The following is a 57,671-nucleotide window of genomic DNA, read 5'->3' as shown; positions in this document are numbered from 1 at the left end:
AAGGCCGGGGTGACAGTTTTGTCGGCACGGATGCGTTTGTCGGTATTGATCATGCACTGCTCGATCAGGTTCGCACCAATCTCGTCTTTGGCTTTGAGTGCGATGTCTGTGCCGGGGAACAGGTGGACTAACAGATCGTATTCACGCAGGAGATTAAACGTTGCTGTTGCAGAGCCGCCAAGGAAGAGTTTGAGCACTTCTTCAAACAGGCGTGCATCAGACACATTCAGCAAGAGGTTTCCCAGTTCGCGAATGGGCTTGGCGGTTTTAGCCTCTATGTTAAAGCCCAGTTTGGCTGCAAAGCGCAGGGCGCGCAGTATGCGTACCGGGTCTTCCTTGTATCGAGTGGCTGGGTCGCCAATCATCCGCAGGGTACGGCTTTTCAGGTCTTCCACTCCTTTGCAGTAGTCGACGACCGAAAAGTCTTTCAGTGTGTAATAGAGCGCATTGACGGTAAAGTCGCGACGCATGGCATCGGTTTCCAAAGTGCCATACACATTGTCACGCAATAACATGCCATCTTCGCTGCGTGCTGCGTGCTGGGAGCTGTCATCGTGATGGCCCCGGAAGGTCGTAACCTCAATCACTTCACGCCCCATGCGCACATGAACTATCTGGAAGCGGCGACCAACTATGCGAGCGCTGCGAAACAAGCGTTTCACTTCTTCTGGTTTTGCGTTAGTTGCGACATCAAAATCTTTGGGATGATTGCCGAGTAGCAAATCGCGCACGCCACCGCCAACGAGGTAAGCGGAGTAACCTGCATCTTCCAGCTGCTTGATGATTTTAATGGCCGCCTGACTGATATTTTTGCGAGAGATACTGTGCTGGTCGCGTGGAATAGAAACTGCACCCTCGCGGGTGGTGGGGCCGGATACTTTGCTGGAATCTTTTGAGGTAAAGAGGTTAAGCAAGCGTTTGAGCATGGTTTCTCGCAGGTAATTTAGCAGTCAGTTGCATGGAAAACGCGAGTTTAGCAGATGATCAGGGTTTTTTACGACAAGCTGGCGCCAGCCGGTAAATTCCATGGTTGAACTTTTTAGTTGTACGAGTGGTCTAGTATGTGTGCAATTAATGGTTAGCTTTTGAGTTGGAAGGTAGAAAGCAAAACGGGAAAGCTTTCGCTTTCCCGCTGGAGGGTAGCACCGAAGTGCTGCATCTTGGCATCTCAATGGGTTGCCTCCGTGGCAAACATCCAATCTCGCGTGCTATCCCATCCTGTGCCTAGTCAGTAGTCCGCTTTATTTTACTGTCTTATTGCTCTTGTCTTCTAGCGTGGTCAATCTAAGTTATTGTTTACGTTATTATTATTTATCTTCTGTTGTTATTATTTCTTGTTGTTATGTTCGTTTTTTTTTCAGTTTCTTATTGTTTCTTGTTGTTATTCGTTTTTTTCAGTTTCTTATTGTCTATTGTTGTTATTTTTAAGTTTTTTCCGCTTCTTATTATTTGTTGTTGTTATTAGATTTTGTTAATTAATTCTTATTGTTTGTTTTTGTTATGGCCCACATAAGGCAGTTGTTGTGCCAAGTTTTAAAATCTCAATAAAAACAATATGTTATGTTTTTTCGAGGGGTTCTTATTTCTTTTTGTTATTTCGAAGGGTTACAGGTCGGTATCAAGTTTGTTACGGGTGGGTAGCACAAGTAACAGTTTTTTTACGGTAACACTCTCGTGGTTCGGGGTAACGATTTGGCATCAAAATGATAACTTTTGACGTATTTATTTGCATTTGTGTCACTGTAAACAAAAATCCCCGTTGCTTTTGGCATAACGGGGATTTTTTTTGTTTCGAGTAGCTAAAAAGCTTATTTGGCAGTTGTCGCCGATGCCGAAGCTTTGGTTCTAGGGATGCCAAGGCGTTGACGCCGCTCCCAGAGGCACTTGCGGCTGACCCCGAGCTTGCGTGCGAGTTCGGTTTCGCTCATGGTGTCCTGATGCTCTAGCACGAAACGCTGGAAATAATCCTCCAGTGATAAATCTTCGCCGGCGTCTTGGCGGCTGCTGCTGCGACCCGCGAGGCGTGGAGCTTCAATAAGTGAGCTACCGGTATTGTCGTCCATATCGCGGTTGTCCATATCGATGGACAGCAGGTGATCGCCAATTTCCGCGCTGTCCTCGCACAGAATCACCGCGCGTTGCATGGCGTTTTCCAATTCGCGTACGTTGCCCGGCCAGTTGTAGCTCATGATGGCATCCATTGCCGCAGACGACAGTTTGAGCTGTGGTTTACTAAACTGACTGCAATAGCGCTGTAACAGAGATTCTGCGATGTTGATAATGTCGCGCCCGCGCTCCCGCAGCGGTGGTAATTCCAACTGAACTACGTTGATACGGAAGTAGAGGTCTTCGCGAAACTTGCCTTCTTTGGCGAGCTTGCGCAGATCGCGGTGGGTTGCGGCGACCAGGCGCACATCGACTTTGCGCGACTCGACCGAGCCTAGTGGTCGAACCTCACCTTCTTGTAGTACGCGCAGCAGGCGCGCTTGGGCTTCCAGTGGCAATTCACCGATTTCGTCGAGGAACAGGGTGCCACCGTCAGCAGCGGCTACGAGGCCCTCACGGTTGTTGGAGGCGCCGGTAAAGGCACCTTTTTCATAACCGAAGAGCTCTGATTCAATAAGTGTGTCTGGAATCGCAGCGCAGTTCACTGAAATCATTAAGTGGTTGTTGCGATTGCTCTCCTCGTGCAAGGCGCGAGCGACAAGCTCTTTGCCGGTGCCGGTTTCTCCGTGGACCAAGACGGTGGCGTTGGTCGGTGCAACTTTGTGGATACGATTGTATAGGTCCTGCATTACATCACTGGCGCCAATCATCCCGGCGATTGCGCTGCTGGCCGCTTGGCTCGCTGGAGCGGCTTTGTTGGCCGCTTTAGCCTTGCCAATAACGCGCTTGACCGCGTTGACCATCTCATCATGATCAAAGGGTTTGGCTATATAGTCCACCGCGCCCATGCGCATGGAGTCCACCGCTGAACGCAGGCTCGCATAGCTGGTCATGATGAGGACGGGGGTGTCACCCGCGAGTTTGATCAGGTCGGTGCCGGGGGCGCCGGGTAGGCGTAGGTCACTGATGATCAGGTCGAAATCTTTGAGTTGGAACTTGGATGTAGCTTCTTTTACCGACGGGGCCTCGCTGACCTCGTACTGGTTGCGCTCCAGCAATTTGCGCAGGGCATTGCGGATGATGGTTTCGTCTTCAACAATCAGAATCTTACTCATAGCTATCCGGGTCTTGCGTTAGGTGTTACGGTCTGACCCGGGGTTGGCCGGGTCGCGAGTTCATCCTGTCAGGCGTCCATGAATGCATCAAGATGACGGGGCAATGTTATTACGAATTGTGCGCCACGATTGTGAACCGGGTCGGCGGGACTGATGATGTCCATGTGGCCGCTGTGGTCTTCAATAATGCTGTAAACCATGGCCAAACCCAAACCTGTACCTTCACCCGGTTCTTTGGTGGTGAAGAAGGGTTCGAGAATTCGCTCGATCAGCTCTGGAGGGATACCGTGTCCCTCATCGGTAACAGTTACTGTTACCGAATCCTCATCTTCGTTACTTTCAAGCATAACACGCCCTTGCTCAGGGCTGGCATCCCGTGCGTTAGATAAAAGATTTATAAAAACCTGAATAATACGTTGAGCATCACCTGCAATAATGGCAGTTTTTGGGATGTCATTGCAGAAAAGTACCTGAGTTTTTTCCTTTTGCAGCGACAACAGATGAATCGCTTCATTCGCGCAGTCACGGATGGAAACAGCTTCAAACTCGGATTTGCTGGCGTGGCCGGCGTGCGAAAAGCTCACCAGCGACTGAACTATCCGGCCCACCCTATCGGTTTGGCTGAGAATTTGTTCCGCCGTTTCCAATACTTCTTTCGGGTCACTCGAGTCGTATTTCAGGTTTTGGGCCAGGCACGCGATGCCGGTAATAGGGTTGCCAATTTCATGTGCGACACCTGCTGCGAGTCGCCCTACAGAGGCAAGCCGCTCTGAATGGACTAGCTCCTGTTCCAGCAACTGGGTTTCCGTTACGTCTTCAAGCAGCATTACCTGATCATAAACACCAGCCGTAATGGGGCCTTCAATGTTGGCTTTGTGCAGGCTGATCCAGTGGGGGCGGTTGTTAAGCTCTATCTCGCGGCGATAAAAATGGGGTTCGCCACTTTGGCTGAAATCGATCAACAGGCTGCACCAGGGCTCGGGAATATCCTCCAGGTATGAGCCAGTCACGTCCTCGGTGGGAATTTGGGTCAGGTTCGCCATGGCGCGGTTCCACATCAATACCTCCATATCGCGCCCGAGCGAGCAGACCGCCATCGGTAGCTCCTCCAGAGTCTTGCGGTGATACAGGCGCAGTGTGTTTAACTCGGCCGCCATGCCTGTCAGATGGTCGCGGTACTGGGCGAGGCGGTTTTCAATCAGGTTAATATCCACCGTGCTCTGGGCCTCGGCAGTGACATGGGGGATGTACTTGTCCATGATTTCGCTGGCGACGTGAATACCCATCAGGCTGGAGAGGTTACCTTCGATCTGGTCGCGCAGGCGGCGCAAGGCATAGGGACGACGCTCATCAATGCTGAGGTTAAGTTCCTGAAGGGCAATATCCACTTCGCGGCTCGCTGTCACTTTGCCCAAGGGTTTGGCGAGGCGATGTTTGAATTCAGATGCTGAGTGCACGTCCAGCGCCTGCCGCACGGGGTGGCTAAGTTCGTCGGCGGCGCAAAGTTCGGCGCTGTACTGCTCGTCATCGGATTGGCGTGTAAACAGTGATATTACAATAAAGAAGAATGCGTTAAGCCCCAGCGAGATCAGGGTGACCTGGCTCCAGTACTCGATGCCGACCGGGACGTTTAAGTGAAACAGTGGTATCTGGATATATTCAAGACCGGTGAGGATCGGCAGTAACAAGCCAATTCCCCAGATGCTGGTGCCTACCGATAGGCCGGCGATTAACCCGCGTTTGTTGCCCTTGCTCCAGAACACAATAGCGAAGGTCGCGGGCAGGAATTGTAGGGTTTCTATGAAAGCAGTCATGGCAAGATGGGCAAGGCTGAAGCGATTGTCCAGTACCCAGTAAAATACATAACCCCCGGCAAAGATGGCGGCGATCAGCACTCGGCGCAACCAAATCAGTTGCGTGTAGAGATCTGTGCGGGTGCGCAGTTTAAGGCTGGGCAATAGCCAATGGTTCATCACCATGGTTGCCAAGGCCAGAGAAATGATCACCATGGCGCCGGTAGCGGCCGAGAGCCCGCCCAGAAATGCGAGCAGGGTCAGGCCGGGCGAGTCAAACAGGATGGGAACCCCGATCGAATAGTATTGCGGCGGTAAGGGAACCGAGAGTTCAGTACCGGCCCAGAGGATTGGAAATATCGGCAGCGCCATCAGCAACAGAAATAGTGGGAACGCCCAGGTAACAGTGTGAGAGTTACGCATCAGCGGGTTTTCTGCGAGTCCCAGATGGAAGATATGTGGCATGGTAACGGCTGTCGCGACAAACACCAGTAGTAATGTGTGGGCGGAATCTGTGTGGATTGGGGTATGCAGCAGGGCCAGGTTTTCCGGGTGATCCAGCAGCCATTGATCCAGTCCATCCAGTCCGTCAAAAACCCCGTAAACCGCGACCAATCCAACGGCGCAGAGCGCGAATACTTTCAATAGTGACTCAAATGCCATCGCGGTAATCAGGCCGCGATGCTGGTCCCGGTTGGCGCCGAAAGAAATGGTAAAAAACGCCAGTATCGCGCAATAACAGAGTGCCATCACGTCCTTAAATGTCAGCCCGGTACCGGCCAGCGGCAGCGAGGGATTGGAACTAACGGTCAGGATATGCATGGTGTCGGCAATAGCCTGGATCTGCAACGCCATCAGCGGCAAGATCCCGCACAGCATGCAAAGGGTGGTCAGTGCACCCACACTGTGGCTGTGGTAGCGAAATACCAGCAGGTCAGCGAGTGAGTGTACTTGATGGCGCCGCGCCAACTCTGCCAAGGGCGCCAAGGCTACCGGCGCGAACAGGAAGAGAGCACCTGTGCCCAAGTAATAAGCCAATGCGCCATAGCCATATTGGAAGGCGAGGTCGATGACGCCGTAAAATGCCCAGGCGCTGGCAAAAATACCTAGCGAGAGGACATAAGTTATCGGGTGCGATGTTACTGATTCCGGAATCCAGCCGCGCTCGGTAATCCATGCGATACCAAACAAAAGCAACAGGTAGCCGATACCGATAAGTGCAACTTGGCTGAGGTCAAAAGTCATTATGAATTCTTATAAAGTTATTAGTTGATAATCCGGCAGGACAGAGTTAATCCAAATCCTGATATTTTTTGCGCCGCAGCTGTATCACAAACGCAATCACAATCACCAGTATCCAGACGATATAAGGTCGGTACCAAGCGCCTTCCGGGTTGATAATCCAGTTAAACAAGCTGGGTGAAAATATATAGGCAATCAGCAGCAGTAAGATGACCAGGCGTTGATTGTTCATGATTTAGAGGTCCAAAGTGGCGCGAGAGGGCAGCCAGATTGATGTTATTGTTTTCGGCCTGAGCTTGATCTACGACCAGTCGTTATCCAAGTATAGGTGGCTGAGGCCCTTGATTTTGTTTCTGTGCCAGTAATGCAATCCCCAGTCCAGAATTTCGCTGGTTGAAACATCCGCCAAATCGGCGGGCGGATTTTGCCCTAAAAACTTTAGACCACGCCACAGGTTCCTGCTTGCGGCATTGACGTCGATTGCGCGAGCGTGATTTTGCTTACTCAGCTTCTGGCCGTTTTCCTGCACTGCCAAGGGTACATGGCCAAAGGCGGGGCGCCCCGCGCCCAGTAATTCAAAGAAGAAAAGTTGGCGGCCAGTGACTTCGAGCAAATCGGCACCGCGAATCACATGGGTAATTCCTTGGACAATGTCATCAACGACTACGGCGAGTTGATAGGCATAAAAACCATCGCGTCGTTTCACAATTTGGTCACCCGCCTGAGTGCGCAGGTTTTGTGCTTGAGGGCCCTGAATCAGGTCATGGAAGTGAATTTCATCGGCGCTGGCATAGCCCTCAATATCGTACAGTTTGAGGCGCAATGAATAGGGTTGGGCCAGATTGACTGGGTGATTGCGGCAGTGGCCGTTGTAGATGCCGCCCATACTGGCAAGATCCTGGCGCGAGCAACCGCAGGGGTAGACCCAGTGGCGGCTGACCAGGCTTTCCAGGCAATCCTGATAGGCTTGGTGCCGCTGGCTTTGGTAGATAACCTCGCCATCCCAATTCAGCCCATGCCCCTCAAGGCAGTGCAGGATGGCAGTTGCTGCGCCCGGCTGTTCGCGCGGCGGGTCAAGATCTTCCATGCGTACCAGCCATTGTCCGCCATGGGCTTTAGCATCCAGGTAACTGGCGAGTGCAGTGACTAGCGAGCCGAAATGTAATGGGCCAGAAGGCGATGGGGCAAATCTGCCGATATAGGGAATTGGTGCTTTGGTGATGGCGATAGCGAAGGGCATAGCGATGAGGTGGGCGCACCCACCTCGAGGTCGGCGGATTAGCCGCCGATTTGTTTTTCTTTGATTTCTGCGAGGGTCTTGCAATCAACGCAGAGGGTCGCGGTTGGGCGAGCTTCCAGGCGACGGATGCCAATCTCAACACCGCAGGCATCACAGTAACCGTAATCGTTGTTTTCGATCAGCTCCAACGTGCTATCAATTTTCTTGATCAGCTTGCGCTCGCGGTCGCGGGTGCGCAGTTCCAGGCTGAATTCTTCCTCCTGGCTGGCACGGTCAGCTGGGTCTGGGAAGTTAGCCGCTTCATCTTTCATGTGGCTCACGGTGCGGTCTACTTCTTCCATCAGCTCTGAACGCCAGTTGAGCAGCAGATTACGGAAATGCAGCTTCTGGCTATCGTTCATGTACTCTTCGCCTTTTTTCTCCACGTAGGGAGTAAAAGGGCGTAGCGCGAAGGTTTCAGTAGAGGGTGATTTTTTCGCCATAGTGGTTAGCGCCTCGTAGGACTTCCTGGATCGTCATTCACTGCCTTTATTAGGTAGGCAGAATTAGAAGGGGGAGCAAGCTATCAGATAACATATAGGAGTGCTAGCGTTTTTTGCTCGTCACTCAATGGATTACCCGAGTGTTTCTGGAACCTGCTGCCAATCGACCCCAAGCAAAAACTATAGCCCCAAAATGGCGCGTTTGTGGTTCAATTTGTCGTTAATTTGTCATTTATCATTAGTTCATCACTTGGCTTTCAGCATCGAAGTTCCGTTTATGTCCCAGTTGTATCCAGCAATATTGCTCCGCCGTTATAAACGATTTCTGGCGGATATCCGCCTTGCGGATGGCGGCGAGCTAACCATTCACTGCCCCAACACCGGTTCGATGAAAAATTGTGTGCTGCCCGAAAGCCCTTGCTGGTACTCGGTGAGCGAGAGCAAAACCCGCAAGTATCCCCAAACTCTGGAATTGGTTACCACACCGGGCAATCATCTGGCGGGGATCAATACTGCGCGCGCCAATGAGTTGGTGGGGGCGGCAATTGCTGCGGGTGTAATTGCAGAATTACACGGCTATGCGTTACTGAAACGTGAGCAGGTATACGGTCGGGAAAAATCGCGAATTGATTTCTTGTTGAGCGAAAATCCGGATGATGCGCGTCAGTGTTATGTGGAGGTAAAAAATGTGACCTTGATGGAGGCGGAAGGCGAAGGATTTTTTCCTGATGCGGTTAGCGAGCGCGGCAGTAAACATTTGCGCGAGTTGATAGCGATGGTGAAGCAGGGGCATAGGTCAGTATTATTTTTCTGCGTCCAGCACACGGGTATCAAATCGGTGAAACCCGCCGGCCATATTGATCAGTTATACGGTGCTACTTTACGTCAGGCAAAGGTGGCTGGTGTGGAGGTAATAGCCTATGCGGCAGAAATTCTGCCGCATAAAAATCTCATCGCATTGGCTCATTCTTTACCGGTAGAGGTTTGAGTTGGTTTTGCCCCCGAGTTGACTACGGCCACAGCGCCAAGAATTAATAAGGTGGCGCTGATTTCCGGCCAGCCGGGTTTCTCACCCAATAATAAAATTCCAGAAATAACGCCAATCAATGGTGTGATCAGTGATGAAAGCGAAGACACGCTTACCGGAACCAGGCTAACCAAACGAACCCAAGCCCAATAACAAAACATAAAAGCAATAAATACATTGTAAACCACGCCCCATAGCACCAGCGTCGAGGGTATTTTTTGTGGCGCACCATCAATAAACACTGCGGCGATCAAAATAGGAATGCTTGCCAGCAATAACAGCCAACCGGTCAACGCTACGCTGTGCATCGGGATTTGCCAGCGCTTCATCATCACCGTGCCCGCGCCCCAGCTCCAGGCGGCCACAACCATAAATACGGCACCTATAAACAAGTCGTAATTAATCGGTCCACCGAACCAGCTCAATAACGTTTCGCTGAGCAATGCCAATACCCCACCGCTGCCTAGCAGCAGAGCAACGCTAACACGCGGGGTAAATTTATCCTTGAGTATCCATACTGAAAGTAATACTGCCCAAATGGGCATGGTGTAACCCAATAGTGCAGAGCGCCCGGCAGGCAACAAGCTCAAACCGTACGTGGCCAGAATGTTCCAACCAATAATATTGAAGGCGCAAACCCACATCACCTTTTGCACGTAGCCGCTCGGAATTTGCAACCTGAGACCGGATGCTCGCGCCAGTCCAAGAATTCCCAATCCTCCCAGGAACAAACAAAACCCGCGAAAACTCAGCGGTGGAATTTCCTGCAGAATAAATTTCATGATAGGCCAATTAATACCCCAGCCAATAGCCATACCAATTAATAAAAAAATGCCTTCGGCAGAAAGGCGAGAGGGGGGCGGGCTAGACATGGGCATCACTCTGACTGGACCAATGGCATCGACGGAAATGCAATTAACGTGAGCCCTAGTGGAGCCCACAGTAAACTACTAAAAATAGATGTTAGTTAAATTACTTGGCGGCAGTTTGCGGAGGAAACTGTTGCAATAATTGCGTAAAAGTTTCACGCAATTTATTTTCTGCCTTGAGGGAAAAATTAATTAGCGGGATTCCTTCGGCGGTACCTCGCCAAATCAGGGTATTGGATTTAGCCTGAGTGATGTCTACCACTATTACGCCTTCCTGTTTTCCTTGCCCCAGCAATGTTCCGGTCCCCAGTCCAATGCTGCCGTGTCGTCCCATCGGCATGCCTATACCGATTCCGATACTGGTATTGCCGCCACTGCTAACGCGCGAAAAAACTTGCAGATCCAGCAGTACATCCGGTGCCGAATCACTCGGGGTAAAACCTTGTGCGAGCAGTTGCGCGTCCGCCAGTTGTTGCAGCAAACTTTTATCAATTCCGCCAATATCAACCGCGGTGCTGCGCCATTGATAGGTTTTTAGGTTATTGAAGTCGGTGCCGGATTTAAAATCATCGCCATAGCGTATTTGGGCACAGGCACTGAGTAACATCACGGTCGCGATTGCCAGTAAACGAGAAAGTGCTGACTTCATAAAGCTGTCCTCCGGAGATGGTGGAAAGAATTATAACTCACTAGTGCCCAACTTATGGGCACAGAGTTTGCAAACCTTGTGGAACTGGCGCAGACTGCGCCGCGATTTCTTCATCCGGGAGCTGACGGTGGACTTTTTACTGATTATTAAAGCAATTGTATTGGGGCTGGTAGAGGGTCTTACTGAATTCCTGCCTATCTCCAGTACCGGGCATTTGATTGTGGTGGCGGACCTGATTAATTTTCACAACGATGGGCGCGTATTTGAAATTGCAATTCAGTTAGGTGCCATCCTTGCGGTAGTGGTGGAGTACCGACAGAAATTTATTGGAGTTGCTTTGGGCATGTTCAGCGATACCAAAGCCCAGCGTTTCATCGCCAATCTATTGATTGCTTTCTTGCCCGCCGCGTTTTTTGGTGTGCTGTTTATTTCAATAATCAAAACTTATTTGTTTAACCCCTTGAGTGTGGCCACCATGTTGATTCTAGGTGGCATTATAATTCTTTGGGCGGAGCGTCGTACCCATCAAGTTCGTGTTCATAATGTGGATGATTTGAGCTGGAAAGATGCGTTAAAAGTCGGCTTGTTTCAGGTGGTGTCTATGGTGCCAGGCACATCGCGTTCAGGGGCAACGATTATCGGCGGCTTATTTATTGGGCTGGATCGCAAGGTCGCGGCTGAGTTTTCGTTTTTTCTCGCCGTGCCCACGATGTTCGCGGCAACCTTTTACGACATCTATAAACACCGCGATTTATTGCACGCCAGTGACTTGCCTATGTTTGCTGCAGGATTTATCACCGCCTTTTTTGCCGCATGGCTGGCAGTGAGAACGCTGGTACGTTTTGTGGCTAACCACACCTATGAAATTTTTGCCTGGTACCGTATCGCTTTTGGCTTGGTGATTTTGGCAACGGCTTACACCGGTGTGGTGAGCTGGAGTGGTGTGGAATAAGTAGTGGATGATTGCTAGTTAATAAATTTCACGACGCTGGTATCTTTCTCGCGGCTTTTGCCGGCGGCGTGTAACTTTTGCAAGTATTCACTCCACAGCTGCGTCTGATTTTTTCCCAGGTCGTAAAAGTAACTCCACGTAAAAATGCCGCTGTCGTGGCCATCACTAAAAATGAGTTTGAGCGCGTAGTTTCCAGCGCGCTCAATACCGTTAATTGCGACGTCCTTTTTTCCAAATTGCAGCACTTCTTGCCCAGGGCCATGACCTTTGACTTCGGCACTGGGCGAGTGAACGCGTAGAAATTCGGCGGGCAATAAAAATTGCTCGCCGTCAAAGTGCAGCTCAAGCTGTTGCGATTGTTTATGCAACTTGATTTTGCTGGGTGTTTTGTTGTTGTCGCCTTGGATGGTCATTAGAGGATATACCGGCTCAAGTCTTCGTTTTTGGCCAGCTCACCCAAGTGCTTCTCAACATAATCTGCATTGATTTCTACTGAGTTGTTGCCATTGCCCGCATCGAAAGAAACGTCTTCCAGCAAACGCTCCAAAATCGTATGCAAGCGGCGTGCGCCGATATTTTCGGTGCGCTCATTTACTTCAAATGCGGTTTCGGCGATGCGGCGAATACCGTCTTTGGTAAAGGAAATGTCCACGCCTTCGGTTTTAAGCAGTGCTTGCTGCTGTTCGGTGAGCGATGCTTTGGGCTCGGTGAGGATGCGTTCAAAATCACCCGGCGTTAGTGCTTGCAGCTCCACGCGAATGGGCAGGCGGCCTTGCAATTCTGGAATCAAATCGGATGGTTTACTTAAATGGAAAGCGCCGGAGGTGATAAACAAAATGTGATCAGTTTTAATCATGCCGTGCTTGGTGGAGACGGTGCAGCCTTCAATTAGTGGCAGCAAATCACGTTGCACACCTTCGCGCGAAACATCGGCACCGCTTACATTACCGCGTCGGGCAACTTTGTCGATCTCATCAATAAACACAATGCCGTTTTGCTCGGCCGCTTCGATGGCTTGGGCTTTGATATCCTCTTCGCTCACCAATTTCGCCGCCTCTTCGTCCTGCAATTGCTTGAAGGCCTTTTTCACAGTGATTTTGGTTTTTTTAGTTTTATCGCGCCCTAGCGATGAAAACATGCTCTGCAATTGGTTGGTCATTTCCTCCATGCCCGGTGGGGCCATGATTTCAACTCCAACGGGGGTTGCGGCGAGATCAATTTCAATTTCTTTATCGTCGAGGTCACCTTCGCGCAATTTTTTGCGAAAGATTTGGCGGGTGCCTGATTCGTGTTTACTTTCTTCTGCCGATAAGTCGCGCGCGGGAGGGAGCAGTGCATCCAGAATGCGATCTTCCGCCGCTTCGGCGGCGCGATGTTGCACGGCTTTAACCGCTTGTTCGCGACGCATTTTTATAGCGACGTCGACCAGATCGCGAATAATGGATTCCACGTCGCGACCAACATAACCTACTTCGGTAAATTTGGTGGCTTCGACTTTAATAAAGGGAGCGTTGGCTAGTTTTGCCAAGCGACGTGCAATTTCAGTTTTGCCCACACCGGTTGGGCCGATCATTAAAATATTTTTTGGTGTAATTTCATTGCGCATGTCGGCGGCGACTTGCATGCGGCGCCAGCGATTGCGCAGGGCAATGGCAACCGCACGTTTGGCGTTTTGCTGGCCGACAATATGTTTATCCAATTCGTGCACGATTTCGCGCGGGGTCATAGAAGACATAAAAAACTCTTTTGATTTCTTGGTGCAAAAGTAGCTGTTTTGACCGTTTATCTAGTGCGGACTGTCGGAGACATGGATGTCGACGACAAGCCTACAGGGAGGTATTTACGGCGTGTCCGCACTAGATAAACGGTCAAAACGGCGGGCTAATTAAGATCAAATTAATAATCGAGAACTTCGATGGTGTGATTCTGGTTGGTGAATACACAAATATCACCAGCGATTTTCAAACCTTTTTCCACAATGCTGCGCGCATCCAGCGAAGTATTTTCCAGCAGCGCGCGCGCGGCAGCTTGCGCGTAATTGCCGCCTGACCCGATTGCAATCAAATCGTCTTCGGGTTGGATTACATCGCCGTTGCCGGTAATGATTAATGAAGCTTCTTTATCGGCGACTGCCAGCAGCGCCTCCAAACGGCGCAGGTTGCGATCTGTTCGCCAGTCTTTGGCGAGTTCGACGGCAGCACGCGTCAATTGGCCATTGTGGGCTTCGAGCTTGGCCTCAAAGCGCTCGAATAACGTAAACGCATCGGCAGTGCCACCCGCGAATCCCGCGAGGACCTGATTTTTATACAGGCGGCGGACTTTGCGCGCATTGCCTTTCATGACGGTATTGCCAAGAGATACCTGGCCGTCGCCACCAATTACCACCTGACCTTCGCGGCGAACAGAGAGAATCGTAGTCACAGGACTTCCTTTAAAGAAAAATTCAACCACATGTGAAGCATGTGCTGTGCGGTATCGCAACAGGAATTATCGAAATGGGGATGGGCACGGCTTTTTCAAGCAGTGCCTTTGGGGGGAAATAGGGGAGCTGATTATTTGGCTTTGGCGCGCTTGAGTACTAACGCGTTGTACTCATTTTTTACCAGCTGTGAACGGGCGCTGGTCAAGGCATTCTGGTTATCGAAGGGGCCAACCACCACGCGATGCCATATCTCGCCTTTGCGGATTTCTACTTTTTCAATACCCGCATCCAGGTTCAACAGGATCAACTGCGCGCGCAACTTATCTGCATCTTCCGCTTTGGGGAATGAGCCCACCTGGATCAGATACTCGACGCCGGCCTCCTGTTGTGCCGGTTTTTCTTCACCAGCGGCTTCACTGGCGGGCACAATGGTTTCGCTTTCTTGCAATAACTTATAAAAGTCAAAGCGCGGCTTTGGTGTTTTGTTTTCAGTGACCTTGGGTTTTGGATCTTCCTTGGGGGCCGGTGCGGCAACCGGGTTTTTAATAAAGTAATAGCTCGCCGCAAACGCGCCCATGACCAAACCGGCAATAAACCACAGCCAAGCGGGTGTTTGGCCGCTGGCGTTGCCGCTGTTGCGTTTTGCCGGTGCGCGGCCTTTTTTGGCGAAATCTCTACTCATGGAGCTGGTTTATATCATCTAGTGGTGAAAACAAGGGCGCGATTGTAAAGGGAATGTCAGGAGTCGTCACTAAATCAGGCGTATTAGCCCATTTCTTGCGGGTCGACATCAATCGACCAGCGCACGGCTTTGGCGAGCGGACTGCCTTCGAGTTTCATCGCCAATTCAGCCAGCAATTGCTGCAGCGGTTTGCGCTGTGCGCTGTTGATTTGCAATTGATAGCGAAAGCGATCGCCGCGTTTTTCCATAAATGCCGGCAACGGGCCGAGGTAGCTCAAGCCTGGGTTGGCGGGTAATAGTAGTTCTGCTTGCTGGCGAGCAAAGGCGAGAAAGTCTGTGGCTTTCTGGGGGAATTTGCTTTCCGCACGGATCAGGACCAGTTGGCGATAGGGCGGCAAGCCAGTGACCTGACGCTCGGGTAAAATCAATTCGGCCAGGGCATGGTAGCCGCGTGTAACGAGCGTTTGTACCAGTGGGTGATCGGTGTGATGGCTTTGTAATACCACTCGCCCCGGTTTTTCGGCGCGCCCGGCGCGCCCGGCAACTTGCATCAATAATTGACCCATGCGTTCGGGGCCGCGGAAATCGGTACTGAATAAGCCGGCGTCGGCATCAAGAATGACTACCAGAGTTACATCGGCAAAGTGATGGCCTTTGGCCAGCATCTGGGTGCCGATGAGAATACAGGGTTCTCCTTTGTGCACATCCTCCAGTAATTTTTGCATCGCGTTTTTATTGCGCGTGGAATCGCGATCCACGCGAATAATTTTTTGTTCGGGAAATAATTCCTGCAGTGCTAACTCACTGCGCTCGGTTCCTTGTCCAATAGGTTGCAAATGACTGGAATTACATTGCGGGCAGCGGCGCGGCAGAGCGCGTTGATGATCGCAATGATGGCAATGTAAATGACGTGGGGTTTGGTGCACGGTCATGCGTGCATCGCAAAAATTGCAGTTGGCGAGCCAGCCACAATCGTGGCATTCCAGTGTAGGCGCGTAGCCGCGACGATTGAGGAATACTAGTACCTGGTTGCCGCGCTCCAGGGTTTCGCCAATGGCGTCGATACTGGCTTGCGCGAAACCGTCGTGGAGTATTTCGCCGCGAATATCCAGTAATTGGACTTCCGGTGGTTTGGCGCTACCTGCGCGCGCTTTGAGTTGTAAATGCAGATAGCGACCTTGCACGGCGTTGTGCAGGGTTTCCAGTGACGGTGTTGCCGAACCGAGAATAAGCGGGATATTCAGGCGCTGCGCGCGGACCGCCGCCAGATCGCGCGCGGAATAGCGAAAGCCATCCTGCTGTTTGAAGGAGCCATCGTGCTCCTCATCAATAATGATAATGCCCAATGACTCGAATGGGGTGAATAGCGCCGAGCGGGTTCCTATCACAATGCGTGCAATGCCGGCGCGGGCTTGCAGCCAGGCATCCAACCGCTCGCGATCATTTAGCCCTGAATGCAAGGCTGCAATTGGAACGGCAAAACGTCGCTGGAAACGCTGGATTGTTTGTGGGGTCAGGCCTATCTCCGGTACTAACACCAGCGCCTGTTTGCCCTTCTGGAGGCAGTGTTCAATGGCTTGCAGATAAATTTCGGTTTTGCCGCTGCCAGTGGCCCCATCGAGCAAATAGGTTTTGAATCCCTCCGGAGCAATCTGTACCAAGGCGAATGCTTGTTCATCGCTGAGAGTAAGTGGTTGCTCATTCAATAATGCTTGTGGTTGCTCGGTACGGGTTGGCTGTATCTCTTCCGTTTTGACCAAGCCCTTGTCGATCAGTGTTATCGCGATGCTGCGTGGAATCTCTAGTTGCTCCAGATCCTGGCGGAGTAAATAAGGAAACTTTTGTAGTTCCGCGATGAGCGCGGCTTGCTTTGGGGAGCGCTTGAGCGCTCCTTCTGGCAGACCTTTCCCTTCAGTGGTTAGCATAAATGCCGGCTCGCCGCGCATACGCGCCGGCTCGCCCTGGCGCAACAACACTGGCAATGCAGCCTGCAATACTTCGCCCAGTGGGGATTGGTAGTAGTCAGCCGCCCAGCTGCACAGCTCTAGTAATTCTGTGCAGAAAGCGGGTTGCTGATCGACAACAGTTATCGCCGGGCGTAGCTTTTCAGGTTGGTAAAAGCTAACTGACTTAACCGCCATAAGCACACCGATTAACTCCTGGTGGCCAAAAGGAACCCGAATCAAGATGCCAGCCTGCAGCGAGTCGAGCTGTTCGGCGGGAAAATCAACGGGTGGTAAATAATCGAAGTTGCGCCTTAACGGCACCGGCAGGGCTAGTTCGAGTAAGCGGGATTCAGGCATCGGTAAATAAGACGGTTAACTATTGCGTGGCCGGAAGGATAACCCATATTCGCTGGTTTATATGCGGCAGAAAAAGTGGTTGCGTGCAGCTGATTGCGATACGGGGGATTAGATGGTGATATTTTAGGCAAAACCCGGGTTTTCGGTTGCGTTGGCGTTTTTTTCTGATAGTATCGCCGCTCTTCAAAAACAGCCGTTTTTTTTAACCTATGTGCGGTGCCAGGCAACAGACCTGGTGGCGGCACAGCTTACGAAGGCATTCATCATGAAAGCAGACATTCATCCAAATTACGTTGAAGTAGCTGTTAACTGCAGCTGTGGCAACAACTTCAAAACCCGCTCAACTCTGGGTAAAGACTTCCACGTAGACGTGTGCGGCCAATGCCACCCTTTCTACACTGGCAAGCAAAAAATCGTTGATACCGGTGGCCGTATCGATCGCTTCACCAAGCGTTTCGGCAGCCGTATCGGTGGCGCCAAGAAATAATAATTGGTGTACCGTGCAGCTTAAGCTGGTGCAACAATCCCTAAAAACGCCGGTGAGGTTACTCACCGGCGTTTTTTTATGTCTGTTGTCTTCTGTATCGGTGTTGGCGGAGTGCGGTCACCCCGAAACTGCAGCCGTTATTGTGGCTAAGGTGCAGGATGGCGATACCTTGAAATTGAGCGATGGCCGTTCAGTGCGAGTACTGGGTATCAACGCACCAGAAATTACGGTCGGCCAAAAACGCGGTCAGCCACTGGGGAAAGAATCATTGGCGAGTGCGCAACAATTTGTGGCCCATGCTGGCGGTGAGGTTCTCCTGGGGTTTGATGCGGAAAAGCGTGATCACTACGGGCGCTGGTTGGCTCATGTATACGATAAATCCGGCCGAAGCTTGGCAGTTGAGCAAATCCGTGCGGGCATGGCAATGCAAATCAGTGTGCCGCCCAATCGGGCGCAAGAGTCTTGTTTGTCGTCGGTAGAGGCTCGTGTGCGCAAAAAACCAACCGGAGTCTGGCGCAATGCCTACTGGAGTAGTTTTTCATCTACATCCTTAACCTTGACGGATACTGGGTTCCGCATGGTACGTGGCAAGGTTGTCCGGGTAGATGTGAATTCATCGGTATGGATTGAATTCGATGGTGAGTTGGTGGTGCAGATTAAAAAGTCTGACTTGCTCGCATTTGGGCGAAGCGATTGGCAATCTTTAGTGGGAAAAAGTTTGGAGGTGCGCGGATGGATTACCGCGCGTAAAGGCGCGGGTAATCCTCAGAGCGGCATACGCCGCTTTAAACCGCTGGTCATGGGGGTGCGAACACCTTCATCCCTGAAGGTTATTAATTAAACAGCTAGAAAATCTCATCCGGCAGGGTTTCCTGCTCAGTGTTTTCATGGCCAGCAGCCGACGTGCGGCTGGTATCTTCCCCTAAAAACACCTCAAAAATAGCATCCGGGTCACCTGGCATGGCGGGCTTACCGGTATCCGGGTTGATGCGCACGGTGACTATGCCTTCGGGTTGTCTTGGCAGTTGATCGGGTACCCCTTCAAGTGCAGTGCGCATAAAGTCGATCCAGATTGGTAAGGGAGCGGAATTGCCGAACTCTTTCCTGCCCAGCAGGGTGTTGGCATCAAAACCAACCCATACACTGGCGACAATATTGGGGTTGTAGCCAGAGAACCAGGTATCGCGGGGGCCATTGGTGGTGCCAGTTTTGCCGGCAATATCTTTGCGCCCCAGTTGTTTGGCAAGTCGACCGGTACCTTTATCAACAACGTCTTTGAGCATGGAGTCAATCAGATAGGCGATGCGGGCATCGATTATTCGTGGTGCCCGCTGACTGGTATCCATAGGTGATGTACTTATCAATGAGCCGTCCTCAGCATATTGAGGCTCATTGCGCTCACACTCTTTACATACCTTTTTCGGCTTGGCTTCATAGACGACCTTGCCGTTGTCTTCCTCTATGCGTGTGACCAGATAGGGATCAATCTTGAATCCGCCATTGGCAAAGCTGGCATAGGCAGTGGCCATTTGCATGGGGGTGAGCGCGTGAGAACCCAGTGCGAGGGTAAGGTCGCGCGGGAATTCTTTGGGATTGAAGCCGAACCGCGCCAGGCTATCCAACGCTGTTTGCATACCAATACTGCGCAATAGTCGAATGGATACAAGGTTGCGTGAGCGATAAAGCGCCTGGCGCATCCGCATAGGGCCGACAAATTTGCCGTCATCATTCTCGGGGCGCCAGGCAATACCGGTGCTGGTATTTTCAATCACAATCGGAGCGTCGTTAATAATTGACGCCGGGGTAAAGCCATTCTCCAATGCCGCTGTGTATAACAATGGCTTGAAGCTGGAACCGGGTTGGCGTGCTCCCTGGGTGGCGCGGTTGTAGTGACTTTGATTGAAGTCAAAACCGCCAATCAAAGAGCGAATGGCGCCATCGCTTGGGTCGAGTGAAACCAGTGCCGACTGGATGGCAGGGACCTGGCTGAAATTCCATTGGTCGTCGTTGTCTTTGACAATTCGGACTACATCGCCCGCTTTTAGAAAGTCGCGCACATTAGCGTAAGCGGCGCCGCGACTATCCTCCGTGATATAGGGGCGCACATTCGCAAGCCCTTGCTCCCAGCCTAGATCGACGAGGTCGCCATTACTCATTAGCACTTTGAGTGATTTATCCCCCAGATCAACCACTGCGGCCGGCTCAAGTCCGCCCAAGACTGGAATGCCTTGCAGCTCTTCCTGCCAGTCAGCCAAATCAGATTCTTGCGAGGGTTTTAGGTGCCGCTCGGGTCCGCGATAGCCATGGCGCTGATCGTAACCAAGCAAACCTTTAACAACGGCGGCCTGGGCGGTTGCTTGCATGGCGCTATCCACGGTGGTGTATACCTTGTAGCCCTGCACGTAAGCTTTATCGCCAAAGCGATCAAGTACTTCCTGGCGTGCCATTTCAGCAATATAAGGAGCCTGAACATCCAGAGTGGTGCCATGGTAGCTGGCGGTGTTGGGTTCATTTATTGCAGCTTCATAAGTGACTTGGTCAATGTGCTTGAGCTCATACATACGCCCAATAATCCAGTTACGGCGAATCATGGCGCGTTTTAAGTTGGCGAGGGGGTTATAGGCGGAAGGCGCTTTAAGTACACCCACAATCATGGCGTATTGGGCGACACTTAGCTGGTCTATGTCCTTACCATAATAGATTTGGGCGGCTGCTTGTAAACCGTAGGCGCGGTTGCCAAAGAACATTTTGTTGTTGAACAATTCAAGGATTTCTTCCTTGGTAAATTTTCGTTCAATTTCAATGGATAAGAGGATTTCGTTAAACTTGCGTGAGAAGATTTGTTTGCGAGTGAGAAAGAAATCACGCGCCAACTGTTGAGTAATAGTACTTCCGCCTGATTGGATGGCGCCGGACTTTAGAATTTGTGATGCGGCGCGCAACATGCCTTTTAGAGAAACCCCATGATGCTCAAAGAACTCTGCATCTTCGGCGGAGAGGAGGGCTTTTATATAAAGGGGCGGTATCTGGTTATAGGTGAGCGGAGTGCGACGTTGTTCGCCAAATTCACCAATTAGTTTCCCGTCGCTTGAATAAACCCGTAACGGGGTCTGTAATTTAACCTCCCGCAAGGATTCAACCGAAGGTAGTTTGGGGCTCAGGTATAAGTAGAGACCTGCAAACGTCACCAGGGTAACACTGGTACCAGCCAGTAACAGCCAAAAAATAATGCCGAACAAGGATTTTTTACTGAACATTTTTTCTATGTGAATTAATGGGTTAGCGAATTCGCAGGAAGAGGCGCGCATTATACGGGCTTTTTGCCTGTTTACATATTCATCGGTTTGTTGCAGGCTTAAGTTAAAGTGCTATAACATAAACAACGTCTAAGTTACGGATATAGATAGAAAAATGGGCATTTTAAGTTTCCTCGAAAAGAAGGCAAAGCCGGTGATTGGGTTGGATATCAGCTCAACCTCGGTCAAATTGCTTGAACTCAGTCGCAGTGGTGATCGCTATCGCGTTGAGTCCTATACCGTAAAAGCCCTACCGCCGAACGCGGTGGTGGAGAAAAATATTGCTGATCCGGCAGCGGTGGCTGAGGTTGTCCGCTCGATGGTCAAGCAATCCAAAACCAAGTTGAAGCATGCTGCGGTTGCGGTCGCGGGTTCAGCGGTGATCACCAAAATGATCGATATGCCGGCGGACCTGAATGACGATGCAATGGAAAGCCAAATCGCTGCAGAAGCTGATCAATATATTCCTTTCCCTTTAGAGGAGGTTGCTCTGGACTTTGAGGTTCAGGGGATCTCTCCGCGCAATCCCGATCAAGTTGAAGTTCTGCTTGCTGCCTGCCGACGTGAAAATGTTGAGGTGCGTCAACAGGTGCTCGCTGATTCAGATTTAATTGCTGAAAAAGTTGATATCGAAGCCTATTGCATGGAGCGCGCATTTGAGCTGATCGCCGAACAGTTAGAGGATCAGGAAGGTCAGGTAGTAGCGATTATCGACATTGGCGCCACTATGACAACGTTGAGTGTGTTGGTTGATGGGAAGACAGTCTATACGCGTGAACAATTGTTTGGCGGTCGCCAGCTTACTGAGGAAATTCAGCGTCGTTATGGGTTGTCCCGGGAAGAGGCTGGGCTAGCTAAGAAGCAAGGTGGCCTGCCAGATGATTATGAAATGGAAGTTTTAACGCCCTTTAAAGATGCGGTTGTGCAGCAAGTTACTCGTTCTCTTCAATTTTTCTTTTCTGCGAGTCAGTACAACGATGTCGACTACATTATTCTTGCCGGCGGTGTCGCATCGCTGGAAGGATTGGTCGGATTAATTGAGGAGAAATTAGGAACGCAAACGGTAGTGGCGAATCCGTTTGCGCGCATGTCTGTTTCATCTCGCGTTAATGCGGTGTCTTTGGCAAATGATGCCCCTGCGTTAATGATCGTCACTGGATTGGCAATGAGGAGTTTTGACTAATGGCCAAAATTAACTTATTGCCTTGGCGCCAGGCCTATCGGGAAGAAAAGAAGCGCGAGTTTTTAGGGGTGTTCTTTGGCGTCGGTTTGATTGCTGCGTTTGGCGCGTATCTGTGGGTTTCCAGTGTACAAACAGCGATTGAAAACCAAAATGCGCGCAATCAAATGCTTACGCAAGAAATTGCCAAGCTGGATGCACAGGTCAAAGAAATTAGCGAAATTAAAAAGGTGCGCGACGATTTATTGGCTCGCATCAAGGTGATTACTGATCTAGAAGGAACAAGGCCGGTGATCGTTCGCTATTTTGATGAGCTTGCACGGTCTATCCCTGATGGTGTTTGGGTGAGATCCGTCGTCCGGAAAGGAAATTTGGTAACAATTGAAGGTACCGCCGAGTCCTATAATCGTGTAGCTAGCTTTATGCGTAATCTCGAATCGTCGGATTGGTATGCTTCGCCAAATCTATCTTCCGTACAAGCTGCGCCCGGCGAAGGGGAGGATGCGAGCACTTTCAAAATGACTGTAGAAAGCTCGGCTCCTGTTGATCCTGCTGCTGAAGCTCCTAAGAAAGCAGGAGGAAAGAAATAATGTCATTTCAAGAGTCTCTCGAGCAATTAAAAGATTTTGACGTAAATAATATTGATTTTGACAAGGTCGGTATTTGGCCTTGGCCAGCTAAGGTGTTTGTTTGTTTGCTTTTGGTGGTGCTAATTTTTGTTGTCGTTTACTACATGAAAATTAGCGATCTTAATTTGGAGTTGGAATCAGTGGTTGCCCAAGAGCAGTCACTCCGAACTACTTTTGAAAAACGTAGTTTTGAGGCAGCGAACCTGGAAGCATACAAGTCACAAATGGAAGAAATGAAAGTAACTTTTGAGTCTTTGTTGTCACGTTTGCCTGCAAAAACCGAAGTTCCCGGTCTCCTAGAGGATATAGGTACTCGTGGAAATGAAAGTGGCTTGACTAACGTCAATATTAATTTCCAGCCAGACGTTGTTGCTGAATACTATATTGAGGTTCCTATTAGCATTTCTGTGGATGGTGGTTACCACGATATGGGTGGCTTTGTGAGTGGCGTTGCGGGAATGCCGCGTATTGTTACATTGCATGATTTTACGATTACCGCGTCTAGAGAGAGCCGTACGTTAAACATGAAAATCTCAGCCAAAACATACCGCTACAAACCTCAGGAGGCTGCCACTAAATGAAATGGTCGCTCTTAGTTTTTTATTTGTTTTGTGTGCTCGGGTTAGCAGGTTGTGGCCAATCGCAGCAGCAGGACTTGATAGACTTTATGGAAGAGACTAAACGCCGCCCAAAAGGCCAAATTGAGCCGCTTCCAACCTTTAGTCCTTATCAGCCGTTTGCTTACAGCGCAATGACGTTGCGCAGTCCATTCGAAAAGCCCATTCCTGTCGATGAGTCTGCTGCGAAGGGCGGGCGGGCAGTTGCGCCTGATTTGACTCGAGAAAAAGAATTCCTCGAGGGATTTAATATCACGTCATTAAAAATGGTCGGCACTATCACTAAGGGTGGTCAGCTTTGGGCATTGATTGATAACGGTGAAAACAGTGTCGTGCCTGCAACGATAGGAAACTATTTGGGAATGAATCATGGGAAGGTTATTTCAACGGCTCCATCACAAATCGAGGTAATGGAAATAGTCGCTGATGGCTCTAACGGTTGGGTTGAACGTCCCAGAATTATTAAATTAGAAGAGAAGGAATAAGCGGTCATGTGTGCTCTATTCACTCCGGGGTTGAATATGCGTAAATTTTTATTGGCGTTGATCGGGGTTGTTGCTTCGCCTGTTTTGTGGGCTAACACTCTTAAGTCTATCGATTTTTCTCAGTTGCCTGGGGAGCGTTTTGAAGTGCGTATGGCATTTGACTCTGCTCCTCCAGAGCCTAAGGGCTACACGATAGAGAAGCCAGCGCGAATTGTTTTCGATTTTCCTGATGTAGTAAGCGGATTAAAGGAGCGGCGCTTTCCGTTGGCAGTGGACAATGGTCAAAGTGCTATGGTGCTGACCAGTGAAGGGCGCACACGTCTCATTCTAAATTTGAACGATTTAGCAACTTATACAACGCGTCATGATGGTAATAGTTTTATTGTAGAAGTTGGTGCAGTTAATGGGGTTGAAAGGGCGCAGGTCCAACGGCCTTCTGTCGAGGTTCCAAATACTGCGTTGGCTGATCGTAAGGATGCTTTGGGTAATCAAACACGAGTGACCAATATTGATTTCAGACGCGGGACTGCGGGCGAAGGCCGCGTGATCGTTACCTTGTCAAATCCTAAAGTAAGCGCCGATATGGTTGGCACTGGTGCTGGAGTTAAATTGTCATTTAAAGATGCTTGGTTACCTCCAGAGTTGCGCCGCCGCTTGGATGTGGTGGATTTTGCTACGCCAGTCTCTCTCGTAGCTGCGTCGCAAGAGGGTGAGAGCGCAGTGTTGAATATCAGTGCTGGTGGTGACTTCGATTATTTGGCGTATCAAACGGATAATGAGTATGTAGTTAGTATCAAGCCGTTGAGTGCACAGGAAAAGCAAGAAAAGAAGAAAGACTTTGAGTACACCGGGGAAAAACTTTCTTTGGATTTTCAGGATATTGAGGTCCGGGCGGTACTGCAGATCATTGCAGATTTCACTGAATTAAATCTGGTCGCCAGTGATACGGTGCAGGGTCGTATTACTTTGCGTTTGCAAAATGTGCCTTGGGATCAGGCGCTCGAAATGGTTCTAAAAAATAAGGGGTTGGATAAGCGTCAGGTCGGTAATGTTTTGATGGTCGCGCCAGCCGCCGAAATCGCCGAGCGCGAGCGCCAGGAAATTACTACCAAGAAGCAGTTGGAAGAGTTGGCTCCGCTCCGGACCGAATATATCCGTGTTCGCTACGCAAATGCGAAAGAAATGTTTGAGTTGTTTAGAGGGCAGTCTGGTGGTAAGACTGGTGGGTCTGGTGGCGGCCAAGGTGGAAACCGCGCTACAGGAAGCGTTCTTTCTGAGCGTGGTCAAGGTGTCGTTGATGAGCGCACCAATTCGATTATTATCACTGATACAGCAGAGCGTATTGAGTCCTTTAAGCGCTTGGTCGAGCAAATTGATATTCCCATTCGTCAAGTCATGATTGAGGCTCGTATTGTGATAGCCAATACAGATTTCCAGCGTGAATTGGGGATTCGCTGGGGTGGGGCTGGCTATAATGCAAACCGGAGTCGTGTAATTGATTTTGCTGGCTCTCAGGATGGTTTGGACGATGAAGATGGAACACATCCTTCAGGTTGGTTTACTCAAGGGCCTGATGATGAAAAAACATTAAATATCACTGAAAATAACGTTGTAGATTTGGCGGTAGCTAGCCCCTATGCATCAGCAGCAATTGGTGTATTAACTGATAGTACATATTTAGATTTGGAGCTGAGTGCGCTGGAGAATTCTGGCTACGCAGAAATCGTGTCGCAACCTAAAGTTATTACCAGTGATAAGCAACTTGCGATCATTAAATCTGGTAAAGAAATCGGGTTCTCGGAGACTGCGCCGAGTGGTGGTACCACAACAGGGTTCAGGGAAGCGGTATTAAAACTGGAGGTGACCCCCCAGATAACGCCAGACAACAGGATCATTATGGATCTCAATGTTTGGAAAGATTCTGTGGCGAACGTAGAGGTTTCAGGTAGGCCGACTTTGGACATTACTCGCTTACAGACTAAGGTTCTCGTTAACAACGGGCAGACAGTTGTTCTAGGTGGTGTGTTCTCTGTCGAAGGGACCAAAACTGAAAACAAAGTGCCTGTATTAGGTGATATTCCCTACTTGGGTAGATTGTTCAAGAAAACTCTTGATAATCAATTCAAGACCGAGCTGTTGATATTCGTTACTCCCAAGTTGATGTCGGAAAACCTGTCAAACTAATGCGTAAGTCTGTTATTTTTCTGGTCGGCCCCATGGGGGCCGGCAAGTCCACCATAGGGCGATTACTTGCTGGTGAGTTGAACTATAACTTTCGGGACAGTGATCGAGTGATTGAAGAGCGTACCGGTGCCGATATTCCCTGGATTTTTGACATGGAAGGTGAAGAGGGTTTCCGTGAGCGTGAAACCGCTGTTTTAAAAGAGTTGGCCTGTGAGCAGGGTACAGTCGTAGCAACTGGTGGCGGTATAGTGTTACGTGAGCAAAATCGTGAGCTAATGAAGTCCGCGGGATACGTGTGTTATCTGACTGCATCAATCGATCAGTTAGTTGAGCGTACTGCCAGGGATAAAAAGCGACCTCTATTGCAGGTAGAAAATCCTCGTCAAAAAATAATAGATTTGCTCACTTTGCGAGATCCTCTTTATCAATCGGCGGCGGATTTTATTGTAAATACCGATCGCCGCTCTCCTAAAGCAGTTGCCCAGGATATAGCTAATCTTGTTTTGAATGCTTGATAAGGCCAAGTGTCTCTACCATCTTGCTGATTTGACTTCCGTTTTCTGAATCCCGCGGGCTCTTTATGGTAAAGTGCCTGCTGTTTTTGTTCCTAAAGGTTTTCCAACATGCAGGTTCTAACCGTTAATTTGGATGATCGTAGTTATCCTATTTATATCGGTGAGCAGCTTTTAGCTAACGCTGAACTAATCCGTCGCCATATTAGTGGTAAGCAAGTTTGTATTGTCACCAATGAAACTGTTGCACCTTTATATTTGAATTCATTGGTTGGTGGATTAAAGGGGTATCAGATTGATTCCGTCATTCTACCGGATGGTGAGAGCTATAAAACTCTGGAGGTTTGGGCAACCATTTTCGATAAGTTGCTCGGCGCTCGTCACAACCGTACAACAACGCTAATAGCGTTGGGTGGCGGGGTGGTTGGTGATATGACCGGTTTCGCTGCTGCCTGCTATCAACGAGGAGTGGATTTTATTCAGATTCCTACGACCCTCTTGTCGATGGTGGATTCGTCGGTTGGTGGTAAAACCGGGGTCAATCATCCACTCGGAAAAAATATGATTGGTGCTTTCTATCAGCCCCAATGTGTATTGGCTGACACCTCCTTGCTATCGACTTTGCCCGCACGTGAATTGTCTGCGGGTATTGCGGAAGTTATCAAGTATGGGTTGATTTCAGACTTCGAATTTTTCGTTTGGCTGGAAAATAATATCGCTTCTCTCATGGCCGGCGATAAAGAAGCGCTCGCCTATGCGGTAAAGCGTTCCTGTGAAAACAAAGCCGATGTGGTTGCTCAGGATGAACGTGAAGGTGGTCTGCGCGCGATATTAAATTTAGGGCACACGTTTGGGCACGCGATAGAAACAGCTCAAGGCTACGGTAATTGGTTGCATGGTGAAGCGGTTGCAGCGGGCATGGTTATGGCGGCGGATTTCTCTTGGCGCCGAGGCGCAATTAGTGAACAAGATCTCGCGCGTATTATCCATTTGTTGGAGCGCGCCAATTTACCCACTAAAGCTCCCGCTGACATGACCCCGGATCAATTTAAAGAATTAATGGGCGTTGATAAGAAAGTTTTGGATGGTCGTTTGCGTTTGGTGTTGCTGGAGTCCATGGGCAAGGCCATTATCACTAGCGATATAGATGCCAATTTGTTGCAACAGACTTTTGATGCTTGCAAAGCCGATTAATTTATCAGGGTATAAGAGACTGAGATTATGACGGGTGAGTCACCACTACGTGCCCAGCCAGATAGCCGAATTCTAGATCAGGATTCGCAGCAAGGTTATTTGTTTGATGATCAGGGTGAGCAAAAAGAAGATCAGCTGTTGGCGGATTATCGTCAACGTTATGGTTTATCTGAAGATCCCTTTGCGCACGATTATTCTTTCCCTCTTTTTACGGGAGCAGGGCGTCGTCAGTTACTCGATCAGCTGTTGCATCTGTGTCAATTTAGCAACAGTGTACTAGTCGTGATGGGTGAATACGGTGTGGGAAAAACTCGCATCGCACATGCTTTTATGGATTCGCTTTCGGATCAAGACCAGATCTGTTTTCTTGGGCTTCGTGCTGGCCAAACACTCGAACAAATACTGCTATCCATTAATCAGGCTTTTGGTGTCCAAACTGGCGATATTCCCTCTACGGAAAATTTGCTGGCTGCACTCGAGGGATTTATTGCCGAAGAAGCATTAGCAGAAGATGATGGTTTGGCAGTGGTTGTTTTGGATAATGCTCATCTGCTGGACGACCAATCTATTTCTGTTCTCACATCGCTGTTAAATAATTTTCCGCAGCAAAACCGTTTGCATCTGGCCTTGTTTGGTGAGCCAGCACTCATGCGTCGTATGGAGCGATTGAGCCCGGAAAACTTACTGTGCAATGATTTTTACTTGCAAGCATTTACGCTGTTGGAAACCGTCGACTATTTAAATTTTCGTATGGAAATGGCCGATTATCTTGGGCCGGAAATTTTCACTGAGGCCAAAGTGGACTCTTGGTGGCGTCAGGCGCAAGGCCAATTAAACGTATTGCACGGGCTTGCAGAGGAGCATTTGCTGGAGTCGGTGACCCCGGCGCGAGTAATGAGCAAGCGACCACTCCCGGTCGCACATATCATTGCAATCTCATTAGTGCTTGCAGTGGTAGGAGTAGCGTTCCTCTATATGGGAGATGAGGAGCCGGCTCCAGCTCCGTCTGTTACGATTAATACTGCACCTACAACAGCTTCTTCGGTTGCTACATCGACAGCGAGCTCACTGGAGTTGACCTCCACCGAGACACCCGTGCAGCCGTTAATGCAGAGCCTGCCTCAACCACAACAGCCTAACCAGCAAACGCAAGCAACGGTTCAGCTGCAGAAGGTTGCAGCACCTGAAACAGTGACTGAATCTGAAAGCAGTGTTGTATCCGCCGAGCAACCCGCGCGTGAAATTGCTCAGGAACAAGTAGTTCCCCTTGCGCAGTTACCAACCAGTCCGCCCAACGTTGCCAGCCAACCAGCGGTAAGCGAATCCGAACCTGTTGGCGCACCTACCTCGGTGCAAGCTGTTGCGCCTGTCTCGGTTGAGAAGCCAATAGCTGCGGTTGTGGCGAACAAGTCTGAGCCTGTAGTGGTCGCTGAGCCAGCAAAGCCAGTGCGTTCGACTGGCAGTTCACAAGAGCGCAATTTATTAGGCTGGAAACCTAATGAATATACAATTCAACTATTGGGTGTGAGCAATCAAAAAGCGGCGCTTGATTACATCGCCGCGCAAACAAACAAAAAAGAATTGCTCATGTTTAAAAGCAAGCGCGCGGGTAAAGATTGGTTTGTAGTTGTTACAGGGCGGTTTATCAGCTCAGCGCAGGCACGCCAGGCAATTGCCAAATTACCTGCAGCGCAACGCGATGCTGGGCCTTGGCCGCGTGATTTGAAAACCATTCAGGCGGAAATTAAAGCAGCAATGTAAGGTTATATTGCTATTTGGAGCTGAAAAAAACGCGGCAATTGCCGCGTTTTTTTTAGATTTTCTCGACGAAGATATTACTCTTCGCTTTCAAGCATCTCGCGATATTCTTCGGCATCCATTGCATCTTCCAACTCGGACAAGTCGTCAGGTTGCACGCGGAAAAACCAGCCGTCATCGTAAGGGGAGCCGTTCACCGTTTCGGGGGCGTCTTGCAGGGCCTCGTTGACGGCGACAACTTCGCCAGACACCAAGGTGTAGATATCAGAGGCTGCTTTCACAGATTCAACTACGCCGGCTTCTTCACCAACGGCAACACGTGAACCCACTTCCGGAGTCTCTACGTAGACAACATCGCCCAGCGCGTCTTGCGCATGGTCAGTAATGCCGATGGTAACGGTACCGTCTTCTTCTATACGCGCCCACTCGTGGCTGCTTAAGTATTTCAGTTCTTTGCGAATCTCGCTCATGATGCTGTCCTGTTACTTTGCTGGTTTAACTTGATGTGAGGGTTTTTGGGGCGCAGTAATTTCGCCACGTATTTTGCAAGTTGAGTTAACGCTTTCTCGGGGTAACTAAACCAAGGGTTTGCCGTTGCGAACAAAATTGGGTGCAACGACTTCAACCTGAACCTGTTTGCCGCGCATCTCGACCAGGCAGTGGCTGCCGATGGCGGCGGGCACGCGTGCTAAAGCAATAGAATAGCCCAAGCTGGGTGAAAATGTCCCGCTGGTGATAACGCCTTTTTCTTCCGCACCTTCGATGCTTACGAGCTGTTCCGCTCGCAGCACACCGCGCTCGCGCAACACCAGACCGACCAGTTTATGCTGCTTGCCCGCGGCCTTTTGTGCTTCCAGCGCGGCGCGGCCGATGAAGTTGCGCTCGGACGGTTGCCAAGCGATAGTCCAGCCCATATTGGCCGCCAGTGGCGATATGGTTTCGTCCATCTCGTGGCCGTAAAGATTCATGCCGGCTTCCAGGCGCAAGGTATCGCGTGCACCCAGACCGCAGGGGGCAACACCGGCATCGGCCAATGCAGTCCAGAACCCTGGTGCCTGGTCATTGGGCAGCATGATTTCCAGCCCGTCTTCACCGGTGTAGCCGGTGCGACCAATAAACCAATCACCTGCAGGCAGACCCTGAAATATTTTTAATTGATCGATCACGCTGGCCTTGTCGATGCCGGCCAGGTTTTTAGCGATAGTAATGGCCTGCGGACCCTGTACGGCGATCATGGCCAGGTCGGCGCGTTCTTGCAGTGACACGGCAAAGTCGGCAGCTACTTTATTCATCCACACGAGGTCTTTTTCGCGTGTGCTGCAATTGACCACTACGCGATACCAATCGCCGAGGTTGTAGACGATAAGGTCGTCAATTACCCCGCCTTCGGGGTTGAGCATGCCACTGTAAAGTGCTTTGCCCAGCAGGCTGTCCAGTTTGGCGACGTCATTGGCCAGCAGGTATTGCAAGTAGGCTTTGGCACCTGTGCCGGTCACATCCACGACGGTCATGTGGGATACATCAAACATCCCCGCGTACTGGCGGACTTTGTGGTGTTCCTCGATTTGCGAACCATAGTGCAGGGGCATGTCCCAGCCGCCAAAATCGACAAGTTTGCCGCCCATGGTTTGGTGGGTGGCGTAGAGCGCGGTTTTATTGCCCATGGGAAGTACCTGCTGAAATGAGGGTGAACAAAAAGGGGCGCCATTCTAGGCGGGCGCCCCCGCGCTGTCCAACGGTGAAACTAACTCGGTTAGTTTGTCACTTTATTGGCAGTTGATGATTGGGCAGCGGAAGCGGCCCCACCGGCGGTTGACGGCAGGCTACTATGGTCTGCTGATGCCGTATCTGGCTCGGCATTTTTATCGTCTTCAGGGCTTTTCTCGCCGTCAATAATCTGGTCGATCAGGTTTTTGTCTTTCTCCGGCTTTTCCTTACGTTCCTTATCCACTTTGTCTTTAAGTGACTCAATTCCGAGGGTAAATTCGTCCAGTGGCTTGTCGCTGCTGATGCGCAGCGCCGGCGGGTAGAGTTTGCTCAGGTAAAGTTGATCGGCTGTGTAATTGCTCGCTTGGTATTGTTTGGCCATGTTGATGCAAATTGCCAAAATCGCCAGGCCGGCGATGTAGAGGCGCAATCGTTGCGGCCGCTTGTTGCCGGCGGTGAGTAAATGGAAGTAGAGCACCACCGCCAAGATAATAATGATCGGTTGGCTGGTGTAGCGCGCAAGCCATTCCCAGCTTAGGGAGTAGGCGACCGCGCCGCTGAAGAACTCCCATAGCTCCGCTACGGCGAAACCGGCACTGACGATAAACAAATGGCGGCCGAAGCGCGCGTGGCCGTTCAGCAGCTTACTGAATACCGCCCAGGCGCCAGCCCAGCCCAAGGCAAACGCGAGCGAGCTAACCAGTTCGAGCAGGTATTTGCTGAGGCTGCCTTGTTGTAAATCAGTGATCCAGTTGGTGAGCAGGCCGATCACCACCAGAAGCAACCCTCCCAGCAAAGCTGGCAGCCAGCCCTCCCAGTGGTGATTAGTGGAGTCGCTCACTTCCGGAGCTACTTCATAGGCGGCGGTACGCACGCGCAGGCGGGTGTGGCCCAGGCGATAAATGGCATCGCCATTCACGACAAAGAAATCGCTGCGTTGTTTGCCTAACGCGATACCGTTCTGGCTGCCCAGATCATTAATCACCAGCTCATCCAATTGGTTGAGTTCAATCTGGGCGTGATGCGCGGCTGTGTGCTGGTCGTCGAGAATAATGTCGTTGTCGTAGGCGCGTCCTATGCGAATCGGCAAATGTGTAAATTTGCTACGGCTAATTACGTCAGCTTCACCTGTCAGCAGTTCAACAAAAACGGGCTGGCTCATTGGCTCACCTCCGCATCTGTTTTGGCCGACACAGTACGATCGATACCCTGCATAAACTGGCTAATTAATTTCACCCCGTTTACGTAAGACACGCCCTGTATATTAATCATGCTCTGTAAACTCTTATCGCTGTCATCAGCGCTGGCAGTGATGAGTGTGAAATCATAGAGATCCTTGAATTTGTGGTAGGCCTCGGCGCACACCAATGCGCGCAGGGAAATATTGTTGTGACTGACAAAGCTTTCTGTGCAATAGGCGGGGGTGATAGTTTCGCTTTTGGCAGTGCTGTATACCTGACCGTTGTAAAGATTGGTGGCGAGGCGCGCGAATTGCAGGGTGTTGAGCTTTTTGTTGCGCGCAAATTTGTGATGCATGCTCAAGTGCCCGGTTTGCAATTCACCGGATACAAAAATTGCCGATTCCATATTGCAGTTGATGGTATCAATCGAATAAGCCTTTTTCTCGCTGTTATCTGTATTGCCCCAGCAACGCACCTGCTCGGATTCGCGCACCGGCACCTGATAGGGGCCGAGTTGTTTAATGCTGAAGGGTTTCTCCAGCAAGGTGTCGACCATCGTACTTTGGTGTTGCAGCAGCTGTTCGCCGATGATGGGATTGAAGTCTTTTGGCGGCGTCATGTCGGCACTAACCTTGGCGAGCAGTTGCTGCACAAAAATCGCCGGTACTAAAAAGCTCACCAGTTCGCCATCGCGGCGGTGCGCAACATTAACTCCGGCGAGCTGGCCACTGGCAGTGACATTGGGGCCGCCGCTCATGCCGGGGTTAACCGGGCCGGTAAACATCAATTGTGCGGAAAATCCACGATGACTTTCACCGTTATAGGTGCCCTCGGAAATAGTAAATCCCAAATCCAGCGGGTTGCCCAGTGAGTAAAGATGCTGGCCCTGCTTGAGTATTTCCAAGGGGGGTTGGGGTTGATCGCCCTGAGCAAAAGGTACGTTAAAAAAACCTGTGCCCTGTTCATCGACCCTTACGACGGCCAGGTCGTGGAGTACATCTACGGCGAGCAATTCAATTGCACCGCTTTTGCCTTGGGTATCCTTGTATTCACCAAAATAGGTGTCTGGCTCCAGCGCGATTTGCGATACCACGTGGTAATTGGTAATCACCAGATTGGAGGTGCCGATTAAAAAGCCTGAACCAACCGAGCTCTGGCTGTTACCGCTTTTGGTCAGTACACGCAGTTGCAATAAATCCTGCTGGGCTGAGGCGTAGAGTTGCTGGGCGGTGGAGGATGCAGTCTGTACCGGCGTTGGCGTTGGCTCTGGTTGATTCTGTTTGGGTTTGAGCGCTTGCGCGTTACTGTCAAAGGCGCATGCGAGCGCCAACGGCAGTAGAAGAGAGCGAAATTTCATGTAAGTCCTTGCGACTGGGTTTATCGAAATTGTGCATGGATATTAGCGGCAATTGAGTGGCTAAGGTAGCGTGAATTATCAATGTTTACGGCAAAAAATCTGCTGATGGCTGCGGACTTCAATTCTCCGGGGTGCGCGCCAAGGCCCATATATCCACCCGTTGGGCGCCTGCTTTGAGCAGAAGTTCACTCAACGCACGAGCTGTTGCGGCCGTGGTTACTACATCATCGACCAGCGCGATATGTGCTCCCTCTACTCGCGCTTTAAATTTATTGCGAAGGGCCAGTGATTGACGCAGGTTTTTCTGCCGCTGTTTCCGCCCCAAGTCTTTTTGCGATTCGTGGTAGCGAGTCTGGCGCAGTGCATCTACCACCGGCAATTGGAGCAATTTGCCTACTTGGCGTGCGAGTAGTTCGGTCTGGTTAAATCCGCGTCGCCAACGCTTGCGCCAGTGGATGGGGGCTGGCACCAGAAAGTCCGGGCGCTCCGCTTGGCGGCAGGTATCGGCAAGCATTTCGCCCAACAACTTGCCGCTGGTCAATTGGCGGCGATATTTAAACTGATGGATCAGGAAATCCAGCGGGTGCTCATAGCTAAAGGCGATGCAACTGCGACTGAAAGCTGGCTTGCGCTCCAGGCAATGGCCGCAAAAAGGGGCCGCACTTTTTAGTGGCAGGGCGCAGCAGCTACAGAGAAAGGGAAATGCCTCCAGGTGCGGCAACTGCTCATGGCAATGGGTGCAAATCAGGGACTCTCCCAACGTGTCGCCGCAGAGGAGGCAGTGGTTGGGAATCAGTTGGTTGATAAAGCCGTACAGGAATGGGAAGTCTGTCATGGTGCAATCCTTGCTGTGATCAATGTTGTCGTGGTTTGGAGTTTATCCGCTGGGCTGTCGGTGTCAAAACCTATTAGGCAATCTCCACAGCTAACACAGAGTAGTAAACTTTTTTCCTCTTTGAAAGTTGACAACTATGGCTCCGCAGGTAAGATGCGGCAAACCCGTAATTTCCCCTTCAGCTCCAGGGATTCGTTATGAACGCCAGTTTTGCCCCTACTATCAGACACGATTGGACTCGCGCCGAGATCACCGCGTTGTTTGCCTTGCCTTTTAGCGACCTGATGTTTCAGGCGCAATCAGTACATCGCGCCTATTTCAATCCCAACGAAGTTCAGGTCAGCACGCTATGCTCGATCAAAACCGGTGCTTGCCCTGAAGATTGCGCCTATTGCCCGCAATCGGCCCGTTATGATACTGGCCTGGAAAAAGAAAAACTGATGGCGGTGGAAAAAGTAATTGAAGAGGCGCGTGCGGCCAAAGCCTCGGGGGCAACCCGTTTTTGTATGGGCGCCGCCTGGCGGTCCCCCAAGGGGAAAGATATGCCTTATGTGACGCATATGGTGAAAGGTGTTAAAGCCCTGGGCATGGAAACCTGTATGACCCTCGGGATGCTCGATGAGCAGCAGGCGCAGGATCTGGCTGACGCCGGCCTCGATTACTACAACCACAACCTGGATACCTCGCCGGAATACTACGGTGAAATTATCACTACCCGTACCTACCAGGATCGTTTGCAAACCCTCGCCAATGTGCGCAAGGCCGGCATGAAAGTTTGCTGCGGTGGTATTGTTGGAATGGGTGAAGAAGTGAATGATCGAGCGGGCCTGTTGCAGCAGTTGGCGAACATGACCGAGCATCCGGAATCTGTACCTATCAATATGCTGGTAAAAGTGGGCGGAACCCCCCTGGCGGATGAGGCCGATCTTGATCCGTTCGATTTTATTCGCACCATCGCTGTTGCGCGTATCCTCATGCCTAAATCCCATGTACGTCTGTCCGCCGGACGCGAACAGATGAATGAGCAGACCCAGGCGATGGCATTTCTCGCGGGCGCCAACTCGATTTTCTACGGCGAAAAATTGCTGACCACTCCAAATCCTGAAGCCAACAAAGATATGCAGTTGTTTAACAAGCTCGGCATTAAACCTGAAGCTTATGAAGTGCATGAAGATGAGAACGAACAGGAAGCCGCTATAGTGCATCAATTGCAAGAGGCAGCTATGGGTTCAATGTTCTACAACGCTGCAAAATAATTTGCGGTGAATTATTCATGTGGCGGCTTTTGCATAAAGCCGCCCTAAAAGTTTTTTCCACATGTCTGCTCATCTTGATCAAACCCTCGCTCCACTTCTTGCTGAACGCCGTGCGGCACATTTGTATCGCACCCGCAAAACCCTGCAATCACCGCAAACACCGGAAGTGATTGTTGATGGGAAAAAATATCTCGCTTTCTGTAGTAATGATTATCTCGGGCTGGCCAATCATCCCGAGGTGATAAATGCACTGGCGGAATCCGCTAAACAATTTGGTGTAGGCAGCGGGGCATCGCATCTGGTCGCTGGGCACTCGAGCGAACACCATGCACTGGAAGAAGAGTTGGCCGCCTTTACCGGGCGCGACCGGGCGTTACTATTTTCCACCGGCTACATGGCCAATATGGGCGCAATTACTGCGCTGGTGGGGCAGGGCGATGCGGTGTTTGAGGATCGCTTAAACCACGCGAGCCTATTGGACGCGGGCTTGCTAAGCGGTGCTCGCTTTCAGCGCTTTTTACACAATGATTTAAATAATTTACAGGCGCGTTTGGATAAAACTGAAGCTGGGCGTAAATTAATTGTGGTAGATGGCGTATTCAGTATGGATGGTGACTGTGCCCCCTTGCCAGAGCTCGCAGCGCTCGCGCAAAAAAATGATGCATGGTTAATGGTGGATGACGCCCACGGTTTTGGATGTTTGGGAAAAAACGGTTCTGGCTCTGCTGAGCATTTTGGTTTAACGCAAAACCAATTGCCGATTTTAATGGGTACGCTCGGGAAAGCTGCCGGCAGCTTTGGAGCATTTATTGCCGGCAGTGAAACGCTGATCGAAAGTCTGATTCAATTTGCACGCCCTTACATCTATACAACGGCTATGCCACCTGCGGTCGCCGCTGCAACGCGCGCGAGTTTGCGGTTGATTCAAACGGAACACTGGCGACGTGAACATCTTAACCAATTGATTGCCCATTTCCGACGCGGTGCTTTTGCAATGGGTTTGCAATTGATGGATTCATTTTCACCCATCCAGCCTATCGTTATTGGCGATGAAGCAAAAACGCTGGCGATTGCTGAGCAATTAGCGGAGCGCGGTATTTTAATTGTTGCGATTCGCCCACCGACAGTGCCTGTTGGTGGATCGCGCCTGCGCATTACGTTTTCGGCGCAGCACACTTTTGCGCAGGTGGATCAATTGCTCGGCGTATTGGGTGATGTGATGAGTCGCGAAATGAGTGATGTGCCACATGATTAATCTGGTGCTCTTGCATGGTTGGGGTGGCGACAGTCGCACCTGGCAACCCTTATTGCCCGCATTGGAAAAAATCGCACGGGTCACCGCGCTGGATTTACCCGGCTTCGGTGGCTCATCGGTATTGGAAACATTTTCACTGGAATCGCTACTCGAAAAAATTGCCGCGCAATTACCTGATGGGTCGGTAGTTCTTGGGTGGTCGCTTGGTGCCATGTTGGGGGTGCAATTGGCGGCGCGCTATCCTGACAAAGTGCGTGCGCTTATCGCTGTCGCAGCCAATGCAAAATTCGTGGCGAGCAATGATTATCCAACCGCTATGCCGGATGTCGTCAATCGCAAATTTAATTTGTCGTTCGCGCAGGATGCTCAGGCATCGCTGAAGTTTTTTTATGGGCTGATGGCGCAAGGCGATAATGCTGAGCGTCAATTGTTAAAAAGCCTGCGCAAATTAATGCCTGAGGCTGTCACGGATAATTGGTTGCCGGCGCTGGAGTTATTGCGTGATCTGGATAATCGAGCTGCCTTGGCTGAATTGCGCCAGCCAGTACTGCACTTGCTGGCCGACAAGGATGCGCTGGTTCCTGTGGCGGCGGCCAGTGCAATTGCCACGATTAATTCTGCTCATAAATTGATAGTTATTGCGCAGGCGTCCCATGCGGTGCATTGGAGTCAGCCGGAAAAAGTGGCGGCAGAAATTGAACAGTTTTTGCGTAAAAGTTTTCCGGCCAATTTAATGTTGGATAAGCGAAAAGTAGCCCAGTCGTTCGGGCGAGCCGCGCCCACCTATGATTCGGTGGCGCAGTTGCAACGCGATGTTGGCAAACATTTGCTGCAATATTTGCCGGTTGCCGTGGAAGAAAATGCTCGCGTCTTGGATCTTGGGTCGGGTACTGGTTTTTTTACCCGACAACTCGCGAGTCGTTTTGATCCTGCCTGTGTTATTGGTTTGGATATTGCCGAAGGAATGTTGCAATTTGCGCGCGCGCAATCACCGGCGCACAGGATTCACTGGTTGTGTGGTGATGCCGAACATTTGCCACTGGGGAGCAACAGCCTGGATCTGTTATTTTCAAGTCTGGCCATCCAGTGGTGTTCCGATTTGCCGCAATTGTTGCGCGAAATGGCGCGCGTGTTAAAGCCGGGTGCATCCATGCATATAGCAACACTCGGCCCCAATACGCTACATGAATTAAAATCTGCCTGGCAGCAGGTAGATAATTACGTTCATGTTAACCATTTTTATCCGCAAGATGAATTGCGCCTCGCCGCCGTCGCTGCTGATCTTGCGATTGAGCATTTTGCGGTGGAGCAGCGGGTGATGTTCTTTGAGCGCTTGACGGAACTGACACGCGAATTAAAAGCACTGGGCGCGCACAATATTAATTCTGGCAAGCCAGAGGGGTTGACGGGGCGCTCGCGTGTCGCCGCGTTTAAATCAGCCTATGAGCAATTTCGCGATGAGCGCGGTTTGCCGGCAACTTACGAAGTATTTTATTTATCGGTACGCAAGAAAAATCATTAATCGGCTGAATTATTTTCTATGGCAAAGAAGCAATTTTTTATCGCAGGCACCGACACCAATGTGGGTAAAACCTTGGTGGCGGCTGGCTTGTTGTTGGTGGCAAAAAAGCAGGGCTTGCGCACAGCGGCGTTAAAGCCGGTGGCGGCTGGTTGCGAAAAAACTGAAGCCGGGTTGCGCAATGAAGATGCGCTGATGTTGCAGTCGGTGATGACCGAACCGCTGGTCTATGAGCAGATAAATCCCATCGCGTTGCAGGCGGCCATCGCACCGCATATTGCCGCACAGCGTGAGAAGCGTGTGTTATCGGCAGATCGCATTGCCGGTTTTTGTCGTGGCAGTTTAATGCAGGCGGATTTTACGCTGGTAGAAGGTGCGGGCGGCTGGCGCGTGCCCTTAAATCCGCGCGAAACCATGGCAGATCTTGTGCGCACATTGCAATTACCGGTTATTCTCGTGGTAGGTGTGCGTTTGGGGTGCATTAATCACGCGCTGTTAACTATTGAGGCGATTCGCAATGATGGTTTGGCACTTGTCGGTTGGGTTGCCAACTGCGTAGATGCCGATATGCCAGTGTTGCAGGAAAATATCGACAGCTTGCGCGCGCGTATTCCTGCGCCTTGCCTGGGGGTTGTGCCATGGTTGTCTGCACCTACTCCTGAACAAGTTGCTGATGTTGTTGATCAGGCGGTTTTTGCGGCGGCACTGCTGAAATCATGATGCAGGTTTTTTGTCGTCTATTGGCATATGCATTATTGCTGCTGCAATTTGCGTGCAGCTCGCTGCCGGATACTAAAAAAATCCCCTCGCAACATGCATCGCAACAAATTCATTTTATCTACCGCGAATGGCACACGAGTATATTATTGCCTGCGGAAGCAGTGCGTGCGCATAGCCGGTTTCTGCAGGCAGAAGCGCAGGGCACGCAATATATTCGTGTTGGCTGGGGCGATGGTGATTACTTTACCGGCAAGAATAAAAGTTTCGGCACGGCAACCAAGGCGTTATTCCTTTCCCAATATTCTGCGCTGCAGGTCCTTAGCTACGGGCGATCGCCCTTTGCGGATATTCCTGCCGAAACCCGTGTTCCCTTGGCGATTACCGAGCCGGGTTTGCGCCAGTTGATTCGCTATATCGATGATTCATTTGTGTTGGATAGCGTGCAACAGCCGATACCGCTGCAAGCCTATGGCGAAGGGGTTGGGCATTTTTATCAAGCGCAAGGCCGCTATGGTTTGTTTAGCAACTGCAATACCTGGAGTGGGCGCGCGCTGCAGGCGGCAGGTTTGCCGGTGCGCAGCCGGTTGCAGTTAACAGCCCAGAGTGTGTTTGAGCAGGCCAAGGCAATATCTGATTTCCAGCAGCGTAACGGTCGCCCGTCCTCCGAATAATCCCCGGTTATATCTTTTTCTTTTTTAAATCAAACTTGTCTTAGAAATGTGGCAATAGGCGGCAAATTCGCCTGTTTTTTGTGCGTTTTGCGGCGTAAACTGTTATCAGCATTGGGGAATTGTTTATGCCTCATCGGCAATGCATGGTTCTGATTCGAAAATTCTGGCGTCAGCCGCTCAGGTAAAGAGGTGACATGATGGACGTAGGTTCAGTGGTTAACCAAGGTTTGATTGGCATGCAAAAGAGCCAGGCTTCCATGGCGCAATCTGCCCAACAGATCGCTCAGGCTGGTACGACCCAGCGCGCCGATTCACCGCAGGCCAATTCCCAGTCGCAGGATTTGTCGGAAGCATTGGTCAATCTCAAGGCTCAAAGCCAGGTATTCGATAGTTCGGCCAAAGTGGTCAAGGCGGCCGATGAAACTATCGGTACCTTGCTGGATGTCCGGGCGTAGGGTGGATTCCTTGTGAGTAATAAGTCTGAGGTGATTTGAGTGATCAGTAATTCGCTTCCTTCCAGTTATGCCAATACCGTTGCGCCCTATGCGCCGCTCGGGCGGGCTGCTGTTGGTCAAGAGGATACTGAACTTAAATCCTCCTCCTTTAAGCCCACTGAGCAGTTGGCTGAATCCGTGCACTCACAGAATCGCCGCTTGCCGGATGAACGCCCTAATGATGAGGTTGAGCAGGATCGCCAGGCTGCGTTGTCGCAGGAGCGACGCGCCAACTCGGGGCGCACCGAAGAAGAACTCAAAACCGAGCAAAAGCAAATTCAGGATTTGGCGGCGCGTGATCGCGAAGTGCGCGCCCACGAGCAAGCCCATGCTGCGGTTGCCGGTCAGTATGCCGGTAGCCCGACCTACAGTTTTGTGCGCGGGCCCGATGGCGTTAGCTATGCCGTCGGCGGGTCTGTAGAAGTGGATACCAGTCCAATTCCGGGGGATCCGGAGGCCACCCTGCGCAAGGCTCAGCAGTTGCGCCGCGCGGCTAACGCCCCTGCGGAGCCTTCGTCGCAAGATGGACGTGTTGCTGCTCAGGCGGCCAAAATGGAGTTGGAGGCGCGCGCGGAATTGCGCGCAAAAGAGGCGGCCGAAGCCGAAGAGCAAAATAGCCTGCGCGGCGATGATGTTAAAAAAGAGGATGAGTCGCAGGCGGCAGGCTCAGCCGGTGACGCCGAGCTTGCCCGTCGCGAGCGTGAAGAGGAGCGTATCGCTCAGGATGAAAATCGATTGCAGCGCGAACAGTTGGAGTTTGAAGAAGAGCAGCGACTGTTGGATCAGCGTCAGGCGCGCGCGGAGCTGTTTAATGAATCTACTCGCCGCAATATCGATATTAATCGGCGCTTGATTGAGATAGGTGTGTTTGCCGATAACAATGCCGTCGGTAGCTTTCTGAATAAAACCGTTTAACGGTTTTGTCATGTCGACAGATTAAATTATCTCCAGTTATCTCTTTCCGATGTAGATGGAATTTGTCTATTTGATGATTCAGGAAAAATTCTCTTGACCATCTATAATCATCTCCATATAATGCGCGACCTCACTTGAGCAGTTAGCAAGATTGAGTTTCAGTCGCGGGGTGGAGCAGCTTGGTAGCTCGTCGGGCTCATAACCCGAAGGTCGTTGGTTCAAATCCAGCCCCCGCAACCAAAATTCTTTGCGCTTTGCTGATCACAGATTAGCAAAGGCAGGTAGAGAAAAAGGGAATTCCCGGTTCTCGCCAGACAGCTGTAATGAGTCTGCTTTGTAATAAAGCAGGCTCAGGTCGAGAAGCCCCTTTATGGGGCTTTTTTGTATTCGCTGTTCAGGGTTTCGGCCCAAATCACGCAGGCCTGTGTGGTTAAGTAGTATTCGTTCGAATGGGCCTTGTGCCCATTTTTGTTTTTTAGGCCTTCGGTTTTTACTGTGAACCGCACGAGGCAAATTCGGATTAAAGCATGGCATCCAAGCAAGAAATTCTGGAGCAACTGGTTGAGCCTGTGGCGGCTTCTCTGGGCTGCGAGCTCTGGGGGCTTGAGTATTTAACTCAGGGCCGTTACACCACTGTGCGCATTTATATTGATGGTCCCAACGGCGCATCGTTGGAAGATTGTGAACGCGTAAGTCGTCAGGTGAGCGCGGTTTTTGACGTAGAAGATCCAATCGATAATGAGTACACCCTGGAGGTGTCATCGCCAGGTCTGGATCGTCCGCTCTATAAAGAAGCGCACTATGCGCGTTTTGTTGGCGAAATCATCACTGTACGCATGCGTATTGCTCGCGATGGTCGTCGTCGATTTAAAGGCATAATCACCAAAGTAGAAAATGGCGAAGTGTTTGTGCAAGTGGATAACCAGGAAATTCAGTTGGCGATCGATGCGATCGACAAGGCCAATGTAGAACCGCGCTACGACGAAATTCTGCGTCAGCACAATTTGCAAAACGATAAGGACTAGTTTTTTTAATCACCGCTGTGAGTGAGAAGTTGAATTCGCCAAACACAGTGTCGCAATGGAAAATTTACCAATCCGATGCGTTGATTTACAACGCCGGCTAGAGGAGTTAACAGAGGCAAACCAATGAACAAAGAAATTTTGCTGGTCGCTGATGCGGTATCCAATGAAAAAGGCGTTGATAAAGAATTAATTTTCCAGGCGATTGAAACTGCACTGGCTACCGCCACTAAAAAACGCTTCGATGAAGACTCCAATGTTGAAGTAAAAATTAATCGTGCAAATGGCGACTATGAAACCTGGCGCAGCTGGGAGGTTGTCGCTGATGATGCGATGGCCGAGTTGGGCACTCAGTTGTATCTAGACGAGGCGCGCGAAAAAGATTCTGCATTAAAGGTGGGTGACACCTACCGTGAAAAAATTGAAAACGCCGATTTCGGTCGTATCGCGGCGCAAACGGCGAAGCAAGTTATTGTACAAAAAGTGCGTGAAGCCGAGCGTGCGCAGATGGTGGACGAGTACCGCGATCGCATGGGTGAATTAATTAGCGGTACCGTGAAAAAAGTAACGCGCGATAGCATTATCGTTGATCTGGGCAATAACGCTGAAGGTGTTTTGCCGCGTGATCAGTTAATCGGGCGTGAAATTTTCCGCATGGGCGACCGCATTCGCACCTTGCTGTTGGAGGTGCGCAGTGAGGCGCGCGGGCCACAATTGTTGTTGAGTCGTTCCAATCCAAAAATGTTGGTGGAGCTATTCAAGATTGAAGTGCCGGAAATTGCTGAAGAAATTATCGAAATTAAAGGCGCTGCGCGCGACCCTGGTCTGCGTGCAAAAATCGCGGTGAAAACCAACGATGGCCGCATTGATCCAGTGGGTGCTTGCGTTGGTATGCGCGGTTCACGTGTGCAGGCGGTATCTAATGAACTTGGCGGTGAGCGAGTAGATATTGTGTTGTGGGATGATAACCCGGCGCAATTTGTTATCAATGCGATGTCACCGGCAGAAATTGAATCCATTGTTGTTGATGAAGATGCGTCTTCTATGGATCTCGCTGTTAATGAAGAAAATCTGGCGATGGCCATTGGTCGCGGCGGTCAAAACGTGCGCCTTGCATGCGAATTGACGGGCTGGAATATCAACGTCATGAGCGTTGCTGATTGGCAATCAAAGCAGCAAGCAGAATCCGGCAGTTACATCAATATGTTTATGAGTGCGCTGGATGTAGATGAAGACATCGCCGGTGTGTTGGTGGAAGAAGGTTTCACCACGCTGGAAGAAGTTGCTTATGTTCCGCTGGAAGAAATGCTGGCAATTGATGGCTTCGACGAAGATATCGCAGAAGAATTGCGCGCACGTGCAAAAGATGCACTCTTAACCCAGGCATTGGCTTCGGAAGAGCGTATTGAAGGTGTTGCACCGGCAGAAGATTTGTTAACGATGGAAGGAATGGATGCGGATTTGGCCGCTGAACTGGCGCGCCGCGGCATCGTGACCATGGAAGATTTGGCAGAGCAATCCATTGATGAGTTGGTGGATATTAAAGGTGTTGATGCGACTCGTGCCGCCGCACTGATTATGAAAGCGCGTGAGCCCTGGTTTGCCTGAGTGTGAGCCACAAGCGAACCCCTAGGCAACGAATAGAATCCCTGAGGAAAAACAATGGCAGAAGTAACTGTTAATGAACTCGCCAAATCGATAGGTGCGCCAGTCGAGCGTTTGCTTAAGCAAATGCAAGAAGCTGGCTTGCAGCACAAAAATGCTGAAGCGAAAGTATCGGATGATGAGAAGCAACGTCTGCTCGCCTTCCTGAAAAGCAGCCACGGCGAAGCCGCGTTGGAGCCAAAGAAAATTACTTTGCAGCGCAAAACCACGACCACCATTAAAACCGGTACGGGTAATGCAAAGAAAACCGTGAATGTTGAGGTGCGCAAAAAGCGTACCTACATCAAACGCGAGGATGAAGTGGCAGAATCCGCTGTTGCTGAACAGCATGAGCCGGAGCATGAGCCGGAAATTGAATTGGTGGTACCCGAGCCGGTAGCCGCCCCGGTGGAGCCTGAGCCGGTGGTTGAGCCTGAACCAGCAGTGATTGTGGCTGAACCAGAGTTGGTGGTTGAAGCTGAACCGGAAGTCGAGGTTGCTGCTGCCGAACCTCACTCTCACCGTATTTCTTTCACTGATGGTATTGAAGAAAAGCGTCGTGCAGCAATTGAGCGCCGTCAGGCGGAAGAAGCTGCACGTCAAGCCGAGCTGAAAGCACGTGAAGAAGCCAAACGTGCCGCTGAAGAAGCTCGTCGCCAACCGCGCAATGATAAGCCTGCGGAAAAGGCAGCTGCACCAGCGGCAAACAAAAATGCCAAGCCGGACGCTCGTCAGCAACCGGCTAAAGGAAAGCCGGCTGTGGCTGTTGTCGCGCCGCCGGCAGACAAAGAAGATACTCGTCACGGCCATGGCCACAAAAAGAGTCATCATCATCGCAATGAAGATGACGATGAAGAGAGTGGCGATCGTGGTGGCAAACGCGGTGCAGGCAAAGCCGTTAAGAAAGGCGCTGCTGGCCCGAAAAAAGCCGCCAAGATTGATTTGCTCGACTTTGTGGCGGAAGACGGTGAAGACAGCGATGTATTAGCGCGTCGCAGCCATATCCGCGCGCATCACAAGAAAACCAACAAACACGCCTTTAAGAAACCGACGACACAAATCGTGCATGAAGTTGACGTTCCAGAAACTATCGCGGTAACCGAATTGGCTCAGCGCCTCACTATTAAAGTGAACGAGCTGATCAAGCGCCTGATGAAAATGGGCGTAATGGCCTCTATGAACGAATCTATCGATCAGGACACCGCAGTGTTGATCGTTGAAGAGTTGGGCCATAAAGCTAACCTCGTGAGCGAGAATGATATCGAGCATGCGCTCGAGAAATCGCTGGAAACCGAAGGTGAGCTGACTACCCGTGCGCCAGTAGTGACCGTAATGGGCCACGTTGACCATGGTAAAACCTCATTGCTCGACTATATCCGCGAAGCCAAAGTGGCAGCGGGTGAAGCGGGCGGTATTACCCAGCATATTGGTGCTTATCGCGTAGCGACTTCGCGCGGCGAAATTACCTTTCTGGATACTCCCGGTCACGCCGCGTTTACCGCTATGCGCGCTCGTGGAGCCAAGGCAACTGACGTGGTGATCCTGGTGGTTGCAGCGGATGACGGTGTGATGCCGCAAACGGAAGAAGCCATTCTTCACGCTCGCGCTGCAAACGTGCCTATCGTGGTGGCGATCAACAAGTGTGATAAACCATCTGCTGATCCGGATCGTGTAACTAACGAATTGGTAGTTAAAGGTGTTATCCCGGAAAACTACGGTGGCGATACCCAGTTTATCCAGGTATCTGCGCATACTGGTCAAGGTATTGATGAACTGTTGGAAGCCATCTCCTTGCAAGCTGAAGTATTGGAGCTGACTGCGGTTAGCAATGCGGCTGCGAAAGGTGTGGTGATTGAATCTCGTGTAGACAAGGGGCGCGGTACTGTTGCGACTGTGTTGGTACAGCAGGGTACATTGAAGCAAGGTGATTTGCTCCTCGCTGGTCAAAGCTATGGCCGCGTGCGCGCCATGTCGAACGAACGCGGCGAGCAAGTGAAAGAAGCAGGTCCATCGACTCCGGTAGAAATTCTGGGTCTTGATGCACCACCAAGTGCGGGCGATGATTTCGTAGTACTGGATGACGAGCGCAAAGCGCGCGAAGTAGCGGCATTCCGTGCCGAGAAGGAGCGTAAAGAAAAGCTCGCGCGCTTCCAGGCTGCCAAGCTGGAGAACATGTTCTCCAATATGGAAGCTGGCCAGAAGAAGACTCTCACTGTGGTAGTAAAGGCCGACGTACGCGGTTCGCTTGAAGCTATCCAGGCCTCGTTGGCTGATATCGGTAACGATGAAGTCCAAGTGAATGTGATTTCTTCCGGTATTGGTGGCATCACTGAAAACGATGTGAACCTGGCGATTACTTCCGGCGCTATCATCGTTGGCTTTAATGTGCGTGCTGACGGCACCACTCGTCGTCTGGCAGAAACCGAAGGTGTGGACATCCGCTACTACAGCATCATTTATCAATTGCTGGATGAGGTGAAAGCGGCCCTGAGCGGTATGCTGGATCCGGAGCGTGTGGAAACCATCGTGGGTATTGCCAACGTGCGCGAAGTGTTCAACTCGCCCAAGTTTGGTCAGGTGGCCGGCTGTATGGTGGTTGAGGGTACCGTGTACCGCAACAAACCAATCCGCGTACTGCGCGACAACGTGGTGATCTTCACTGGCGAACTGGAATCCCTGCGTCGCTTTAAAGATGATGTTGCTGAAGTGCGTAACGGCTTCGAGTGCGGTATCGGTGTGAAGAACTACGACGTTAAAGTTGGCGACCAAATCGAAGTTTACGAAGTGAAAGAGGTTGCGCGTCAGCTCTAAGGTTGACGCAACACCTGTGCCCCACCCCTGCGAGGGGGTGGGGCTTTGTTATTTTTACCGGCTGGATAAAACCAACAGCCAAGTTAGAGGTTAATGGCGAATGCCAAGAGAATTTACCCGGTCAGACAGGGTTTCCGATGCGATTCAGCGTTTGCTGGCGCAGGTAATTCCTGCTGAAATCCGCGACCCGCGCATTGGTATGGTTAATATCAATGAAGTTACTGTCACTCGCGATATGGCTTTTGCCAAAGTGTACGTCACGTTTGTTGGTGTGGATGATGAAAAGCAAAGCCTGGAGGCCGCAGCCATCCTGAATAAAGCCGGTGGCTTTTTACGCACCTTTCTCGCGAAAGAGTTGAGCATGCGCACCGTGCCCAAGCTGCAATTTATCTATGACAAAACCTCGATCAAAGGCCAGGCATTGTCCTCATTGATTGATCGCGCAATGAAAGAAGATAGTCTTCATCAGCACGATGACGAGCCGTCAACTGATAGCGACAAGGGCGAGCAACACTGATGGCGCGCAAGAAAGGCCGCCCGGTAGATGGCGTATTGTTATTGAATAAGCCCGCAGGCATGACTTCCAACCATGCTTTACAGCGCGCCAAGCGTCTGTTCTTTGTGGAAAAGGCGGGCCATACGGGCGCTTTGGACCCACTCGCGACTGGTGTGTTGCCGCTCTGTTTTGGCGAGGCGACCAAGTTCTCCCAGTTTTTGCTCGATGCCGACAAAGGCTATCGCACCTGTATTCAATTGGGCGTGGCGACAGATACGTGCGACGCCGATGGCGAAGTTATAGCTCGGGTTTCTGCGGCTGCAGTTACCCGTGCGCAAGTGGAAGCGGCGTTGAAGCCGCTGCTGGGTGATATCCTGCAAGTCCCACCCATGTATTCTGCGCTTAAGCTCAACGGTCAGCCGCTCTATAAGATGGCGCGCCAGGGTGTTGAGGTGGAGCGTGAGCCACGTCCGGTAACTATTTATAAAATCGATATTCTGGCATTTCGCCCGGGTGAGCAGGCCGAGGTTGAGTTGGATATCCTCTGCAGCAAAGGCACTTATATCCGCTCAATTGCAGTGGATTTAGGTAACGCACTGGGCTGCGGTGCGCATGTAAAAACCCTGCATCGCTCACTCGCTGGTCTGTTTGGTGAAGATCAATGCATCAGCCTTGATGAGCTACAAGTCGCGTTCGAGCAAACTCAGGCAGAGCGGGGCGAGGAAGCGGCCTATACTGCTCTCGATAGTCACTTATTGGGTGCCGATGCGCCCGTTGCGACCTTGCCAATGGTGGAGTTGGCTGCCAATAGCGCCTATTACTTTCGTTTGGGCAACCCGGTTATGCACCCACAGATCTATCGAATTGCCCCACAAGCTGCTATTGTGCGCGTCTTTTGTGCAGAAACCGATCAATCGCCACGTGCATTTCTGGGGCTGGGTGAGATTACCGACGATGGTCGGGTCGCCCCGAAACGAATTATTGCCAATCGCTCCGCTAACGAAGCTTGATTGGCGCAAGCTTTACCTCACCGAGTGATCGGCAGGGTAAAAAGGCCGCGTTGACATCCCCTTCGGTGGAGATAATCAGCGCAACAACCCACCTGTAAATATGCACGGGCGGGCTGTAAATTTTCGGCATATTAGTTGAGGAAAACATCATGGCACTGAGTGCTTCTGAAAAAGCTGCAATCGTTAAAGAGTATCAACAAGCGGAAGGCGACACTGGTTCGCCAGAAGTTCAAGTAGCTCTGTTGACTATCAACATCAACAAGCTGCAAGGCCACTTCGCTGACCACAAAGCTGACCACCACTCACGTCGCGGTTTGATCCGTATGGTTAACTCCCGTCGTAAGTTGTTGGATTACCTGAAAGGTAAAGACTCTTCACGCTACGTTGCTCTGATCCAAAAATTGGGTCTGCGTCGCTAAGTGTGTACTGTGCCCGCCAATTGGCGGGCACTTTTATTTTTAGCGCTGGTATTTTCAGTACCTGAATTTTTAGCGCAAGATTTTTTAGGGAAACGTGGTAGTGAGAGCATGCAAAACATTACCGCACTGACAGGACGTATTTACCGCATTGATGATTGAACCAAATTTGTTGTAGATAAATTCAAAGCTGTAAATGAAGTGTATGAAGAAGGCGCGTTCATGTAATGAAAAGCCGAACGCAAATTAAATTGAAAAAGAAAGGATAAAAGAGTGAATCCGATTATTAAGAAATTCCAATACGGCAACCAAACCGTAACCCTCGAAACTGGCCGTATTGCTCGTCAGGCAACCGGCGCAGTATTGGCAACTATGGGTGAAGTATCTGTACTTTGTACCGTTGTTGGTGCAAAAGAGGCAAAAGCAGGCCAAGACTTCTTCCCGTTGTCTGTGCATTATCAAGAAAAAGCGTACGCGGCAGGCCGCATTCCCGGTGGCTACTTCAAGCGCGAAGGTCGTCCATCTGAAAAAGAAACCCTGACTTCACGTTTGATCGATCGTCCTATTCGTCCGCTGTTCCCAGAAGGTTTTTTCAACGAAGTACAAGTGATTTGTACTGTTGTTTCTACCGATAAGAAGCAAGATCCCGATATCATTTCCATGATTGGTACTTCTGCTGCCCTCGCGATCTCCGGTATCCCATTTAATGGTCCAATTGGTGGTGCGCGCGTAGGTTACACGCAAGAAGACGGTTACATCCTCAACCCAAGTTACAAACAACTCGAAACGTCCGAGTTGGACATGGTGGTTGCTGGTACCAAAGATGCAGTATTGATGGTTGAGTCTGAAGCAAAAGAATTGCCGGAAGATATTATGCTCGGCGCTGTTCTCTATGCTCACCAGGAATTGCAAGCCGTTGTGCAAGCTTGTGCTGAGTTGGCTCGCGACGCGGGCAAGCCGCGTTGGGAATGGCAAGTACCTGCCGTTAATCAGCCGCTCAAAGATGCAATTGCAAAGAGCTTTGGCGATTCAATCGGTATGGCGTACCGCATTACTGACAAAGCCAAGCGTTATGATCGTTTGGATGAGTTGCGCAGCCAGGCAGTTGCCGAGTTGGTAACAGAAACTTCCGGCTTTACTGCAGATGAAGTAAAAGGTGAATTTGGGAATTACGAATACCGTTTGGTGCGTTCACGTATTGTTGCCAACGAACCACGTATCGACGGTCGCGACAACAAAACTGTGCGCCCGATTTCAGTAGAAGTAGGTGTATTACCAAAAGCGCACGGTTCTGCATTATTTACCCGCGGTGAAACACAAGCCTTGGTTGTTGCTACCTTAGGCAATGCACGCGATGTACAAATTATCGATTTCCTCGAAGGCGAGAAAAAAGAAGCCTTCATGCTGCACTACAACTTCCCACCTTTCTCTGTAGGTGAGTGTGGTCGTATGGGCGCAACTGGTCGTCGCGAAATCGGTCACGGTCGTTTAGCTAAGCGCGGCGTGCAATCGGTTCTGCCAACGCAAGAAGCTTTCCCTTACACCCTGCGCGTAGTGAGTGAAATTACTGAATCTAATGGTTCAAGCTCAATGGCGTCTGTGTGCGGCTCGTCATTGGCGTTGATGGACGCCGGTGTTCCGCTGAAAGCACCAGTGGCTGGTATCGCAATGGGTCTGGTAAAAGAACCAGAAGGCTTTGCGGTATTGACCGATATCCTCGGTGACGAAGATCACTTGGGCGATATGGACTTTAAAGTAGCCGGTACCACCAGCGGTGTAACTGCACTGCAAATGGATATCAAAATCGAAGGCATCACCGAAGAGATTATGGAAATCGCACTGGAGCAAGCTCTGGCAGCGCGTTTACACATCCTCGGTGAAATGAACAAGGTCCTCGCCAAATCGCGTACTGCGGTTAGCGAAAATGCCCCACGTTTTGAAACCATCAAAATTCATCCGGACAAAATCCGCGACATCATCGGTAAAGGCGGTGCAACTATTCGCTCTATTACTGAAGAAACTCAATCTTCAATCGATATCGATGATGACGGCACTGTAAAAATTTACGCCGACAACAACGAAGCGCTGCAAGCGGCAATTCTGCGCGTGCAAGGTATTGTTGCTGAAGCGGAAATCGGTGCGATCTACGAAGGCACTGTGGTGCGTATCGTAGACTTCGGTGCATTCGTTAACTTCCTGCCAGGTAAAGATGGCCTGGTACACATCTCTCAAATCGCTGAAGAGCGCGTAAACAACGTGAGCGATTATCTGAAAGAAGGTCAGGTTGTTAAAGTGAAATGCCTGGACGTAGACCAACGCGGCCGCATCAAACTTTCTATTAAGGAAGCGGTAGCGGAAGAATCTGGTGCTGCACCAGCAGCTCCAGCTGAGGCTGCGGCGGAAGAGTAATTTTTCGCAATTAGCGCTCAACAAAAACGCCCGCTTTTGCGGGCGTTTTTGTTTCTGATACTTGACGCAAGCAGTTGTGAGCAAGTTGTGGCATCCCAGATTCGGGGGCTAGATTGACTTTTCACTACACAAAAAGCATGCATGTTATACGCGAGCCTTGTCGGATTCGCAATAAAGGGTTGTTTGGCTGAAACACTGTGTAAAATTGTTAATGCAACGCATCATCTTGGGTGGAGTCAGTGGTGGTTCCCGAATACAAAATCGTTCCATCCGGCAATTGCCGACAACTCAATTTTTGTTGTTCCATCAAATATTCCAGCGCCGCAAGTACGCGCTTCTGGTCTTCTTCAATTCGTTGCCGGGTAATCCACCAGTGGCAAATTCCTTCTAATGTATCTGCCGCAAATTGGTGTTGCGCGAGATAGCGGGAAATTTCGTTAGCTATTTGTTCAATCTGCGCTTCAGTGATTGGTTGGTCGGTCACCTGGTCTTTCCCTCGCTCTGTCCGTTGTCTAAGCGTTAAACGCAAGTCCTGTGCCAATCGCCCGAGTGTTTTTTCAGGGGGAAAAATTGGCATTGAAATACGCCGTCACTTCTTGGCATTTGGCGCGAATTGTAAGATTGTGAAAATGTCACAGGAATTTCGCAATAAATACACACAGCCTGCCAGGGCTTTGTGATAATTTCCAAAATTTACGCAATAACAAACAGGGCAGGAAGCCGGTGAGAGCAGTCAAGTTCCTTACTTAATTGCATTAAAAAATATGTATTTAAAAGGATAATTGATTATGAATAAGACCATTCACTCGATTAGCCCGGAATTGCGCGCCGAGTTTTCACGCTTAAATCTCTGCGGCAACTGCAACAAGTTTTTGCAAGTATTGGAATTAATTAAAAAAATTTCCTCGCATCAGGCCACCGTGCTCATTCAGGGCGAAACCGGTACCGGTAAGGAGAATGCGGCGCGTGCAATCCATTATTTGGGCGCGCGCGCTAACTGTCCATTTATCCCTATCAATTGCGCGACTATTGCCGACGACTTACTGGAAAGTGAATTGTTTGGACATGAAAAAGGCGCATTTACCGATGCTCGCCATACCAAAGAAGGCTTGGTGGCGGTAGCCAATGGTGGCAGTTTGTTTTTGGATGAGGTGGATAGCCTTAGCCCAAAAGCCCAGGCTTCGCTGTTGCGTTTTTTGCAAACCCAGGAATACCGGCCCGTGGGATCCAAAAAAATATTGCGCGCAAATGTGCGGATCATTGCCGCAACCAATGCGGATCTAAAACATTTGGTGGAACTAAAAAAATTCCGCGAAGATCTGTATTTTCGCTTGAATGTACTGAATCTGTTGATGCCTCCTTTGCGTGAGCGGAAAGCGGATATGGGCATTATTGCGGAAAATTTATTGCAACGATTTTCACGAGAATATGAGTTACCTTTAAAATTGTTGTCTGAGCAAAGCCTGTTGCATTTGCAGCAGCAACCCTGGCCGGGCAATGTGCGTGAATTCGAAAATACCCTGCTGCGTGCGTACTTGTTGTCATCCGGGCAAGCGATTGATATTGGTGATGAATTGCTTGCGGATTGCTTGGTAGCAGACGAAGAATTCGAAGAAGATCTTGATTCTGACATGGGCGCGGGTTTTCCTTGCAGTTTTCAAGATGCCAAGGCGCGGGCGATTGTCGAATTTGAAAAAGCCTATTTAATGCGTGTAATGCAAATTACCCATGGCAACGTGACTCTGGCTGCAAAGATTGCGGGCAAAGAACGACGAGCACTGGGGAAGTTGCTGCAAAAATATCACATTGATAAATCCATTTACCGGTAGCCAGGTTTTAGTTGGGCTTGTTTTAACGAAGCGCTTTATGCGCTTTTTTTATGCCGGTTTCCGGGTGAAATTTTACCCGCTGCAGGGTTTTCCCTAACCCACCGGGTCGACATTGACCCGGTGATCGCTGTGATGAATTTGTGCATATTGCTAATAAATTTCGGAATGGCGAATAGGTTCTTTATCAACAGAATATAGGGTCTCTATCAACAGAATGTAGGTGTCTGGAGCGCTGCCGGCATTTTTTTTACCGACATTTTCTGTGCAAACAAAAGAATTTTCTCCCGGATACCAATAAAAAATTTGCTGGCACAGCGCTTGCTGTAGTGGATAGGTATTAGCAAATAGTTTGCAATAAGGAGATACAGGTTTGGCTTCCTATAAGGCGGTACAAGGTGTTCTTTATGCGCTGCGCGATTTTCTGAAAGAGCGTATGAAGAATGATTTGGACACAGTGCTCTCATCGCCCGATGTGAGTATTTTGGGTACCGTGGAACTGCGCAAACCACCAACAGAATCCAGCGGCGAAAATGCACCCAAGATAAATAGCGTCGGCATTTATTTGCATCGTGTTTCGGTAGATCCGTTTGGGCGTAACCGTTATACGCAATCGCGCTTACCGAATTCGGCTCCTCAGCCAGAGCTTGCAGTTAATCTGCATATTTTTTTACTTGCCTGGACCACTAACGGCGAAAGCGAAGCCGTGTTAACGACTTGGGCTATGCAGCAAATCGGTTCTGCATTGGAGTTGGGTTACGCCCATTTGCATGCATACGATACGAGCTGGGCGCGCGAGGATGTTGTGCAGATCCAACCCGAAGAAATGAGTACGGAAGACCTGCTACGCATTTGGGATTCTCTACCCGGTAATTACATTTTATCAGTTCCTTATATTGTAAAAACCCTGCGCTTGTTACCGGTGCCGGAAGTGACGGAAAACAAACCGGTTACCGCGTTGGTAACTCCTTATTTTGGTGTGGGAGAAAGTGTGCATGGAAACTAATGCTAGGCTCCTGGAAACACACTGGACGCAGGTAGAAAACTGTCTTTGGCTATTTGATGCCACCAGTGCCGGGGCGGCGAATAAACCGGGCATTCACAAAATAGTTACCATCAATATTTTTAAAATCACACCCAGCCAGCGTTTCAGCTTGATCAACAAAGGGCACCGCATTGCGCTTTTGTTGCCGCAACATGCGCAGCGCAATAAAGCAAAAAGTAAAGACACTTTGCGCGCGGCCAACCCCGGGGTCGAAATTGATACAACGCAATTGCCAGTAACCAAAGCGGAACTTGCTCTTGGCGCGCCGCAGGTTACGCGCATTGAAGGCTCGTTGATTGATCCCGCGCGACAATTTAATCCGCGTTGGTTTGCGCGCAATTTATTAGCGTTGGATATGAATCAACTGGAACAAAATGCCATAGGTCTGTTTCGCCATACCCAGGCAATTAGTGCGAGCGCCGGTGGCAGTGTGCGTGGGTCGCTGCAACTGGAAAACGGTGCTGTATTGCCCTGGGCGATACTAACGCTACGTTTGCAATTGCAAGCACCGCCACCAGCACCTGTTTTTCAATTCCAAACCCAGGCAAATCAGTTTGGCGATTTTATTGTGTCGCTTACCGAACTGGCTGCGCCGGAATTTGATATGCCAGCCCAGGTTTACAACGCGCAATTGCGCATCGCGCGCTGTGCGATTAAATCCGGCTTGCCCGATCCGGATGATGTAGAAAATCTGGACGTGTTGGCATTGGCGGCGCAGAACGATGCCCCGGAATTTGTAGAGTTTGCCACCTTTGAAATAAGGCCCGGTGAACATCAACACTTGCACAGCCATGGGCGAACCGCCTTGTTGGTGAAGCCGAGCGGATAGCCGCTCGCGTTTTTGATTCGATTTTTTCTGTTTAATTTGTGAATGAATTTTCAGCCCATTGAGGGAGACAACAAATGTCTGAATATCTAGCGCCCGGTGTGTTTGTTGAAGAAGTAAGTTTCCGTTCCAAATCGATTGAAGGTGTGGGCACCAGTGTGTGCGGTATGGTGGGGCCTACCCGGTTTGGCCCGGTGCGGGGAACCCCGGAAGTGCTCACCAGTTATGGGGAGTTTGAAAAAATATTTGGTGATTCCGCTGGCTTGGTTTTTACCAAAGACGGCGTAACCCAGCCGGCCGTGGTGAATTATTCTGCGTTGGCGGCGCGCGCTTTTTTTGAAAATGGTGGCAAACAGTTGTACTTCACCCGCGTCATTGCCGGTGGAAATGATAGTGATGCCTTTGGCGCTGGTGGAACGGCGGTAGTGGCATCGGCGACAGCCGCCAATGGCTTGTTGGGAATTGCCGCGCGCTACCCCGGAACCGGGGGTAATTTGGATTTGGTGGTGAATTGGTTGGATCAGGAAAATTTGGCGCGCACACGCAGCTATCAATCGTTTGATGCGATACCGGATGGCGCAGAGGGTGTGGTTAGCATTAAGGTTCCGCTGGCGAAAGATAAGTTCACTGGCACGATCACTCACCCGGACGGAGAATTTCCGTTAAAAGAAATTACCGCGCTTGTGAAAAAAACGGCAACCGGATTAATGTTTTTAACCGGCAGCAGTGCGGAAATAGTCAACACAGATGAAACTGCCGTGATTAAAGTTGCTGCGAGTGTGCTGGGTGATGGATTAACGCAAGCCGGACTGGCGTTGTTGACCTATGAATTTAAGCAGACTTGGGCAACAGCGCCCACTGGCGACAAGCTACAAGGCAACACCCCATTTGAATTGGTGTTAAATTCAACCACCAATAACCTAACGCGATTTATTAACGTCAATATTGGTGCGAGTAATATTTTGCGCGGTACCTTAAATGTGGCCGGCACTGAATTGACGGTTGTTATTGATGATGGCGACCCGCTAACCAGCGATACGAAAATAATTCCGCTCGCGGTATTTAGCGCGTTCACCAGCCCGATTAAATCCCTGAGTTTGCAGCGTTCATTTTCGCTGCAAGCGGTGCGTCGTAAAAAAACAGCGGCTGATCCACAAGGTAAGCCGGGAGTTGGCGAAACGGTTTACGTCTCGCCGATACTGAGCCTGGAAAGCAGTGCCGACAACTATATTGCAAAAATTCTGGCACGTGCACCGCAAAAAAAATTGGATGAACTCACTGTGCCGGTGGTGGCAAGTATTCCGCCAGGCACTGCTTCCGCCAATATTTTTACCGCGCTCTATCAACTGTTTGCGTTGACTCCGACTGCCCTGAACCCAACCTCCGCGTTGAACGCGCCGCTACATGTCATAGTGCTGGGCAGCGGCAGCGATGGCGCCTTCCCCAAGGCGATTGATTACGCCGGTGAAATGGACGAGCAGGGCCCCACGGGTTTTGCAGCGCTGGAAAATGTTGAAGATGTATCCATAGTCGCGACACCGGCGGCCACAGCGGATAAAACACTGACCACCCATCATTCGATCGTGGTGGAGTTGGAAAAGCACTGCATGAAAATGCGCTATCGCTTTGGTCTGGTGGATTCGGGTGAAGATTGGAGCCTCGCAGAAGTACAAAAATTTCGCGATAATTTTGATAACTCGCGTTTGGCACTCTACAGCCCCTGGGTAGTAGTGGCGGATCCCTTGGGCGAGAAAGAAACCGTCAATGCACCGCCCTCCGGTTTTATGGCCGGCATTTATGCCCGTACCGATGTGGATCGCGGTGTGCACAAAGCACCCGCTAATACTCCGGTGCTGGGCGCACTGCGCTTCTCCCAAAACATCAACAAATTCCAACAGGAATTACTCAACCCCAAACACATAAATTGTTTGCGCTCCTTTAGCGGACGCGGCCATCAAGTGTGGGGCGGACGCACGCTTTCCAGTGATCCTGAATGGAAATACGTCAATGTGCGGCGCTATTTCCTCTATCTCGAACGCTCGGTTGAAAAAGGCACTCAGTGGGCGGTATTTGAACCCAATGGCGAGCGTCTTTGGGCCAATGTTGTCACGACGATCGAGAGCTTTTTATTTAATGAATGGAAAAATGGTCGCTTGCTCGGCAGCAAGCCTTCTGCTGCCTATTTCGTGCGTTGCGATAGAACCACTATGAGCCAAAACGATTTGGATAACGGACGTTTGATTTGCGAAGTGGGAGTTGCGCCGCTAACACCGGCTGAGTTTGTGATTTTCAGAATCGGTCAAAAAACGGCGGATGCCTGATTACCGTTTATCTAAACAATGCACAAGTTGTTCATGCTAATTCATGAAATAGTACGGAGATAAATTATGGCTGTCCCACGTCCAACTCCTTATTCTGCTTTTAATTTCCTGGTGGGAATTGAAGGTATTGATGAAACCGCCGATGTTGGTGGTTTTTCTGAAGTCTCGGGTTTGAATGCCGAGGTGACTATTGCCGAGTATCGCGCAGGTAATGCCAAGGTAAATTACGTCACTAAAGTCCTGGGAATTAATAAAAGCGGCGATGTCACGCTCAAGCGCGGCGTAATGGGCGCGCAAAATATTTATGAGTGGCTCAATGCCGCCCGCGCGGGGGATATCAAAGCGAAAAAGGCGTCGGTCACCATCAAGCTACTCAATGAGCAGCGCGATGAGCAGCCAGTAGTGACCTGGACATTGAAAGGCGTTACGCCAATTAAATGGACCGGCCCGACGCTTACCGCCAAAGGCGGGGGCGATGTCGCTATCGAAGAATTGGTGATGTCAGTTGAATACATAGAGCAGTCTTGATAGCACGGGGCTGGTATGAATTTCAATTTTGGCAGGGTCAGGTTATTGCCCGAGACGCGTTTGCATCGCACGCCTCTGTTTGATGTCGCTATGATCGGGCATCTGGAGCAGGTGGCAGATCTGGATTATTTTTTTAATAATCCAGCGATGCTCGCGGATATTCGCATGGCGGGCTATGGCGAT

General features: G+C 50.5%; 52 protein-coding genes and 1 tRNA gene (2 of these 53 running past the window's edge). 33 read left to right on the top strand and 20 right to left on the bottom strand.

The window, feature by feature from the left end:
- The 6 genes from pcnB to dksA all read right to left on the bottom strand — a co-directional run.
- On the bottom strand, positions 1-926 hold the 5' portion of the coding sequence (pcnB, locus tag D0C16_RS13490; protein WP_151032866.1) for a polynucleotide adenylyltransferase PcnB. 460 nt of this gene lie to the left of the window's left edge; only the first 926 of its 1,386 coding nucleotides appear in the window; the start codon lies at positions 924-926; its stop codon lies off the left edge, out of view.
- An 882-nt stretch (positions 927-1,808) separates the two neighbouring features.
- Positions 1,809-3,221, bottom strand: coding sequence for a sigma-54 dependent transcriptional regulator (locus D0C16_RS13485; protein ID WP_151032865.1), 1,413 nt, complete (start codon positions 3,219-3,221; stop codon positions 1,809-1,811).
- A gap of 68 nt (positions 3,222-3,289) precedes the next feature.
- Positions 3,290-6,259, bottom strand: coding sequence for an ATP-binding protein (locus D0C16_RS13480; protein ID WP_151032864.1), 2,970 nt, complete (start codon positions 6,257-6,259; stop codon positions 3,290-3,292).
- 46 nt (positions 6,260-6,305) lie between these two features.
- Entirely contained in the window at positions 6,306-6,488 is a 183-nt protein-coding gene (locus tag D0C16_RS13475) for a hypothetical protein (protein ID WP_151032863.1), read from the bottom strand.
- A gap of 69 nt (positions 6,489-6,557) precedes the next feature.
- Positions 6,558-7,496: a tRNA glutamyl-Q(34) synthetase GluQRS gene (gene gluQRS / locus D0C16_RS13470; RefSeq protein WP_151032862.1), complete on the bottom strand. Its 939-nt coding sequence runs from the start codon at positions 7,494-7,496 to the stop codon at positions 6,558-6,560.
- A 38-nt stretch (positions 7,497-7,534) separates the two neighbouring features.
- Complete coding sequence (dksA, locus tag D0C16_RS13465) at positions 7,535-7,978, bottom strand: RNA polymerase-binding protein DksA (RefSeq protein WP_151032861.1); 444 nt, start codon at positions 7,976-7,978, stop codon at positions 7,535-7,537.
- A gap of 277 nt (positions 7,979-8,255) precedes the next feature.
- On the opposite strand from dksA, the gene sfsA reads away from it, so the two are divergent.
- Positions 8,256-8,966, top strand: coding sequence for a DNA/RNA nuclease SfsA (gene sfsA / locus D0C16_RS13460; RefSeq protein WP_151032860.1), 711 nt, complete (start codon positions 8,256-8,258; stop codon positions 8,964-8,966).
- Here the strand turns inward: sfsA and D0C16_RS13455 are convergent.
- Both D0C16_RS13455 and D0C16_RS13450 read right to left on the bottom strand, forming a co-directional pair.
- Positions 8,942-9,877, bottom strand: coding sequence for a DMT family transporter (locus D0C16_RS13455; protein WP_151032859.1), 936 nt, complete (start codon positions 9,875-9,877; stop codon positions 8,942-8,944). The two genes, sfsA and D0C16_RS13455, sit on opposite strands and share 25 nt — an antisense overlap.
- Positions 9,878-9,977: 100 nt before the next feature.
- Positions 9,978-10,523 carry a DUF4136 domain-containing protein gene (locus D0C16_RS13450; RefSeq protein ID WP_151032858.1) on the bottom strand — a complete coding sequence of 182 codons (546 nt, stop codon included), beginning with the start codon at positions 10,521-10,523 and terminating at the stop codon, positions 9,978-9,980.
- 127 nt (positions 10,524-10,650) lie between these two features.
- Here D0C16_RS13450 and D0C16_RS13445 point away from each other — a divergent pair, with 127 nt between their 5' ends.
- Positions 10,651-11,475, top strand: a complete 825-nt coding sequence (locus tag D0C16_RS13445) for an undecaprenyl-diphosphate phosphatase (protein ID WP_151032857.1) — start codon at positions 10,651-10,653, stop codon at positions 11,473-11,475.
- Positions 11,476-11,489: 14 nt separating this feature from the next.
- On the opposite strand, the gene D0C16_RS13440 is transcribed toward D0C16_RS13445, so the two are convergent.
- The 5 genes from D0C16_RS13440 to D0C16_RS13420 form a co-directional block, all read right to left on the bottom strand.
- Positions 11,490-11,888 (bottom strand): gamma-butyrobetaine hydroxylase-like domain-containing protein, encoded by a 399-nt coding sequence (locus tag D0C16_RS13440; RefSeq protein WP_151032856.1) that lies wholly within the window; start codon positions 11,886-11,888, stop codon positions 11,490-11,492.
- A complete protein-coding gene (hslU, locus tag D0C16_RS13435) occupies positions 11,888-13,210 on the bottom strand; it encodes an ATP-dependent protease ATPase subunit HslU (protein ID WP_151032855.1) in 1,323 nt (440 codons plus the stop codon). Before hslU ends, D0C16_RS13440 begins: the two co-directional genes overlap by 1 nt.
- A gap of 161 nt (positions 13,211-13,371) precedes the next feature.
- The gene (hslV, locus tag D0C16_RS13430) at positions 13,372-13,896 is read right to left on the bottom strand and encodes an ATP-dependent protease subunit HslV (RefSeq protein ID WP_151032854.1); all 525 of its coding nucleotides are present in this window, start codon (positions 13,894-13,896) and stop codon (positions 13,372-13,374) included.
- Between the two features lie 131 nt (positions 13,897-14,027).
- A complete protein-coding gene (locus tag D0C16_RS13425; RefSeq protein WP_151032853.1) occupies positions 14,028-14,579 on the bottom strand; it encodes an SPOR domain-containing protein in 552 nt (183 codons plus the stop codon).
- 83 nt (positions 14,580-14,662) lie between these two features.
- Complete coding sequence (locus D0C16_RS13420; RefSeq protein WP_151032852.1) at positions 14,663-16,882, bottom strand: primosomal protein N'; 2,220 nt, start codon at positions 16,880-16,882, stop codon at positions 14,663-14,665.
- Positions 16,883-17,147: 265 nt separating this feature from the next.
- Here D0C16_RS13420 and rpmE point away from each other — a divergent pair, with 265 nt between their 5' ends.
- Positions 17,148-17,369 carry a 50S ribosomal protein L31 gene (gene rpmE / locus D0C16_RS13415; protein WP_151032851.1) on the top strand — a complete coding sequence of 74 codons (222 nt, stop codon included), beginning with the start codon at positions 17,148-17,150 and terminating at the stop codon, positions 17,367-17,369.
- 13 nt (positions 17,370-17,382) lie between these two features.
- Positions 17,383-18,210: a thermonuclease family protein gene (locus D0C16_RS13410; protein WP_151032850.1), complete on the top strand. Its 828-nt coding sequence runs from the start codon at positions 17,383-17,385 to the stop codon at positions 18,208-18,210.
- Positions 18,211-18,214: 4 nt separating this feature from the next.
- Here the strand turns inward: D0C16_RS13410 and D0C16_RS13405 are convergent, their stop codons facing one another.
- Complete coding sequence (locus tag D0C16_RS13405) at positions 18,215-20,677, bottom strand: penicillin-binding protein 1A (protein ID WP_151032849.1); 2,463 nt, start codon at positions 20,675-20,677, stop codon at positions 18,215-18,217.
- Positions 20,678-20,780: 103 nt separating this feature from the next.
- Between D0C16_RS13405 and D0C16_RS13400 the strand changes: the two genes are divergently transcribed.
- From D0C16_RS13400 to D0C16_RS13365, 8 genes are all read left to right on the top strand, one after another.
- Positions 20,781-21,848, top strand: a complete 1,068-nt coding sequence (locus D0C16_RS13400) for a pilus assembly protein PilM (RefSeq protein ID WP_151032848.1) — start codon at positions 20,781-20,783, stop codon at positions 21,846-21,848.
- Positions 21,848-22,435 (top strand): PilN domain-containing protein, encoded by a 588-nt coding sequence (locus D0C16_RS13395; protein ID WP_151032847.1) that lies wholly within the window; start codon positions 21,848-21,850, stop codon positions 22,433-22,435. The genes D0C16_RS13400 and D0C16_RS13395 overlap by 1 nt, the downstream gene beginning before the upstream one ends.
- A complete protein-coding gene (locus D0C16_RS13390) occupies positions 22,435-23,055 on the top strand; it encodes a type 4a pilus biogenesis protein PilO (protein WP_151032846.1) in 621 nt (206 codons plus the stop codon). The genes D0C16_RS13395 and D0C16_RS13390 overlap by 1 nt, the downstream gene beginning before the upstream one ends.
- Complete coding sequence (locus tag D0C16_RS13385; protein ID WP_151032845.1) at positions 23,052-23,576, top strand: pilus assembly protein PilP; 525 nt, start codon at positions 23,052-23,054, stop codon at positions 23,574-23,576. The genes D0C16_RS13390 and D0C16_RS13385 overlap by 4 nt, the downstream gene beginning before the upstream one ends.
- A 36-nt stretch (positions 23,577-23,612) precedes the next feature.
- Positions 23,613-25,760 carry a type IV pilus secretin PilQ family protein gene (pilQ, locus tag D0C16_RS13380; RefSeq protein ID WP_151032844.1) on the top strand — a complete coding sequence of 716 codons (2,148 nt, stop codon included), beginning with the start codon at positions 23,613-23,615 and terminating at the stop codon, positions 25,758-25,760.
- Positions 25,760-26,275, top strand: coding sequence for a shikimate kinase AroK (aroK, locus tag D0C16_RS13375; RefSeq protein ID WP_151032843.1), 516 nt, complete (start codon positions 25,760-25,762; stop codon positions 26,273-26,275). Before pilQ ends, aroK begins: the two co-directional genes overlap by 1 nt.
- Before the next feature lie 108 nt (positions 26,276-26,383).
- The gene (aroB, locus tag D0C16_RS13370; protein ID WP_151032842.1) at positions 26,384-27,466 is read left to right on the top strand and encodes a 3-dehydroquinate synthase; all 1,083 of its coding nucleotides are present in this window, start codon (positions 26,384-26,386) and stop codon (positions 27,464-27,466) included.
- A 27-nt stretch (positions 27,467-27,493) separates the two neighbouring features.
- A complete protein-coding gene (locus tag D0C16_RS13365) occupies positions 27,494-29,227 on the top strand; it encodes an AAA family ATPase (RefSeq protein ID WP_225318672.1) in 1,734 nt (577 codons plus the stop codon).
- Positions 29,228-29,301: 74 nt separating this feature from the next.
- On the opposite strand, the gene gcvH is transcribed toward D0C16_RS13365, so the two are convergent.
- From gcvH to D0C16_RS13340, 5 genes are all read right to left on the bottom strand, one after another.
- Complete coding sequence (gcvH, locus tag D0C16_RS13360; RefSeq protein WP_151032840.1) at positions 29,302-29,694, bottom strand: glycine cleavage system protein GcvH; 393 nt, start codon at positions 29,692-29,694, stop codon at positions 29,302-29,304.
- A 105-nt stretch (positions 29,695-29,799) separates the two neighbouring features.
- Entirely contained in the window at positions 29,800-30,888 is a 1,089-nt protein-coding gene (gene gcvT, locus D0C16_RS13355) for a glycine cleavage system aminomethyltransferase GcvT (RefSeq protein WP_151032839.1), read from the bottom strand.
- A gap of 89 nt (positions 30,889-30,977) precedes the next feature.
- The gene (locus tag D0C16_RS13350) at positions 30,978-32,093 is read right to left on the bottom strand and encodes an FHA domain-containing protein (protein WP_151032838.1); all 1,116 of its coding nucleotides are present in this window, start codon (positions 32,091-32,093) and stop codon (positions 30,978-30,980) included.
- A complete protein-coding gene (locus tag D0C16_RS13345) occupies positions 32,090-33,469 on the bottom strand; it encodes a serine protease (RefSeq protein WP_151032837.1) in 1,380 nt (459 codons plus the stop codon). The genes D0C16_RS13350 and D0C16_RS13345 overlap by 4 nt, the downstream gene beginning before the upstream one ends.
- Positions 33,470-33,587: 118 nt before the next feature.
- Positions 33,588-34,304: a ComF family protein gene (locus D0C16_RS13340; RefSeq protein WP_225318671.1), complete on the bottom strand. Its 717-nt coding sequence runs from the start codon at positions 34,302-34,304 to the stop codon at positions 33,588-33,590.
- Positions 34,305-34,501: 197 nt separating this feature from the next.
- On the opposite strand from D0C16_RS13340, the gene bioB reads away from it, so the two are divergent.
- From bioB to pnp, 15 genes are all read left to right on the top strand, one after another.
- On the top strand, positions 34,502-35,560 hold the full coding sequence (gene bioB, locus D0C16_RS13335) for a biotin synthase BioB (protein WP_151032836.1): 1,059 nt from the start codon (positions 34,502-34,504) through the stop codon (positions 35,558-35,560).
- Positions 35,561-35,621: 61 nt separating this feature from the next.
- The gene (bioF, locus tag D0C16_RS13330) at positions 35,622-36,815 is read left to right on the top strand and encodes an 8-amino-7-oxononanoate synthase (RefSeq protein ID WP_151032835.1); all 1,194 of its coding nucleotides are present in this window, start codon (positions 35,622-35,624) and stop codon (positions 36,813-36,815) included.
- Positions 36,808-38,337, top strand: coding sequence for a malonyl-ACP O-methyltransferase BioC (gene bioC / locus D0C16_RS13325; protein ID WP_151032834.1), 1,530 nt, complete (start codon positions 36,808-36,810; stop codon positions 38,335-38,337). The genes bioF and bioC overlap by 8 nt, the downstream gene beginning before the upstream one ends.
- 18 nt (positions 38,338-38,355) lie before the next feature.
- A complete protein-coding gene (gene bioD, locus D0C16_RS13320) occupies positions 38,356-39,054 on the top strand; it encodes a dethiobiotin synthase (protein ID WP_151032833.1) in 699 nt (232 codons plus the stop codon).
- A complete protein-coding gene (locus tag D0C16_RS13315; protein ID WP_151032832.1) occupies positions 39,051-39,725 on the top strand; it encodes a DUF2459 domain-containing protein in 675 nt (224 codons plus the stop codon). Before bioD ends, D0C16_RS13315 begins: the two co-directional genes overlap by 4 nt.
- A 194-nt stretch (positions 39,726-39,919) precedes the next feature.
- Positions 39,920-40,180 carry a hypothetical protein gene (locus D0C16_RS13310; RefSeq protein WP_225318670.1) on the top strand — a complete coding sequence of 87 codons (261 nt, stop codon included), beginning with the start codon at positions 39,920-39,922 and terminating at the stop codon, positions 40,178-40,180.
- A gap of 39 nt (positions 40,181-40,219) precedes the next feature.
- Positions 40,220-41,134: a putative metalloprotease CJM1_0395 family protein gene (locus tag D0C16_RS13305; RefSeq protein WP_151032831.1), complete on the top strand. Its 915-nt coding sequence runs from the start codon at positions 40,220-40,222 to the stop codon at positions 41,132-41,134.
- A 163-nt stretch (positions 41,135-41,297) separates the two neighbouring features.
- Positions 41,298-41,374 (top strand) — tRNA-Met (locus D0C16_RS13300).
- A 287-nt stretch (positions 41,375-41,661) separates the two neighbouring features.
- Positions 41,662-42,159: a ribosome maturation factor RimP gene (rimP, locus tag D0C16_RS13295; protein WP_151032830.1), complete on the top strand. Its 498-nt coding sequence runs from the start codon at positions 41,662-41,664 to the stop codon at positions 42,157-42,159.
- A gap of 123 nt (positions 42,160-42,282) precedes the next feature.
- Entirely contained in the window at positions 42,283-43,764 is a 1,482-nt protein-coding gene (gene nusA / locus D0C16_RS13290) for a transcription termination factor NusA (protein ID WP_151032829.1), read from the top strand.
- A gap of 54 nt (positions 43,765-43,818) precedes the next feature.
- Positions 43,819-46,611, top strand: coding sequence for a translation initiation factor IF-2 (infB, locus tag D0C16_RS13285; RefSeq protein ID WP_151032828.1), 2,793 nt, complete (start codon positions 43,819-43,821; stop codon positions 46,609-46,611).
- Between the two features lie 100 nt (positions 46,612-46,711).
- On the top strand, positions 46,712-47,128 hold the full coding sequence (gene rbfA / locus D0C16_RS13280) for a 30S ribosome-binding factor RbfA (RefSeq protein WP_151032827.1): 417 nt from the start codon (positions 46,712-46,714) through the stop codon (positions 47,126-47,128).
- A complete protein-coding gene (gene truB / locus D0C16_RS13275; RefSeq protein ID WP_151032826.1) occupies positions 47,128-48,117 on the top strand; it encodes a tRNA pseudouridine(55) synthase TruB in 990 nt (329 codons plus the stop codon). Before rbfA ends, truB begins: the two co-directional genes overlap by 1 nt.
- A 149-nt stretch (positions 48,118-48,266) precedes the next feature.
- Positions 48,267-48,536, top strand: a complete 270-nt coding sequence (gene rpsO / locus D0C16_RS13270; RefSeq protein WP_039915285.1) for a 30S ribosomal protein S15 — start codon at positions 48,267-48,269, stop codon at positions 48,534-48,536.
- 270 nt (positions 48,537-48,806) lie between these two features.
- Positions 48,807-50,942 (top strand): polyribonucleotide nucleotidyltransferase, encoded by a 2,136-nt coding sequence (gene pnp / locus D0C16_RS13265; RefSeq protein WP_151032825.1) that lies wholly within the window; start codon positions 48,807-48,809, stop codon positions 50,940-50,942.
- A 208-nt stretch (positions 50,943-51,150) separates the two neighbouring features.
- Here pnp and D0C16_RS13260 read toward each other — a convergent pair whose 3' ends face one another.
- Entirely contained in the window at positions 51,151-51,519 is a 369-nt protein-coding gene (locus tag D0C16_RS13260; protein WP_151032824.1) for a hypothetical protein, read from the bottom strand.
- Positions 51,520-51,730: 211 nt separating this feature from the next.
- On the opposite strand from D0C16_RS13260, the gene D0C16_RS13255 reads away from it, so the two are divergent.
- The 6 genes from D0C16_RS13255 to D0C16_RS13230 all read left to right on the top strand — a co-directional run.
- Positions 51,731-52,771 (top strand): sigma 54-interacting transcriptional regulator, encoded by a 1,041-nt coding sequence (locus D0C16_RS13255; RefSeq protein WP_151032823.1) that lies wholly within the window; start codon positions 51,731-51,733, stop codon positions 52,769-52,771.
- A gap of 370 nt (positions 52,772-53,141) precedes the next feature.
- Entirely contained in the window at positions 53,142-53,774 is a 633-nt protein-coding gene (locus D0C16_RS13250; protein WP_151032822.1) for a DUF4255 domain-containing protein, read from the top strand.
- A complete protein-coding gene (locus D0C16_RS13245) occupies positions 53,764-54,642 on the top strand; it encodes a hypothetical protein (RefSeq protein WP_151032821.1) in 879 nt (292 codons plus the stop codon). The genes D0C16_RS13250 and D0C16_RS13245 overlap by 11 nt, the downstream gene beginning before the upstream one ends.
- 74 nt (positions 54,643-54,716) lie before the next feature.
- Complete coding sequence (locus tag D0C16_RS13240; protein WP_151032820.1) at positions 54,717-56,960, top strand: phage tail sheath subtilisin-like domain-containing protein; 2,244 nt, start codon at positions 54,717-54,719, stop codon at positions 56,958-56,960.
- A 66-nt stretch (positions 56,961-57,026) separates the two neighbouring features.
- A complete protein-coding gene (locus D0C16_RS13235) occupies positions 57,027-57,488 on the top strand; it encodes a phage tail protein (protein WP_151032819.1) in 462 nt (153 codons plus the stop codon).
- Positions 57,489-57,503: 15 nt separating this feature from the next.
- A protein-coding gene (locus D0C16_RS13230; protein ID WP_151032818.1) for a hypothetical protein crosses the window boundary here: on the top strand, positions 57,504-57,671 show its 5' end (the start). It continues 1,458 nt past the right edge of the window; only the first 168 of its 1,626 coding nucleotides appear in the window; the start codon lies at positions 57,504-57,506; its stop codon lies off the right edge, out of view.

The organism is Cellvibrio sp. KY-GH-1, assembly GCF_008806975.1.
Taxonomy (GTDB): domain Bacteria; phylum Pseudomonadota; class Gammaproteobacteria; order Pseudomonadales; family Cellvibrionaceae; genus Cellvibrio.
Note: the sequence above shows the minus strand (reverse complement) of the source record. Positions and strands in the feature narration are given on the sequence as shown.

Excerpts from the sequence above, each read along its gene's own strand:
- D0C16_RS13485 (WP_151032865.1), bottom strand. The coding sequence starts at position 3,221 with ATGAGTAAGATTCTGATTGTTGAAGACGAAACCATCATCCGCAATGCC.
- D0C16_RS13480 (WP_151032864.1), bottom strand. The coding sequence starts at position 6,259 with ATGACTTTTGACCTCAGCCAAGTTGCACTTATCGGTATCGGCTACCTG.
- D0C16_RS13475 (WP_151032863.1), bottom strand. The coding sequence starts at position 6,488 with ATGAACAATCAACGCCTGGTCATCTTACTGCTGCTGATTGCCTATATA.
- gluQRS (WP_151032862.1), bottom strand. The coding sequence starts at position 7,496 with ATGCCCTTCGCTATCGCCATCACCAAAGCACCAATTCCCTATATCGGC.
- dksA (WP_151032861.1), bottom strand. The coding sequence starts at position 7,978 with ATGGCGAAAAAATCACCCTCTACTGAAACCTTCGCGCTACGCCCTTTT.
- sfsA (WP_151032860.1), top strand. The coding sequence starts at position 8,256 with ATGTCCCAGTTGTATCCAGCAATATTGCTCCGCCGTTATAAACGATTT.
- D0C16_RS13455 (WP_151032859.1), bottom strand. The coding sequence starts at position 9,877 with ATGTCTAGCCCGCCCCCCTCTCGCCTTTCTGCCGAAGGCATTTTTTTA.
- D0C16_RS13450 (WP_151032858.1), bottom strand. The coding sequence starts at position 10,523 with ATGAAGTCAGCACTTTCTCGTTTACTGGCAATCGCGACCGTGATGTTA.
- D0C16_RS13440 (WP_151032856.1), bottom strand. The coding sequence starts at position 11,888 with ATGACCATCCAAGGCGACAACAACAAAACACCCAGCAAAATCAAGTTG.
- hslU (WP_151032855.1), bottom strand. The coding sequence starts at position 13,210 with ATGTCTTCTATGACCCCGCGCGAAATCGTGCACGAATTGGATAAACAT.
- D0C16_RS13425 (WP_151032853.1), bottom strand. The coding sequence starts at position 14,579 with ATGAGTAGAGATTTCGCCAAAAAAGGCCGCGCACCGGCAAAACGCAAC.
- D0C16_RS13420 (WP_151032852.1), bottom strand. The coding sequence starts at position 16,882 with ATGCCTGAATCCCGCTTACTCGAACTAGCCCTGCCGGTGCCGTTAAGG.
- rpmE (WP_151032851.1), top strand. The coding sequence starts at position 17,148 with ATGAAAGCAGACATTCATCCAAATTACGTTGAAGTAGCTGTTAACTGC.
- D0C16_RS13405 (WP_151032849.1), bottom strand. The coding sequence starts at position 20,677 with ATGCGCGCCTCTTCCTGCGAATTCGCTAACCCATTAATTCACATAGAA.
- D0C16_RS13400 (WP_151032848.1), top strand. The coding sequence starts at position 20,781 with ATGGGCATTTTAAGTTTCCTCGAAAAGAAGGCAAAGCCGGTGATTGGG.
- D0C16_RS13395 (WP_151032847.1), top strand. The coding sequence starts at position 21,848 with ATGGCCAAAATTAACTTATTGCCTTGGCGCCAGGCCTATCGGGAAGAA.
- D0C16_RS13390 (WP_151032846.1), top strand. The coding sequence starts at position 22,435 with ATGTCATTTCAAGAGTCTCTCGAGCAATTAAAAGATTTTGACGTAAAT.
- D0C16_RS13385 (WP_151032845.1), top strand. The coding sequence starts at position 23,052 with ATGAAATGGTCGCTCTTAGTTTTTTATTTGTTTTGTGTGCTCGGGTTA.
- pilQ (WP_151032844.1), top strand. The coding sequence starts at position 23,613 with ATGCGTAAATTTTTATTGGCGTTGATCGGGGTTGTTGCTTCGCCTGTT.
- aroK (WP_151032843.1), top strand. The coding sequence starts at position 25,760 with ATGCGTAAGTCTGTTATTTTTCTGGTCGGCCCCATGGGGGCCGGCAAG.
- aroB (WP_151032842.1), top strand. The coding sequence starts at position 26,384 with ATGCAGGTTCTAACCGTTAATTTGGATGATCGTAGTTATCCTATTTAT.
- D0C16_RS13365 (WP_225318672.1), top strand. The coding sequence starts at position 27,494 with ATGACGGGTGAGTCACCACTACGTGCCCAGCCAGATAGCCGAATTCTA.
- gcvH (WP_151032840.1), bottom strand. The coding sequence starts at position 29,694 with ATGAGCGAGATTCGCAAAGAACTGAAATACTTAAGCAGCCACGAGTGG.
- gcvT (WP_151032839.1), bottom strand. The coding sequence starts at position 30,888 with ATGGGCAATAAAACCGCGCTCTACGCCACCCACCAAACCATGGGCGGC.
- D0C16_RS13350 (WP_151032838.1), bottom strand. The coding sequence starts at position 32,093 with ATGAGCCAGCCCGTTTTTGTTGAACTGCTGACAGGTGAAGCTGACGTA.
- D0C16_RS13345 (WP_151032837.1), bottom strand. The coding sequence starts at position 33,469 with ATGAAATTTCGCTCTCTTCTACTGCCGTTGGCGCTCGCATGCGCCTTT.
- D0C16_RS13340 (WP_225318671.1), bottom strand. The coding sequence starts at position 34,304 with ATGACAGACTTCCCATTCCTGTACGGCTTTATCAACCAACTGATTCCC.
- bioB (WP_151032836.1), top strand. The coding sequence starts at position 34,502 with ATGAACGCCAGTTTTGCCCCTACTATCAGACACGATTGGACTCGCGCC.
- bioF (WP_151032835.1), top strand. The coding sequence starts at position 35,622 with ATGTCTGCTCATCTTGATCAAACCCTCGCTCCACTTCTTGCTGAACGC.
- bioC (WP_151032834.1), top strand. The coding sequence starts at position 36,808 with ATGATTAATCTGGTGCTCTTGCATGGTTGGGGTGGCGACAGTCGCACC.
- bioD (WP_151032833.1), top strand. The coding sequence starts at position 38,356 with ATGGCAAAGAAGCAATTTTTTATCGCAGGCACCGACACCAATGTGGGT.
- D0C16_RS13315 (WP_151032832.1), top strand. The coding sequence starts at position 39,051 with ATGATGCAGGTTTTTTGTCGTCTATTGGCATATGCATTATTGCTGCTG.
- D0C16_RS13310 (WP_225318670.1), top strand. The coding sequence starts at position 39,920 with ATGATGGACGTAGGTTCAGTGGTTAACCAAGGTTTGATTGGCATGCAA.
- rimP (WP_151032830.1), top strand. The coding sequence starts at position 41,662 with ATGGCATCCAAGCAAGAAATTCTGGAGCAACTGGTTGAGCCTGTGGCG.
- nusA (WP_151032829.1), top strand. The coding sequence starts at position 42,283 with ATGAACAAAGAAATTTTGCTGGTCGCTGATGCGGTATCCAATGAAAAA.
- infB (WP_151032828.1), top strand. The coding sequence starts at position 43,819 with ATGGCAGAAGTAACTGTTAATGAACTCGCCAAATCGATAGGTGCGCCA.
- rbfA (WP_151032827.1), top strand. The coding sequence starts at position 46,712 with ATGCCAAGAGAATTTACCCGGTCAGACAGGGTTTCCGATGCGATTCAG.
- truB (WP_151032826.1), top strand. The coding sequence starts at position 47,128 with ATGGCGCGCAAGAAAGGCCGCCCGGTAGATGGCGTATTGTTATTGAAT.
- rpsO (WP_039915285.1), top strand. The coding sequence starts at position 48,267 with ATGGCACTGAGTGCTTCTGAAAAAGCTGCAATCGTTAAAGAGTATCAA.
- D0C16_RS13260 (WP_151032824.1), bottom strand. The coding sequence starts at position 51,519 with ATGCCAATTTTTCCCCCTGAAAAAACACTCGGGCGATTGGCACAGGAC.
- D0C16_RS13255 (WP_151032823.1), top strand. The coding sequence starts at position 51,731 with ATGAATAAGACCATTCACTCGATTAGCCCGGAATTGCGCGCCGAGTTT.
- D0C16_RS13245 (WP_151032821.1), top strand. The coding sequence starts at position 53,764 with ATGGAAACTAATGCTAGGCTCCTGGAAACACACTGGACGCAGGTAGAA.
- D0C16_RS13240 (WP_151032820.1), top strand. The coding sequence starts at position 54,717 with ATGTCTGAATATCTAGCGCCCGGTGTGTTTGTTGAAGAAGTAAGTTTC.
- D0C16_RS13235 (WP_151032819.1), top strand. The coding sequence starts at position 57,027 with ATGGCTGTCCCACGTCCAACTCCTTATTCTGCTTTTAATTTCCTGGTG.